The following is a 44237-nucleotide window of genomic DNA, read 5'->3' as shown; positions in this document are numbered from 1 at the left end:
ATATGATCTCAACTTCACGTAGCTTGCCGATGATCTCTTCCGGCTTGTGCTTCTTGCTTGGCATTCAATGTCCCCTTCGTGGTCCAGACTATCATAGTCTCTGGGCCACTCAGCGGGGGGCAGATCAATCTCCCGGCGCTGGCGTGGTCGATCGTAAAGGCCATGTTCTACGATCCAGTCCTGGATCACCCCGTCGATGGCATCCTGCAACCGGCTATCGAGCCGACGTGCTGCGATGGGATCAAGATGCGCGGTAACATGGGGGGCTTCAATCAGCCCGCCCAGCGGGAAAGAGGTGTGGCCCGCGTCCTGCAACGGGCCATCTATCCGCAAGGTCGATACGACGCCACGGTGGGTATGCAGAACGGGACGTTCGTTCAGCGTCCATTGAATGATCGAGCAACGGTAGGTTTCGCCATCGTCATCGAACGGCAGCAGCCGCTCGATCAGCGGCTCGACGATGGGCGCAAGCCGCTTTTGGACCGTGAAGCGCAGCGTGACATACGATCGGCCTGCCCGCCAGGCGGCCAGGCGATCGACGGTGTTGCGGATTGAAGGCATGGGTCATCCTTTCGTGAAATCACGATTGCGGAGGTTCTTGTGTGCGGGGAGATTCAGCCGCGACCGGACCGCCCATCGATCAGGCTAAGGCCGGGCAGTGTCTGGGTTTTGATTCAGTCGCGGCGGGGCTGAAGGCTGTTCAGCCAGTCCTCGACATCGCCAGATTTCCATCGGATCTTGCCCGCGCCGATGTGGCAGGGACTGGGAAAGCTGCCGTTGCGGGCGCGGCGATAGAGAGTGGTTCGGGATTTGAAGCCTGTGACGTTGAGCACGTCCACGACAGTCAAAAGCTGGTTTCGATCAGGGGGCATGAGGGGCGTCCTTTCCACTGGTTGGAATGCAGGACGTGGCTCCGGGAGGCGCTGGAAGCTATTCAGTTCCGCATTCACGGGAATTCATGCATGGGCAGTTGGCGCAGATAATTGTTGAAAGCGGGATAGACGCCCGCATGGATTTTTTCCATTCGGCTATCGCTAATGCTTTCTTTGCGAAGGACTTCCTTCTTCCGCTCGAAGGTCAGTCCGTCGAGTTCGGGGCGTCGCAAGGCTATGATGATTTGGATAGCTTCGCGGAAGGAGTTTGCACGCGGGTCTGCTTCGGAATGGGCAAGAAGCCATGTCATGCGGCGGTCGAATAAATCGCGGTCGGCGGTGTCGAGCAATGTTCTGGAGGTAACGAGGGCAGGGGCAACGCGACCGCCCAGCTTGACCAGCAATTCGCTCATGGGAATTGGACGGTGCGGAATGCATTGCCAAAGGTTTTGATCCCGGCTGACAATGAGAAGCGTGCCATGATCGGCAAGAAATGCGCGAAGGGCGCTCTTCGTAACAGGTTTAAGGTTCCCATCGGGAAGGCGCTCGACGCAGGGGATGTCGCCGCTGGCGATCTGTTTCCGAAAGTCGTCAAGCGCCCGCAGATTACGTGCAAGCGTTTCATCCGGCTCGGTAAGGATTTCCTCGATTTCCGGTTCATCGCGCACCTTGGCGCGTTTGCGCGCCCATATGAAGGTGCCGCCTCCGGCAAAAAGCAGAACCAAGCCGCCGCCGTATGTGATCCGATCCTGAGCAGCGATCAGGACCACAGCTAGCAATACGACCACCACCGAGGCTAATTGCGCAAAGTGGAGTCCATTGCGACGTTTGCGTCCGCGCCTTGCCGCTGATGCCATCGCGTCGCGAACCGTATCCGAGATGACGGTTTGCAGGGACGTTCCTGCGGGTTGCCTCAGAAACGCAATATAGCCATCCCGAATTTTGACAAACTCGGCGGGGCGAAGAGGCAAGGGTTCTCGCATCTATCCGCTGGCATAAGCACCGGGAGGCGAATCTTCAATCCGGAGGGTGTCCGCGATGTTCAATATCGGCGCGTCATGATGCGCAGCGTAGCCGGTGTCCAAAATAATTTTGCACCACCAGCGCACCACCAGAGCGATTTTGGCGGCCCCCGGCGGGGTAAAAATATCGGCTAAGTCATTGAAATCTTGGTCGGGACGAGAGGATTCGAACCTCCGACCCCCACACCCCCAGTGTGATGCGCTACCAGGCTGCGCTACGTCCCGACCGGAGGGCGGCGTTTAGGCGGATGTGGGGGAAGATGCAAGGGGGTCTCATAGCTTCTTGTTCGCTGCGTGATATTCCCGCCTTGTCCGTTTTGACCTATCGGCTTTTCCGCCCGAACTGCTGACGATCCTGCTATTGATGTTGCCTCCTACGCACCGTTTGTGTTAGCCGCGCGCCCTTGGTCCTGTGGTATCTCGTGCCACAGGTCCGCGCATTTTTCTCAGACTTGAAAGTGTCTTCATGTTCATCACCCCTGCCTTTGCCCAAGCCGCCGCATCGGGCACCGGCTCTTCGGGCGGGACTGCCGGGATCATTGCGAATGTCCTGCCGCTGGTTCTGATCTTCGTCGTGTTCTATTTCCTGCTCATCCGTCCGCAGCAAACGCGGATGAAAAAGCACAAGGCAAAGCTGGACGCGGTAAAGAAGAACGATCAGGTCATCACTGGCGGCGGCTTGGTTGGCAAAGTGGTGCGGGTCGACGACCTGTATGTCGATGTGGAGCTGGCGCCGGGTATGAAGGTGCGCGCGGTCAAGGCAACATTGTCTGACGTGATCGACCCCGTGACTGCAAAACCGGCGAACGACTAACCCTATGCTGACCTTTCCGCGTTGGAAGATAACGCTCATTCTGTTGACGCTGGGTATCGGCATTTTGTGCGCGATCCCCAGCTTCTTGCCCGAACGCATTACCAATCAGTGGCCAAAGGCCATGCAGGTGCGCGTCAATCTGGGCCTTGATCTGTCGGGCGGCAGCCACTTGCTGCTGGAGGCAAGCACCGATGACGTGACCAAGGCGCGCCTGACCAACATGGAAGATCAGATTCGCACGGAATTGCGCCGGGGCGATCCGCGAATCGCGATTGGTGACATTTCGCGGCGCGACGGCAAACTGTCCTTCATGGTCCGCAATCCTGCACAGGTCGATGCCGCCGTGGAGCGCATTCGTCCGCTGACGCAGGGCGCAGGGATGACCGGGCAGCGCGATTTCGACGTGACGGTGGTGGACAGCAGCACGATCGTCCTCAGCCCGACCGATGCAGGCATCGCTGCTTCGGTCAACAGCGCGATGGAAGTCGCCACCGAAGTCATCCGCAAGCGCATCGACGAACTGGGCACGCGCGAGCCGAGCATCGTGCGACAGGGCGACAATCGCATCGTTGTTCAGGTGCCGGGTCTGCAAGACCCCAAGCAGCTCAAGGATCTACTGGGTCAGACCGCCAAACTGGAATTCAAGCTGGTCGATTTCACGGCCAACCCGGCCGAAGTGGGGCAGGGCCGCGCGCCGGTGGGCAGCGAAGTGCTGCCATATCCCACCAATCCCTCGGGCGTACCGTTTATCGCGGTGAAGCGTCAGGTAATGGTGTCGGGCGACGAACTGACCGACGCGACGCAGGTGTATGAGCAGCAAGGCAATCTGCCCGCAGTCTCGATCCGCTTCAACGCATCGGGTGGCCGCAAATTCGGCAAGGTGACGAGTGAAAACGTCAACCGCCCGTTCGCGATCATTCTGGACGGCAAGGTGCTGTCCGCGCCGAACATCAACGAACCCATTCTGGGCGGCACCGCGCAGATCAGTGGCAGCTTCACGGTGGAAAGCGCGAACCAGCTTGCGATTGCGCTCCGCTCGGGCAAGCTGCCCGTCGCGCTGAAGGTCGTGGAAGAACGGACCGTCGGGCCGCAGCTTGGCGCGGACTCGATCCGGGCCGGTATCATCGCATCGGTCGTCGCTGCCAGTGCCGTCGCGATCTTCATGTTCCTAAGCTACGGTCGGTTCGGCATGTATGCGAACATGGCCGTGGTCATCAATATCCTGGTCATCCTGGGCGTGATGGGTTTGCTCAACGCAACGCTGACTCTGCCGGGCATCGCCGGGTTCGTGCTGACCATCGGTACGGCGGTGGACGCCAACGTGCTGATCTACGAACGTATTCGCGAAGAGCGACGGCGCGGGCGCGGCGTGGTGCAATCGGTCGAATTCGGCTACAAGGAAGCGACCCGCACGATTTTCGAAGCGAACGTGACGCATGCCATCGCTGGCGGCATCATGCTTGCTTTGGGGTCCGGCCCGGTCAAGGGTTTCGCCATCGTGCTGCTGATCGGTATTGCAACCTCGGTGTTTACCGCAGTGACCTTCACCCGTCTGGTGGTGGCGACATGGCTCCGCCGTGCCCGCCCGGCCGATTTGAATATTTGATATGACAATCCCTCTCCCCCCGTTCGGGCTGAGCCTGTCGAAGCCTTGTTCTTCCTTTCAAGAAGAGCAGCCCTTCGACAAGCTCAGGGCGAACGGCGGCAAGGTGAGATCGGAATAACGCAATGAAACTCCTCAAATTCGTTCCCGACAATACGAACATCGGCTTCGTCCGCGTTCGCAAGATTGCCTTTGCGATCACCGCGATCCTGACGGTGCTGGCGGTCGCGGCGGTCGGTGTGCGCGGCCTCAACATGGGCGTCGATTTTGTCGGCGGCCTTATGGTCGAAGCGAAATTCGCTTCGCCGCCACCGCTCGACAAGGTGCGCAGCGATATCGACGCGATGAATGTCGGCGAAGTCTCGTTGCAGCAGTTCGGCGATCCGCGCACTGTGTCGATCCGTCTGCCCTTGCCTGAAAGCACGGACGACGGCGCGACCGACAAGCTGGTGCGTCAGGTGCAATCGACCGTTGAAGCCAAATATCCCGGCGTGACCTTCAGCCGTTACGACGCGGTGTCGGGCAAGGTTTCGGGCGAGTTGATCCAGAACGGTATTCTCGCGGTGCTGCTCGCGGTGGTCGGCATCGCGGTGTTCTCGTGGTTCCGCTACGAATGGCAGTTCGGCGTCTCGACGTTCGTTGCGATCATGCACGACGTGCTGATGACGCTCGGCTTCTTCGCGATCACGCGGCTGGAATTCGACCTCAATATCGTGGCCGCCGTGCTGACCATCGTGGGCTACTCGATCAACGACAAAATGGTAATCGACGACCGTATCCGCGAAAACATGCGCAAATATCGCAAGATGGACATGAAGTCGCTGATCGACTTGTCCGTCAACGAAACGCTGCCGCGCACGGTGATGACGTCGGTAACGGTTATGCTGGCGCTCGGCGCGTTGCTGGCGTTCGGCGGGCATGTGCTGCGTGGCTTCTCGGCGGCGATGATGCTGGGCATCGTCATCGGCACCTACTCTTCGGTTTATGTGTCGTCCTCGCTGCTCATCAGCCTTGGCCTGAAGCCCGAACCTGCCGAAAAGAAGTCTGGCGGCATATCGTCGAAGGCCGAGCGCGTAGGCGACGGCGCGAAGCCCTGATCGATCGCACATGACGACCGGAATGGAAATGCGGCGGGACGGCGGCTATGCTGGCCCGCGCATCACCGGCTTTACCGGGCGCGGTTTCCGCCTGCAGGAAACTGTGTTTCCCGGTGGCGTGTTGCTCAGCCCGACCGAAGCATGGCCGTGGGACGACGCTCCGGCCGCCGAAGCGATCACGCTGGAGGCCTTGGGGCCGCTCGCGACGCTGGAGCCTGTTCCCGAATTTCTGCTGCTCGGCACCGGCATCGGCCTGATCCAGCCGCCTCGCGCCTTCGTCCGCGCGATGGAAGCCCGCGGAGTTGGCGTCGAAGTCATGGACAGCCGCGCCGCCGCGCGCGCCTGGGGCGTGCTGCGGTCGGAGGATCGGCAGGTCATTGCGGCATTGATGGCGTTGTAGGGTGGGTAGCGTGCGGTCTGATTTCAATGCCGCAAATTACTCTGAGCGACTTAAAGAAAGCCACTTGTGTCAATCCGTTGGCGGTTTTCTGCGAAACAATCGGGGATACGTTAGTGCTTGGGGATTCTTGTATCTCCGGATGAAGCGCAGTGCTCTGGGTCTTCCGCGCGACCGTCGATAAATAGCTCTTCCCAAGCCGAACCAATAGACGGCCGCCCCGACACCTATTAGCCCAATACCCAAGCAACAGATTGTGAACAGTTCAGGGTTATCGTGAAGTGTTATTATCCGCGGCACAAACGGAATTCGGCTGCGTCCGCCCCTATCGATAAAGCCTTTCTGCAGGCATTCCCTTAGCGCAAACCAAGATCCTGCCGCGCACACAATGGTGGAAACGACCTCACTGACGAGTTGACGAACTGAGATGAACTCGAAGTGTCCTATGCCTGCCTCACAATTGGGCCCCATTTGCGATCCATAGAACATGGCCCGTTACTACTCTCCTGAGCTTAATACGATCTAAAGCTCAAATCACTCATAACAGATGCAACCTCCCCAAAAGGTGGCTTCCTTCGATGAGCATAAGGAAAGCCCGCCCCCTCCTAAACCTTACCCGCAATCCCCTGTAAATGCGCCAGCAGCGCGTCGCCATTCGCCTTCCACGTAAAGCGTAAGGCCGTTTCTCGCGTTGCCTCCCGATCCGGCGGATTGTCGATCAGTTCGCGCACGGCGGCGGCTATCTCTGTCGGTTCGCGGCCTACGATGCGACCTGCCTCCGGGCGATCCACCAGTTCGCGTGCGCCGCCCACGTCGCTAATGACGATGGGGGTGCCGCAGGCCAGCGCCTCGACCCAGGCATTGGCCAACCCTTCGGAGGCGGATGGCAAAGCCATCACATCGGCTGCGGCCAGAAACTGCGGCAGGCGGTCATGCGGTACGGCGCCCAATATGCCCACGCGATCGGCTACGCCCAGCCGTTCGGCCAGCGATTGCAGATTGCCGCGCTCCGGTCCTTCGCCGATCAGGATGAGCGTCACGTCCGGCAGGCTGGGGAGGGCGCAGATCAACAGGTCCTGCCCCTTACGCGGGATCAATGCCCCCACGCTCAGCACCACCGGACCGGCAAGGTCGAGTTCGGATTTGGCGGCCGCCCGATCCATGATCGCGAAGCGGTCCAGATCGACGCCGGTGTAATGCACGGCGATCTTGTCGGGATCCATGCCGAGTGCGACCATGGATCGCTTCATCGCGCCCGATACGGCAAGCAACCCCGCCGCCTGCGTCCCGGCGCGCAGCACGGCCTTACGCGTAGCGGGCGCATGGCCCCAATGGTGGATGTCGGCACCGCGCGCCTTGACCGAGAAAGGAATATCCAGCGCCTTGGCGATGTTGGCCGCGACGGGGCCATCTGGATAGAAGAAGCTGGCGTCGATCACATCGAAAGGCCGCTCGCCATGCAGGCGACGGATCAGCGGCATGATTGCGTGCGTCATGGTGGCGACGTTGAAGCGTCCACCGATCTTCGGGAGAATAGGAAAGCGGGGCCGATAGACCGTCAGGTCGCGCCACCGTTCCTTCTCCGGCAACCGGGTAAGCGGTTGATAATGATCGGCGTTGGAAAGCGGCCAGGGCGGTATGCCGATGGGTGCCACCACCGTCACATACGCCTCCGGTCGGCTCGCCAGTTCCCGCGCTTGTCGCTCGACGAAGACGCCGAAATTGGGACGGCTGATGTCAGGGAACAGCGTGGACAGCATGAGGACGCGAATTGTCATACTGCCTGCTTATACGATCATACTTAACAGCGGGTTAGCTGCATTATCTAGAGGTTCCGTACGAGTTTTCTGGCGATGGCGGCCCATGGTGGGTCGGCCAGCACCTGCTGCCGCGATCCTGTCCCCAGCGGCAGGATGTGGACCATCCCCGCATCGCGCCCGATCAGCCGTCCGAACAGGAATCGTCCACCCGGTCGCGGCACCAATATGTCGCGGTTCAGCGCCTGCGCGTAGCCATCCGCCGCGATCCGCTCACACCATATCTCGTCGCCGCCTCGATAATCGCCGATGCTCGCGATCACGCGGACGCCCACCATCGCACCCGAAGCTGTCGGTGGAATGAGGATCATGGCGCTGGTCGGTGCGCGCGCGCCCTCGGGGCCGATCAGCGCTGCAACCGGAAGAGTTTCCTGACCCGGCATATCGACCAGATCGGCGGATGAAACGCCCAATGCCGTCGCGATCCTGTTCAGCCAGCCGACCGAAACCGTGCGCATTCCCGTTTCCAGTCGCCCGATCGTCTGCGCCGTAGTGGGCGGATCGCATCGCAGCGCCACATCCTCCAGCGTCAATCCCTTCGCTTTGCGAACGTCACGAATTCGGGTGATCATTGTGGAAATCCTATAACCTATATGGTTTTCCTCTGTCCTACATATCGTCCGCTGGAGCAAGAGGTGAGGGCCACTATTTGCGGGAGCACCCATGTCTCAATCAGCACCTCAAGCCGCTCACAGGATTGCCCGGACCATCGAAGATGGGGAGGGCGATCTGCGTGTGGTGATGGTCAATCTGTGTGAATCGCCGCTGACCTGGCTTCACGCGCGCGGCAAGCTGACCGACCGGCAATTTCTCGCGGGGGAAGCGCTGCGTCGCGACTGGGAGCGGGCGGGCCTTGGCGCACGAGTGACGATGCGATGGGATCCCGCGCCTGTCGCGAAGGCCAAGCGCGCCGGCCCCGGCATATCCGATCCGACCGTAGGGCAACTGTCGGCAAGGGAGCGGTTCGATGCCGCCATTCGCGCCGCGGGACCGGGCCTTGCCAATATTCTATGGCGGGTCGCTTGCGCTGGCGAAGGGTTGGCGGCTGCAGAAAAGGCGCTGCAATGGCCCAGTCGGGCGGGGAAGCTGGTGCTGACATTGGCGCTGGACAGGGTCGCGGATTTTTATCGCATGTCCTGACGGCGGCTTGCACATCGCGCCAATCTCGATACGTACATATCAGGAACAAAGGAGCGCGACTCATGGCCAAACTCAACTATGTCGAATTGTCGGTGGAGAGCATCGCAACTGTCCGGCCTTTTTACGAAAACGCTTTCGGTTGGACCTTTACCGAATACGGTCCCGACTATGCCGCGATCGAAGGCGGCGCCACCACGGTCGGATTTAATGCGGACACTACGCAGCCCACGCCGCCGGTCCTGCCACTTATCGAAGTCACCGATCTGGAAGCTGCGCTGGCTTCGGCAACGGCGGCAGGCGGGACGTTGCGTGTGCCGATCTTCGCCTATCCGGGCGGACGGCGTTTCCATATCGTCGACCCTGCAGGTCATGAAATCGGCGTCTATCAAAGCGAACATTGATCCACTTGACGCGAACGTAAACGTCAATTAAAAATCATGGCATGACGCACATGATACAAATTGCGGGCATCGAGATGCCCGATCTGGATGAACGCGATCACTACAGCATTTCCGACTTGTCGGCGGAGTTCGGCGTTACCGCGCGCGCGCTTCGTTTTTACGAGGACGAAGGGCTGATCGCGCCGGAGCGGCAGGGTCTGTCGCGCATCTATTCGCGCCGGGACCGGGCGCGGCTGGCCTGGATCCTGCGCGGCAAGCGCGTGGGCTTCAGCCTGGGCGACATCCGCGAGATGATCGACCTGTACGATCTGAACGATGGCCGCGCCGTGCAACGCCGCGTGACCATCGACAAATGCCGCGCGCGCATTGATCTGCTCGAACGGCAGAAGGCCGATATTGACGCCGCAATCGAGGAACTATCGGCTTTCGTGTCCATCGTGGAAGTCAGCGGCGACCCTGAAAGCTGAACGATCGAATCTACATAATCGGGATGAGGCCCAATGCCACACCCGCAATAATATTCGGAGAGCACCATGCCCACCTACACCGCCCCCGTTCGCGATACGCAGTTCGTTCTCGACCATGTCGTCAATATCGACCGGTACGCCAATCTGCCAGGCTTTGAAAATGCCTCACCCGATCTGATCGAGGCGGTGCTGGGCGAAGGCGGCAAATTCGCGGCGGAAGTGCTGTTCCCGCTCAATCAGGTTGGTGACCGGGAAGGCTGCACTCGCCATCCCGACGGCAGCGTCACGACGCCCACCGGGTTCAAAGATGCGTACGACCAATATGTCGCAGGTGGCTGGACCACACTGCATGCGCCGGAAGAGTTTGGCGGGCAGGGGCTTCCTTCCGTCATCGCGACGGCCTTTGGGGAATATGTGCTGTCGGCCAATCAGGCATTCGAGATGTATCATGGGCTGACGGCGGGCGCGACTGCCGCGATTCTCGCCAAAGGGAGCGATGAGCAGAAGTCCAAATATGTCCCCAAGATGGTGAGCGGCCAATGGACCGGCACCATGAACCTGACCGAACCGCATTGCGGCACCGATCTGGGCCTTATCAAGACGAAGGCCGTTCCAGCGGCAGACGGCAGCTACGCGATCACCGGCACCAAGATATTCATCTCGTCGGGCGAGCACGATTTGGCCGAGAATATCATTCACCTCGTGTTGGCCAAGACCCCCGGCGCGCCGGAAAGCAGCAAGGGCATTTCGCTGTTCATCGTGCCGAAGTTCATCGTGAATGAAGATGGCACGCTGGGTGAACGCAATGCGGTCTCCTGCGGGTCGATCGAACATAAGATGGGTATCCACGGCAATTCCACTTGCGTCATGAATTACGACGGCGCGACCGGATGGATGGTGGGTGAGGAGAACAAAGGTCTCGCCGCCATGTTCATCATGATGAACGCCGCACGTCTGGGCGTGGGCCTGCAGGGTCTGGCGCAGGGCGAGGTCGCTTATCAGAACGCGGTGCAGTACGCCAAGGATCGCCGTCAGGGTCGCGCGCTCACCGGTCCTGCAGAGCCCAATGAGAAAGCTGACACGCTGTTCGTCCATCCTGACGTGCGCCGCATGCTGATGGAAGGCAAGGCGCTGACCGAGGGGCTGCGTGCGCTATGCCTGTGGGGCGCGCTGCAAGACGATCTCTCGCACAAGGCGCAGACCGAAGAGGAACGCCAGACCGCCGATGATCTCATCTCGCTGCTCACGCCCGTTATCAAGGGATATGGCACTGACAAGGGCTTCGACATCACCGTGACCAGCCAGCAAGTTTATGGCGGTCATGGCTACATCGAGGAATGGGGTATGGAGCAATATGTGCGCGATGCCCGCATTGCCCAGATTTACGAAGGCACCAACGGCATTCAGGCGATGGACCTTGTCGGTCGCAAACTTGCCCAGAATGGCGGCCGTGCGCTGCAGGCTTTCTTCAAGATCATCGCAGACGAAGTCGCCACTGCCAAGGCAGAACCCCGCCTGGCACCTTTTGCGGAGGCGCTGGAGAAGGCCAATGCGCAGTTGCAGGGCGCTACGATGTGGCTGATGCAGAATGCCATGACCAACCCGAACAATGCTGGTGCCGGCGCGCATAGCTACATGCACATCATGGGTATCGTATCGGTTGGCCTGATGTGGTTGCGCATGGCGAGCGCCGCAGTCCGCTTGCTCGATGCGGGCGAGGGCGATTCCAAATATCTGGAAGCCAAGCTCGTCACGGCACGCTTCTACGCCGAACGCATCATGCCGGACGCAGGCGCGCTACGTCGCAAGATCGAAGGCGGTGCGGACTCGCTTATGGCGCTCGATCCGGAGATGTTCGCTACAGCGGCGTAAGTCGCGCGGTGGCCCTTTCTCCCTCTCCCTTTCAGGGGAGAGGGAGAAGTGGGTCATCCGTGGAAGTAGTCGTAAACCTGCTGCGCCACTGCTGTCGAAACGCCCGGCGCCTTTTGTAAGTCTTCCAGCGCGGCACTCTTCACCGCCTTGGCCGTGCCGAAATGCATCAGCAGCGCCTTTTTCCGCGCGGGGCCGATCCCCGGCACCTCATCCAGAGAACTGACCGTAATCGCTTTGCTGCGCTTGTCACGGTGCGCGCCGATGGCGAAACGATGGGCTTCATCGCGAAGGCGTTGGAGGAAGAATAGCACCGGGTCATTGACCGGGAACATCATTTCGCGGCCGTCGGGCAAGTGGAAGACTTCGCGGCCGTCGCGCCCGTGATGCGGACCCTTGGCGACGCCGATCAACGTCACGTCCTCGACGCCAATTTCCTCCAGCGCGGCCTTTGTGGCGCTCACCTGCCCCTTGCCGCCATCGACTAGCACCAGGTCGGGCCATTCGCCGCTGTCGCGATCCGGATCTTCGCGTTGCGCGCGACCGAAGCGGCGTTCGAACACTTCGCGCATCATGGCGAAATCGTCGCCGGGGGCCGTGTTCGGATTCTTGATGTTGAACTTGCGGTAGGCGGATTTGCGGAAGCCCTCCGGCCCGGCAACGATCATTGCGCCCAGCGCATTGGTGCCCTGAATATGGCTGTTGTCGTAGACTTCGATGCGGTCCGGCACACCCTCCAGCCCGAAGGCATCGGCCATGTCGCGCAGCACCTTCGCCTGCGTCGTGGTTTCAGCGAGGCGGCGGTCGAGGGCTTCGACGGCGTTGCGCTGCGCCTGTTTGATGAGGCGGGTGCGGTCGCCACGCTGCGGCATTTCGATGCGGACGCGGGAGCCGATCCGCTCGGTCAAAGCCTGCGCGATCAGTTCGCAATCGGCAGGCTGACGGTCGGCGAGGATAAGTTTGGGCGGCGGCACTTCCTCGTAGAATTGCGCGAGGAAGCTGCCGAGGACTTCCGCTTCGTCGACTTCGGCAGTGTGGATCGGGAAGAAGCTCCGGTGCCCCCAATTTTGGCCGCCGCGAATGAAGAACGCCTGAATGCACATCGCGCCGTTCTTGGTTGCCAGTGCGAAAATGTCGGCGTCGCCCAGCCCTTCGGCATTGATCGCCTGCGATCCCTGAATGAACGTCAGCGCCTTCAGGCGGTCCCGAATGACGGCGGCCTGTTCGAAATCCATAGCGTCGGACGCGGCCTGCATCGAGGCACCCAGCTTCTGCTGCACCTTGGTCGACTTGCCGCCCAGGAAATCCTGCGCGTCCTGCACCAGTTCGGCATAGGCATCCGGCGCGATGCGTTCGACACAGGGGGCCGAGCAGCGCTTGATCTGATAAAGCAGGCAAGGGCGGGAGCGGTTGGCAAAGAAGCTGTCCGAACAACTGCGCAACAGGAACAGCTTTTGCAGGGCGTTGATGGTGCGCGTTACCGAACCGGCGCTTGCGAACGGGCCGTAATAGCGCCCCTTTGCTTTGCGCGCGCCACGATGCTTCTGGATACGGGGATAGGCGTGGTCCTCGCGCAGCAGGATGAAGGGGAAGCTTTTGTCGTCGCGCAGCAGGACATTGTAGGGCGGGCGGAACCGCTTGATGAGCTGGGCCTCCAACAATAGCGCCTCGGCTTCGCTGTTGGTGGTGACGATGGTCATCGAGCGCGTCTGTGACACCATGCGTTGCAGGCGGCGAGGGAGTCGATCCACTTGTGTGTAGTTAGTGACGCGGTTGCGGAGCGCCCGAGCCTTGCCGACGTACAGCACATCGCCGCGCGCATCCTGCATCCGATAGACGCCGGGGCGGGTGGGAAGGGTTTTCAGGACGTTGCGGATCGCCGCCACGCCGGCATCTATATCGGGCGCGCCTGCGCCGCGGATGGTGAAGCTGGCTTTGTCTTCGTTGAAGCGGTCTGGCGATTGGGGGGAGGACATGGGTGGGAGATAGGAGAGTTAGGCAGCATTGCAAAGGTGGGACGGCAGTTCCCCACCCTAATTCCGTTACTCCCGCCTTCGCGGGAATGACGAGGGGGAAACGAAAAAGGCCGGGATTTACCCCGGCCTCTTTTCTGTTCGCGACGCTCTGTAAATCAGGCGACCGGGCCGAGACCCTGGATCGCGCTGTCGACCAGCACCTTGTCCGCTTTCGCATCGTGACCCTGTGCAATCAGCGAGGCGGCGGCGGCGGTTGCAGCCGACACGGCTTTCGCGCGGACGTCGGCAATTGCCGCACGCTCGGCGGCAGCAATCTTGTCTTCGGCCATCTTCTGGCGGCGAGCGATCAGCGCCGTGGCGTTGGTCTGCGCGTCGTCCATCAGTTGGGCGGCTTCTTCTTCTGCGCGGGCTTTCAGCGCAGCGGCTTCACCCGCAGCGGCAGCAACCTTGGCTTCATATTCGGCCTTAAGCGCTTCGGCTTCGGCGCGCAGCTTGGCGGCTTCGTCGAGCTGGAGGCGAATCTTGGCGATCTTGCCGTCGAGACCGCGACCGATCAGCGCGGGCACTTTCTTCCAGATCAGTACCGCAATGAAGATCGCCATCGACAGGCTGACCCAAGCGGTGGCGTCCAGACCCAGCGCGCGGGGATCGGTATGTGCCGCGACACCTTCGTGCGCCACAGTACCTACCGGCGCATAGCCTTCCTCATGGATGGCCTGTTCGGCGGTCGGTGTGCTGTCCGACGTAGTGGTGGGTGCTGCCTCAGCCATGGACCAATGCTGCCTTTACTGCTTGCTGGGCGGCTTCCGGAGTGACCGAAGCGCCAGAAATTTTCGCCACCATTTCGCGTGCCGCATCGGCAGCGACGGCTTCGATCTCGGCCATGGCGGACGTGCTGGCAGCCTTTATCTCCGCTTCGGCAGCGGCGATTTTGGTTGCGACCACGGCGTCAGTCGCCTTGATCTTGGCTTCGGTTTCCTTGGCGGCTTTCGCCTTGGATTCCGCAATGAGGTGCTGCGCGGAGGAACGGGCGTCCGCATCGCGCTTGCGATAGTCCGCCTCGATCTCGTCCGCACGGGCGAAGGCAGCCTTTGCCGTCGCCAGGTCGCCCGCGATCTTGTCATCGCGCGCACCCACCGTCGCTTCGATCTTCGGCACCATGTCCAGACCGATGACGAAGAACACGAAGCCGAACGTTACGAGCAGCCAGAAAATCTGGGATGCGTAGGTTTCGGCGATTTGCGCGATTTGAGGCATCTGATCCGTCCGATGTCTTGGAGGCCGGGCGTTATGCCACCCGGCCTCGATTCCGATTGTCGTCTAACGGTTAGTTAGGCAACGAAGATCAGGATCATCGACACAACGAACGCCAGCAGGCCGAGAAGTTCGGCAGCGGCGAAGCCGATGAACAGACGACCCTGCTGACCGTCAGCGGCCGAAGGATTGCGCAGGGCGCTTTCGAGGAACGAACCGAAGACGTTACCCACGCCCAGAGCGGCCATACCGGCACCAATTGCTGCGAGACCGGCACCGATCAGCTTTGCGGCTTCTGCGTCCATGATAATACTCCTTGTTAAATATCGATAAAGTTAGTGCGAAACTTAGTGCAGGTTCACCGCGTCGTTGATGTACAGTGAAGTGAGCAGCGCGAAGACATAGGCCTGGATCACCGCGACCAGCATTTCCAGCGCGCTGATCCCGATCATCAGGGCGAAGCTGGAGAGGCCGACGGTGAGGCCGAAACCGGCCCCGGCGTTAGTGGAATTGATAACGAACCCTGCCAGCACCTTCAGCAGAACGTGGCCCGCGGTCATCGCAACGAACAGTCGCAGGCCGAGGCTGAACGGGCGGACCATGAAGGACACCAGTTCGATCAGGAAGATGAAGGGGATCATCGGCACCGGCGTACCGTGCGGCACGAACAGCGAGAAGAAGTGCAGCTTATGCTTGTAGAAGCCAACAATCAGGACGATCGCAAAGCTCATGATCGCCAGCACGCCCGTCGCGGTAAAGTGACTTGTGAAGGTGAAGGGGTGCAGGCCGACAAGACCCAAAGGCAGCAGGCCCAGCAGGTTCGCCAGCAGAATGAACATGAACAGCGAGAAGACGTAAGGGACGTAACGCTTGCCTTCAGGACCGACATTGGCGGTCAGAAGGTTGCTGATGAAACCGGTCATGGTCTCTACAGCCGCCTGCCAGCGACCGGGCACCAATTCCCGCTTCATGCCGCCCAGCATGAAAATCCACAGTACGACAACCGTCGCCACCATCCACAGCGCGCTGTTGGTGAAGGCAATGTTGTAACCGCCGATGGCCAGATGATCGGTGCCGAACAGCGGCTCGATCGCAAACTGGTGCATCGGGTCGATTTTGCCTGATTCTGCCACGCGAAACCCCTGTAAGCCGAAGCTTTTACCCTATGACGAAAGCGCCCCGTCAGTCGGGACGCTTTGTCGAAATCCGAATGATGTTCCTGAAGGCCACGATAATCCCCAGAAAGAGGAAAACCAGCAGGAGCCAGGGCGTTGTCCCGAAAAGCCGGTCGAATAACCAGCCGATCAAGGCACCGCCGACAAGACCGCCGATCAGTTCTGCCAACACGCGGTTGCCGAGGCGGTAATTTGCATCCGCTCCCTGCTGCGTGGTGCCAGTTCTGACCTGTTCGTCTCGGGAGGCCCGCTCAATCCGCTCTTCGAGCGACCTGATCCGCGCATCTCCCTTGACGGGGTCTTCCCCGGGCCCAGTATCCGACATTCCTCTCACCTCCATCGTACCGCATGACTGCGGAGACAAAGGCCATGAACGCCAGACGCTGCACCCGTCAAGGCGCGGCCCGTTTAGAAAGGGAGTTCCCCCAAGTCAACCATGCTTAGGGACAAGGGAAATCGCAGGCGACAATAAGGGTCAGTTACCCGCCGTCGCGCAATAATCGGGGAGGGCAATCGCGCCTGCGCCCTTGGTCTGCCAGGCGCCGCTGCCAATGCGGAAGGCCTGCCCGGTCTTTACACGGCTGGCGAGCGTCTGGCAGCCCGTGGCGGCGGCAACGTCGGCGACCGTTACCCCACGCTTGGCAGCCAGATCGGTATAGGCGGCACGGCGCTTGATATTGATCGAATCGACTTCGGCGCGGACATCGCCTGAGACGGAGCCGGAAATGCCCAGATAACCGTCCGACTGTTCGCCCACGGCGCCAGAGGCCATTGCCTGCGCAACGGCGCCGGTCTGCGCGCGTGCAGGCGCGGTAAGGGCAAGGCCGGTTGTCAGGGCGATTGCGGCACCGGCGGCGAGGAGGATGAATTTACGTGTCATTGCGGGAACAACTCCGGGTTATTCTGGATAAGGTCTTGTGCGTCACGTTGCAGGCGCACGACCACTTCCTGCTGCACCTTTACGTTCAGGTTGATTTCGATCGGCTTGTCCGGCGCGCGCACCTGAATGCAGCCCGCCAGGGACAGGCCGGTCAGGCCCAACGCAATGATGCTATATGTCTTCATTTAGGGTCCTTCGTTACGCTCTTGTCGCTTTCGGCAGGCTGAACGGCAAGCCCCATCGATGCTTCGACGCCGACTTTCATTTTGGCAGGCATGTCCGGCACGGGCGCATATTGATCGCCCAGGCTGCCGCGAATCAGGCCACTGGGGTCGACGAACAATTGCGCGGTGTTCATCAGCCCTCTGAACGGTGCTTCGATCCTGATATTAAAAAGGAAGGGCAAACCAATGAAATTACGGGCGATCCCAATCGGCGCTTCGCTCGGCGTACCGCGGTTGACGCCGTTGAATGACACCTGCGTCACCAGTTCCCCGTCCAGTGCGCCGTCCATCAAAATGGTCAGGCATTTATACTGAAGATGCTTGAGCGCATCGAACGCCATCTTGCCGAAAACGCCAAGCTGTTCGTTCGAAACAGGGCCGACATAGGCCAGGGTGCCGCTTTGCAGCGCCGGATCGCAAGTGATGCTGAGCGACTCCGTGTTCGCTAGGACGAGCGGCGCGCGTCCGATCTGCCGGGCGACGAGAACGCCGCCAACGATTCGTCCGCCCTTTTCGTCGAACACCATCGGCAGCAGGCCGTCATACGTGCCGGTCGCCGAGATATTGTCCAGATCGAGCGTCTGGATGAACGCGCCAGCATCCAGCCCCACGACGCGGAAGGCCATATTGCGCGGCTTGTCCGCGCTGAAATCCATTGTGGTGGGGAGCAAGCTGAGCTGTCCTCCCGCGAACGGCCACTCGCCGCTTTCGACACGCACTTGCTGATTGGCGAGCAATTGATAGCGCACGACGCCATCGGTGACTTCGACGCCAGGATTGACCGTCTTGATGCGCGCGATCTGGCTGGGGGCGGAGACCAGGCCGATCAGGTCGGTGAAACGCAGTTCGCCCGAGAGGCCGGTGACGGGGCCGAAAGCGGCGGCCAGATCCATGTTGTCGGTGTGGAATGTGCCGTCGCTGGTGACCGTGTCGTCGGCCCAGCGAATCTGTCCTTTGCCTGCCACCGTGCCACGCGCATTGGCCACCACGCCGAGCGCAAGGCGCGTGAGCATTTCCGGCTGGAGTGCAGAGGTGAATGCGACGCCAGGTACGTCGAGATCGGCTTGCCCCTTTCCGCTGCCCAGTTGATGGACGATATCGGTGCGGGCGACCAGCGCGCCCGTCTTCGGTTCGAGCAAGCTGCCCTTTGCGGTAATCTGGCTGTTACGCAACGTAAGCGCAAAGTCCCGGCTGACGAGCGGCTCGAAGCGGTTGGGCGCAGCGGCATCGGTGAGCGTCAGTGCACCATCGACGCGCAGAGTGCTGGCGGCATAGCTCCACTTGCCTGCCGCATCGCCGACCAGCAGCGGGATGGTTCCGATGCGGCCTCTTGTCCCCGCCATGGTACCGGACAGGCCCTTGGCATCCATCTTCCCCGCCAGCATTGTAGCGTTAAGACGCACGGGCGCCGCCGGATCGCCCAACAGCAAGAGCGCGTTGCGCAGATCGAAGGTCCTCGTGGCGAGCGATCCACGCGCAGCGTCTGCGGAAAGCGTCATCGCACTGCCGCCCAGCGTTCCTTTCAGGCGCAACGCCTCGATCGCTGCACCGCCGGTCAGACCTTGCGGCCCGTACGCCAGCAAGGCGTTGCCGCTATCGGGGCACAGCGCCATCCGCGTGGTGCCCAAGGCGAAGCTACCGAACTTCAGGCTGTCGAGCGTCAGAGGGGCGCAGCGCGGGTTGACGGTGAGCGTGCCATTGGCGGCGACTTGCCCTGCCACGGGCAGCGCAAGTCCACGCACCGCACCGCCGTCCAGCGGGCCGTCCAGCCGAATCGCCGTGGTGAAGCGCGTCATGCCGCCTGCGCCCGCAGAAAAGCGTACCGGCTCCAGCGCAAGGCGTGCGCCTCGTGCGGTGTAGGGGTCGACGAACAACTGCCCTGCCAGCCCGCCGCCGGGCCGCTGCGCAAGGCGCAGGGCTGCACGGGGCAATCCGCCGCCGTCGGTGGTCACGCTGCCGTTCAATGCCCAGCCAAGGCCGCCCCCAGCCTTGGGCCAGTCAAGTTTGACGCTGCTGCCTTGCCCCAATCCTGCGCGCGCGCCGCTCCGGCTGGTGAAATCGGCGGCAGTGATCGTCGCGGACCCGGTGCTGCCCTTCTGCGCCATGCTGAAACGCGCTTGCGCCCGGTTGTCGCGGCTGGCGGCGCGGACGGCGTCGGCAAAGCGGATGGCGAGCGGCGCGACCGGCGACCCAGCGGTCGATGCGCGCAGTCCGGCGAGCGGATCGGGACCGGCCATCGCCAGTCTATTTGCCGAAAGCGCACCGTCGATCCTCGCATCCATGCCGTCAGGGGTCGGTGCCATTTGAAAGGCACCGGTCAGTTCGGTGCGTGCAGACCGGATGTCGCCGCGCTGCACCGCTGCTGCGGCGAGATCGATCTGCCCGCGGGTCTGCTTGGCGGTTCCGTCGAAGCCGATGCGCCCGCCGGGCTTCACAAGCGTAACGTCCGCAGCCTTTGCCGAGAACGCGGTCAGATCGACATGGCCTGTCCATCTGTCGAGGGCCGCCGATAACGTTATGTCGGTATCGAGGACCGGCTGGGCGATCCCGATGCCGCTACCTTTGCATCCCAGCGCTGCCCCACGCACCGGTCCGCGAAACTGCGGCCGCCCTTCGCGCATTGTAATGTCGAGCCATGCGGTGCCTTCCGTAAGAGCACAGCCGGCAGCCGCCAGCTTCGGCATGACCGCAGCCAGCTTTCCACGGAAGCCGGAGCGTAAATTGCCATCGCCATCCAGCTTAAGCCCCATCGGACCGTAATCCGTGTCCAGCCGCATGCGGGCATCGTTTAGCCCCAGTTTTATGTCGGGCAGGCTGAACGGTGCAGTGGAATCGGTGGAACGGAACCGGTCCAGTTCGCCAAGCGACAGCACACCGTTTCGCAATGTCCCTGACATTCGGACACCGCCTGCGCGAACGGCCACGACCGTTGGCGTCAGGCCCGCGAGCGACAAGTCGATTTCCACCCATCGGGCCGTCAGATCGGGATGGGCCGGATCGCCAAGGACGATATTTTCGATTCGCTGGGTGCGCAGCCCGATATCGACAATGTCGTAATCTGCGCGGACGCCTAGACTATTGAGTTCGCGGCCGATGAAATTCTCGGCAATCGGCTGCCGCTGGGTCCATACGGAGATCGCGACGAGCGTAAGTACGCCAGCACTGCCCATCGCCCAACGTACCGCTGTGCCGCGGCGCGTCGACGGCGCAGGGGGTGCGTCGCGCACCTCATCGCCAATGTCACCGCTCATATCTGCGCCACCCCGGCCTTTTTATGCATTGCCTGTAAGAACCCGTAACGCATGAACAACATCTGACCAGTGGGAAATATCCTTGCGGCGCAATTCACTCGCCTCTAACCCTGCGTTGCATGAGCGAAAGCGATGCACCGGCGGGGCCGGGCCACGGCGGAACGGGGCATCGCGCCCGATTGCGGCAGCGGCTGGCCGATGGGGGCCCCGATGCGCTGCTGGATCATGAACTGATCGAATATCTGCTGGCGCTGGCAATTCCGCGGCGCGACACGAAGCCGCTGGCCAAGGCATTGCTGCATCGTTTCGGTGGCATTGGTGGCGTGCTGACGGCCGACTGGCGCGCACTGGCGCGGGAGCCGGGCATGGGCGACACCAGCGTCGCTGCGATCAAGATCGCGCAGGCAGCAGCATTGCGTCTGCTCAAAGCCAAGGTCGTCGAGCAACCGGTGCTGTCCAATTGGGATGCGCTGCTCGACTATCTGCGCGCCGACATGGCGTTTCTGACGGTAGAGCGCGTGCGCGTGCTGCACCTCAACAGTCGCAACATGCTGATTCGCGACGAGCATATGGGCGATGGGTCGGTAGACGAAGCGGCGATCTATACTCGTGAAGTCATCAAGCGCGCGATCGATCTGGGGGCGACTTCCCTGATTCTTGTTCACAACCATCCCAGCGGCGCGCCCGAGCCCAGCCAGCAGGACATCGCGGTGACCCGGCAGATCGTGGACGCCGGAAAACGTCTCAATATCGTGGTGCACGATCACATCATCATCGGCAGCCAGGGACATAGCAGTTTCAGGGCACTGGGGCTGATGTGACAAGTCTCGCCGTTGCTTTCGCGTAACGGAACATTGGAACGCCATCGCCCAACGAAAAAGCCCGGCAGATTTCTCCGCCGGGCTTTCCGTTTTATTGATCCGCAGACTGCGCTCAGTCGCGGTTGCCCATGAAGCGGAGGAGGAACATGAACATGTTGATGAAGTCGAGGTAAAGCGTCAGCGCGCCCATCACGACCGACTTGCCCATGAACTCGGTTCCGGCAACCTGTGCGTACATGCTCTTGATCTTCTGCGTGTCGTAGGCGGTGAGGCCCGCAAACAACAGCACGCCGATGGCGCTGATCGCGAGGTCCATGACGCTCGACTTAAGGAAGATGTTGATGAGCGATGCGACGATCAGGCCGATCACGCCCATGATCAGGAACGTGCCGAAGCCCGACAGATCCTTCTTCGTGGTGTAGCCGAACAGGCTAAGCCCCGCGAAAGCCGCAGCAGTCGCAAAGAAGGTCTGCGCGATCGACGTGCCGGTATACACCAGGAATATCGTCGAGAGCGACAAGCCCATCACGCCTGCATAGGCCCAGAACAGCATCTGCGCCGTCGCGGTCGACAGCTTGTTGATGCCAAAGCTGAGCACCATCACGAACACCAGCGGCGAGAACATGATGACATATTTCAATATGCCCGGGCCCATCATGATCTGGGCAGCGGGCGACGTCGCCCCGCCCCATGAGAACAGCAGCGCGACGAGGCCCGTCAGCAGCACACCGCTTGCCATGTAGTTGTAAACGGACAGCATGTAGGACCGCAGCCCCGCGTCGAACGCAGCACCGCGTGTTTCCACGCCAGCGCCGAAGCCCGTGCGAAAGCCGGTGTCCGGCGTCCGGGGGTCAGACCAGTTAGCCATTGTAATTCGTCTCCTTTGCGTCGGCGCGTAGTGCCGACATGCTCTATAATATCGGAGGAGTGAGTTAATATTCAAGGAAAACCGGGCGTCGTTCGTCGAATTAACCTCCAATTCGGTGCAGCAACAATCGGGACATGTTTCCGCTGCTTCGACAAAAGCTCCGGCAATATGCAGCAATGACTGCACATACTGCCGAAGCTGGTCGGTCAGCCGAGCGTAAGCACCCCGCAGGCCAGCCGATCGCCAGCCTTTCCGGCGGGGTCGCTCTTGTTATCGTCCGGCAGCGCATGCACCACGACAGCGGCGCCGTCGGCGTCGAACAAGGGGGTCGTGCCATCCGACAATGCGCCGCCAGCGATGGTGTATTCCAGCGTACCGCGACCATCCGCATTGACCGTCATGTTCGGCATGTCGCCCATGTGGCTGCCCATCGGGTTTTCCATTCCATGCTGCTTGCCCATCGGGTTCCAGTGTCCACCTGCGCTGGTGAAGGCAGGGGCGGTGCAGGTGCCGGTCGTATGAACATGGACGGCGTGAACGCCGGGGGTAAGACCCGTTGCCGCAACCGTCACCTTAAGTCCGGACGTCGTTTGCGTCACCTTGGCAACGCCATGGCTGGTCCCATCTGCGCCCAGCAAGGTCGTGTTCGCGCTCGCACCCTGACCCGTGCCCATTGTGGCGCAGGCAGGAAGGGCGAGGATGGCGGCGGTGGCGAACAATAGCGATGCGGTTTTCATGGGGGCGTTCCTTTTTGGATAATGCGAATGACGGGATAACCGATAATATCTGCAGCACCAACGCAGCAGTCGTGCGGTTGTTGCCTGCCCGTCGCAGGTTTATGAGCTGCGCCGGGTGCGGAAGGCTTCGACTCGGGCGGTAAATTCCAGGCGGGTGAAGGCATCGCGGAACATCATGAGAGTTTCGGGGTCATCGTCGGTCTGGCCATCCACGATACGACGGATCATGTTCTTGGTGGAGAGTACCGAATGTTGCGCGTTGGCGGCGATGGTTTGTGCCACTGCCGTCGCGCGGGCCATGGGGTCTTCCGCAATTTCCTCGATCAGACCGATGCTGAGGGCTTCGGCGGCATCGATCAGGGCGGCGGTATAGAGCAGGCGCTTCGCCTGACCCGGACCGACGAGGTCGACCAGCAATTTTGTGTCGAACAGCGAATAGACGATGCCAAGTTTGGCGGGGGTTATGCCAAGCCGCGCAGTGGGCGCAGCGACGCGGATGTCGCAAGCCATGGCGAGGCCGCAACCACCGCCGATGCAATCGCCGTCGATTGCTGCGATCACCGGCTTTGACGCATGGGCCAATGCGGCGTGGCTGGCGCGAATGGCGGACTGGTTAGCAATGCGCCAGTCTTCGTTGGCGCTGTGCGTAGCAAATTCGCCGATGTCGGCACCCGCACAGAACAAGCCGGGAGTCGCGGAGGTCAGGATGAGAACGGCAATGCTGTCATCCGCCATCGCTTCTTCCACCAGAGCGGGAAGCGCGGCCCACATCTCCTGAGTCATGGCGTTGCGCTTGTCCGCCCGGTCGAACAGCAGGCGCGCGATAGCGCCGTCGCGTTCGAGGCGCAGGGTCATGCGGGCCACCCTTCCAACATAGGCACGAGATCGTCGAAATGGTGAATGACGGCATCTGCTTCCAGATCCTCGACCGGGCCATCGAGGAACCCGAAGCTGACGGCGATGCTGGCGATGCCCGCATTGCGTGCGCCCGCTATGTCGTTGATCGTGTCGCCCAGAAACGCAGTGCGTCCACCGCCTGCGCGCGCGATCATCTCGTGGATGGGCGCGGGGTCCGGTTTGGCGATGCCAACGGTATCGCCGCCAATGATGGTGGCGAAGCGATCCGAAAGCCCGATTTGCTCCATCAGGGGAATGGCGAACCGCTTCGCCTTGTTGGTACAGATGGCGAGTTTGAGGCCGCGCGCGGCCAACGCATCGAGCATGGCCACACAGCCGGGATAGGGGATCGAATGGATCGCCAGATTCTGCTGATAATAATCCAGCAGCACGGGTAAGCGATCATCCAGCAGCGCAGGCGTGCATTCGCCCGACGCCGCAAGCGCGCGTTCCAGCATGACGCGCGCGCCCTTGCCCACGAACGGGCGGATCGCGTCGGGAGGATAAGCGGGGCGGCCGATGGCGGTGATCGCGTGGTTGACCGCCGCGGCAAGGTCTCCGCTCGTGTCGAGCAAGGTGCCGTCCAGATCGAAGCCAATAATATCGAAAGGAATCTCTACCATAGCGCGCGCCATGCCCCTTGCGCTGTGGCCATTGCAAGCCAAACATGGCAGTGAATGACGCACAAGCATCCGATTTGATCTGCAGGACATTCCCCTATCGTGACACGCCCCATCGCCGCTATCATCCTTGCCGCTGGGCAGGGGACTCGCATGAAATCCAGCACGCACAAGGTGCTGCATCCGGTCGCGGGGCGGCCGATGCTGTTGCATCTGCTAGCGAGTCTTTCCGAACTCGCGCCGGAGCGGCAGGTGGTCGTGGTGGGTGCTGGACGCGAGCAGGTCGAGGCGGCGGTTGCGGGCCACGGAGTCGATATCGCGGTGCAGTCCGAGCAGCTTGGCACCGGCCATGCCGTCGCGCAGGCGCACGATGCGCTGGCCGGGTTCGTGGGCGATGTGCTGATTCTCTATGGCGACGTGCCGCTCATCAGCACTGCGACGATGCGCGCCTTGCTCGACCGATTGAACCGGGGCGACGATCCGCGCGCGGTGGTGCTGGGCTTCCGCGCGGAGAATGGCGGCGCTTATGGACGGGTCATCGCGGACGGGCAGGGAATCATCGAAAAGATGGTCGAATATAAGGATGCGACCGAGGCCGAGCGCGCCGTCACCCTGTGCAATTCAGGGTTGATGGCGACGCGCTCGACCGACCTGTTCGTGCTTCTCGATCAGATCGACAATGCCAATGCAGCAGGCGAATATTATCTGCCCGACATCGTTATGCTGCCGGGGCAGAAAAGCGCCGTCGTGGAGACAGACTCGTTCGAAGTGGCAGGCGTGAACAGCCGGATCGAACAGGCGCAGGTTGAGGCGGCGTGGCAGGCCCAACGGCGCTTGGAGGCAATGCGCGACGGCGTGACTCTAGTGGCGCCCGAAACTGTGTACTTCAGTCACGACACGGTGCTGGGCCGCGATGTTACAGTGGAGCCGCATGTGGTGTTCGGCCCCGGCGTGGCGGTGGAGGATGGCGTGACCATCCACGCCTTTTCCCATCTGGAAGGCGCAACTGTGCGGACAGGCGCGGAAGTCGGTCCCTATGCGCGGTTGCGGCCCGGTGCCGACATCGGCATGAAGGCCAAGATCGGCAATTTCGTCGAAGTGAAAAAATCGGTGCTGGGCGAAGGTGCGAAGGTCAATCACCTGTCCTATATCGGCGATGCGACTGTAGGTGCAGGCGCGAACATCGGCGCGGGGACGATCACCTGCAACTACGACGGCTTCATGAAATACCGGACGGAGATCGGCGCGGGCGCATTCATTGGATCGAACAGCGCATTGGTGGCACCGGTGACCATCGGCGACGGCGCGATTGTGGGTGCGGGGTCCGTGGTGACACGCGATGTGGAAGCGGATGCACTTGCCATCGCGCGCGGAAAGCAGGAAGCGCGGCCGGGATGGGCAAAGCGCTTCCGCACGAAGATGGCCGAGCGGAAGGCAGCTAAGAAGGTAGCGAAATAATATGTGTGGCATAATCGGCATTGTTGGCGCTGCGGAAGTTTCCGACCGGCTTGTGGACGGGCTCAAACGGCTGGAATATCGCGGCTACGACAGCGCGGGGGTCGCGACGATCCATGATGGCGCCATCGAGCGGCGACGGGCCGAGGGGAAGCTGCTGAACCTTGTCCGCGAACTGCGCGACGAGCCTTTGCCGGGAACGACTGGGATCGCGCATACCCGCTGGGCGACGCATGGCGCGCCGACCACGAGCAACGCGCATCCCCATGCGACCGGCGAAGTCGCGCTCGTCCACAATGGCATTATCGAGAACTTCAAGAGCCTGCGCGATGAACTGATTGCGCGCGGGCGGCATTTCGACAGCGAGACCGATACCGAAGTCGTCGCGCATCTGATCAGTGAGAAGGTCGAGCAGGGGCTGGACCCGCGCGATGCCGTGGCGCAGGTGCTGCCGCGCCTGCATGGTGCCTTCGCGCTCGCGATCCTGTTCCGCAGCTATCCCGATCTGCTGATCGGCGCGCGGCTGGGTTCGCCGCTTGTGGTCGGCTATGGCGATGGCGAGACCTATCTTGGGTCGGACGCACTGGCGCTGGCGCCCTTGACGCAGCGTATCGCCTATCTGGACGAAGGCGACTGGGTGGTCATCACCAAGGATGGCGCGGAGATTTTCGACAAGGACGATCAGCCTGTCGAACGCCCTATCACGATTTCCGGCGTGTCCGGCGCGATGATCGACAAGGGCAATCATCGCCATTTCATGCAGAAGGAAATTTACGAGCAGCCGGTCGTCGTCGCGCAGACGCTCAGGTCCTATCTGCGTCGAATGGAAAATCAGGTGGCCTTGCCCGACATGGATTTCGATCTGGGTGGGGTGAAGCGGATCACCATCGTAGCATGTGGCACGAGCTTTTATGCCGGAATGGTTGCGAAATACTGGTTCGAGAAATTTGCGCGCATCCCCGTCGATATCGATGTGGCGAGCGAGTTCCGCTATCGCGATCCGGTGCTGGAAAAGGGCGGGCTCGCGCTGTTTATCAGCCAGTCGGGCGAAACGGCGGACACGCTCGCTGCGTTGCGCCATGCCCGGTCGCAGGGGCAGATCATAGCCGTCGTCGTAAATGTGCCGACCAGTTCGATGGCGCGGGAGGCGGACTTGCTGCTCCCCACCCATGCGGGACCGGAAATCGGTGTGGCATCGACCAAGGCGTTTACGTGCCAACTGGCTGTGCTGGCCGCGCTGGCCGCCAATCTGGCGCGAGCGGCAGGGCGGTTGACGCCGGAAGAGGAAGCCGAGATCGTCTGGCACCTGTCCGAAGCGCCCGCCGCGATGAACGAAGCGCTGGGCCACGATGCCGAGATCGAAGCGATGGCGCATCTGATCGCCCCGGCGCGCGACGTGCTGTATCTGGGACGCGGTCCGGACTATCCGATGGCACTGGAAGGTGCGCTGAAGCTTAAGGAAATCAGCTACATCCATGCCGAAGGCTATGCGGCCGGGGAAATGAAGCATGGCCCCATCGCACTGATCGACGATGCCGTGCCGGTGATAGTGATCGCGCCGTCAGGGCCATTGTTCGAGAAGACTGTCAGCAACATGCAGGAAGTGCAGGCCCGCGGCGGCAAGGTGGTCCTTATTTCGGACGCGGAAGGCATTGCAGAGGCTGGTGATAACTGCATGGCCACCATTGAAATGCCCAAGGTGCATCCGTTGATCGCGCCTTTGGTCTATGCGGTGCCGGTGCAGTTGCTGGCTTATCATGTTGCGGTGCTGAAAGGCACGGATGTCGATCAACCGCGCAATCTGGCAAAATCCGTTACGGTGGAGTAAGAAAGCCCGCAGGCCGGGGCGGTGCTGGACGATTATATCGTCCGAAGCCGCAACCGATCCCGGTCATGGGGGTTTAGCATTCCCGTCTGCCGCCGTGGCAATACCCCGATCTTTTGAAAGCGACCGAGATGCCTATTGCCAGACAGCGCGTGGAAAATGGCGGTTTCGTGCTGTTCCTTGCCCTCGCTTCGCTCGGCCTTTTGTGGATCGTCACGCCATATCTCGGTGCGCTGTTTTGGGCCTTGCTTGCAGCATTGCTGTTCCAGCCGCTGTTTCAGATATTGCTGGAACGGTGGCCGGACCGACGGAATATGGCGGCGGCCCTGACCTTGTTGATCATCACTGTAGCGGTGGTCATCCCGGCATTGATCATCGCCAGTCTGGTGGTCGATCAGGCGGCAGGCGTCTATGAACAGATGCGCAGTGGACAAATCAATTTTGCATCCTATTTCCAGCAGGTACGCGATGCCCTGCCGCTCCGTCTACGGCGCATGCTGGATACCTCCGGCTTTGGCAGCTTCGAAATGGCGCAGGCCCGGATCTCTCAGGCAGTCAGCAACAGCGTCAGTATGATTGCGCGTCAGGCGCTGTCAATCGGGGCCAATGCGGCCGCATTTCTGCTGGCCTTTGCGGTGGGATTGTACGTCACTTTCTTCCTGTTGCGCGATGGCGACCGGCTGGGGCCAACCATTGTTCGGGCGCTGCCGCTGAACCCCTCCATTGCCGATCGATTGGCGGAGAAATTCTGCGCCGTGGTGCGTGCCACCCTTAAAGGCTCGGGTCTTGTGGCGTTGGCGCAGGGTGCGCTTGGCGCGGTGACGTTCTGGATCGTCGGACTGCCCGCCGCGCTGCTTTGGGGCATGTTGATGGCTATCGCAGCATTGTTGCCCGCCATTGGCCCTGCGATTATCTGGGCGCCGGTGGCGGTCTATCTGTTCGCGACCGGCGCGATATGGCAGGCCGTCGTCGTCATCGCGTCAGGCGTGGTGGTGATCGGCCTGGCCGACAATCTCCTGCGACCCATGCTGGTTGGGCGCGATGCTGGTATTCCAGACTGGCTGGTGTTGGTGACCACATTGGGCGGGATCGAGATCGCCGGTCTTACCGGGATCGTCGTCGGGCCAATGGCCGGCGCTTTGTTCGTCACAGGATGGCAGATCATGACGGAGCAGCGCGCGCGCAAGCAGGAGGCCTTGGCCGATCCTGTCCCCGGGACATCCGCAATCCCCTGATCTCGTTTTCCAAAATTCAAGCCAATTCAAATATTTGACCCTTCGGTTCCTTGATGGCGGAACAATCCCGCTATCAAGGCGTCTCTTGTCGAGTGTTGTTGCCGCATTGCCATTGGGATCGCTACCCGATGCATTGCATCGGCAAGGGGGTTCGACGGAAATTATGCGGGTTAAGACTGCCGTTAAAGGGCTTTATATTGCTTCGGCGGTTTGCACTTTCCCTCATGCGATAAGCGCACAGGTTTCGCAGCAGGCACCTGCAGCAACCGCACCCGCGAGCGAAACGCCGCCTGACATTATAGACGACAAGAGTTTCGAGGCGCAGCTTCCTCAGGTCGATGAAGATCCCAACGCGCCGCTGACGTCCATCGAAACCTTCATGGATCAGTCCGCGCCTGCCGAACGCGCTACAGAACTTCCTCCCGTAACACCCACGCCGGTCGATACCGAACTGGCTCAACCGCTCGCCCCGCTCGAAGGGTTCGATGTCGTACCAGTGACTGTTGCGGCGGATGCGGCCACCGACACGCCGTCTTCCGTGCGCTATAGCGTCGCGGTTGAAGGGTTCGAAAATACCGGGCTGGCGGATGAGTTCAAAGCGCTTTCGGCGCTGGAAGATGGCAATGGAAAAGCCGACACTGCAGCGATGGTGCAGGCGCGTGCGCGGGAGGATGAGGCGCTTGCTCTACGGCTGCTGCGCTCGGCGGGCTATTATGATGGCACGGCACTTAGCTCCCTGGAGCAGTCGGCCTCTGCGGATGGTGGGCCAGCAAACCGGGCCTTGAAAGCCGTCGTTACCGTGGTGCCCGGCAAACAATATACGCTCGGCGAAATCGTCATTACGGCGCAGCCCACGACGCCGCCCAACCTGATTCGTGACAACCTGCCGCTCAAGACCGGCGATCCGATTGAGACAGTGCGGGTGGAAGCGGCTGAGGCGAATGTCAGCCTGACCCTGCCGCAAAATGGCTATCCCTTCGTCAAGCTGGGCGAGCGCGACATCGTGCTCGATGGCGTGACGCTGACGGGTGACTATACCTTGCCCGTCGATACCGGCCCGCGCAGCACCTTCCGCACGATCACCACCAGCGGCAAGCAAGCCTTCGACGCGGAGCATATCGGCGTCATCGCGCGGTTCGACCAGGGCGACCTCTATGACAGCCGCAAGGTCGACGATCTGCGCCGCGCCTTGGTCGCCACCAGCCTGTTCTCCAGCGTATCGGTCGAACCGGTGCGCACCGGGCAGATCGCGCCAGACGGCACCGAATATGTCGATATGCAGGTGGAGCAAGACGCCGGACCCGCGCGGACGCTGGCGGGCGATGCAGGTTATGGCACGGGGCAGGGGTTCCGCGCGGAAGCAAGCTGGACACACCGCAACCTCTTCCCGCCCGAAGGCGCGCTAATCGGCAACGTCATCGCAGGAACGCAGGAGCAGGGCGTGTCCGGCACCTTCCGTCGGTCCAATGCAGGCAGGCGCGACCGTACGGTGCAGGCGTCTATCGGGATTAACCGGCAGGACTACGCAGCCTATGAAGCGTTCACCGCGACCGTTGCGGGCAGCATTTCGCGCGTCTCGACGCCCATCTTCCAGAAGCGGTGGACATGGTCCTATGGCTTTGAAATTCTTGCCTCAAATGAAACGACCCTTAATCTGGATACGGGGGACAGCAAGCGGCTGACCTATTTCATCGGCGCACTGCCGGGGCAATTGGGCTATGACCGATCGGACGATTTGCTCAATCCTACCAAGGGCTTCCGCGTAAACTTGCGCATTTCTCCGGAGGCCTCACTGCAAGGCGGCGTGTCGCCCTATGCGCGCGCCAGTTTGGACGTGTCGGGTTATTATCCGGTTTCCGACAGTCTGGTGATTGCCGGTCGCACGCGGGTCGGCACGATTGCCGGTGCAGCGCGCGACGACATTGCACCGTCACGGCGCCTTTACGCAGGCGGCGGCGGATCGGTGCGCGGCTTCGGCTTCCAGCAGCTCGGCCCGAAGGACGCGAACAACGATCCCATCGGCGGTCGCTCGGTCAACGAATTCGCACTGGAGGCACGCTATCGCTTCGGCAATTTCGGGATCGTGCCGTTTGTTGACGCAGGTCAAGTGTACGAAGGATCGACTCCCAGCTTTTCCAATATTCGCTTTGGCGCAGGCATCGGCGGCCGCTTCTACACCAATTTCGGGCCGTTCCGCGCCGACATAGCGATGCCGCTCAACCGGCAACCGGGTGAGTCGAAGGTCGCAATCTATATCGGCATCGGGCAGGCATTCTGATGGCGGAAGACGACACCAGCGTGGCCGCCCCGCAGCCTGAAAAGCGCCGGTTTCCGGTTCGTAAAGTTGCGCTGGGCATTGGCGCAGTCCTGATCGGACTGGTTTTGCTCATCGGCTTATTGCTGCTTGGGCTGAACACGTCACCGGGTAAACGCTTTCTCGTCAGCCAGATTCAGGCGCTGAAGCTGGAATCCGGAATGGCCATCGACATGGGCCGAATCGACGGGTCCATCTATGGCGACATGGTCATTCACGACCTTATCCTGCGCGATACCAAGGGCGTGTTCGCTGTCAGCCCGGAAGTCCGCGTGGCGTGGAGCCCCTTCCAGTATCTGCGTAGCCACATCGATGTGCGCAGCGTGACTTCGCCGCTGATCGTTGTCGCGCGGACGCCGGTGTTCAATGAGACGCCGACCGATCCCAACGCGCCGCTGCTGCCCGATCTCGACATCGACATCGATCGGCTGAAGATCGACAAGCTGATCCTTGCCCGCGGTGTCGCGGGTGCACGGCGCATCGCCTCTATCGACGGCGCGACGCACATCGCCGATGGCCGTGCACAGATCACCGCAGACGCGCGCGCCGACAGTGGCGACCGTCTCCGCGCGTCACTGGACGCAGTGCCGAGCGAAAACAGACTGTCGATGGCGGGAACGCTCAATGCCCCCGCAGGCGGTCTGGTCGCCAGCATGGCGGGCCTCACCGAAGCTTTGACCGTACGACTGGACGGCAAAGGAAGCTGGCAAGCATGGAAGGGGCAATTGCTCGCCACCTCACGCAAGGGCAACATAGCAAATATTGCTCTGGACGCCCGCAACGGGACGTTCGCCGCCAAGGGGCCGTTGCAGCCCGGCCTCATCATGGAAGGGCCAGTACAGCGGCTAACGTCCCCTGCGCTCGCCCTCGACATGACCGCGACGCTGGCCGAACGGCGCGTCACGCTTCGTGCTGCCATGCAGTCGAGCGCGCTGCGGGCAACGGCCAATGGTCTGATTGACCTAGCCAGCAGTCGCTTCGGCGCGTTGAAGATCGACGCGCAGTTGCTAACTCCCGGCGCGATCATGGAGAATGTACGCGGACGCGACGTGCGCGCATCGGTAACGCTGGACGGACCGTTCGCCACGCCGTTTATGGATTACGACCTGACAGCAGCGCAGATCGCTTTCGACGCAACCGGGATCGAAGGATTGCGGGCATCGGGCCGCGCGGTCATCGACGCCGACCGTATCCGCATTCCCGTGAATGCTCAGGCGCGTCGCGTAACGGGCCTGAATGCAGCCGCCGGTGGTTTGCTTCAGAACCTGCGCGTGAAGGGCGACTTCGCTTATGCCTCTGGCAAGCTCATCAGCGACAATCTGAAGATCGACAGCGACAAGGTCGATGCGACCGCCATCGGGATCGCGGACTTGCCCAATGGGCTGTATCGCGGTGCGCTGAAAGGGCGCGTCAACGATTACCGTATCGATGGCGTGGGCATCGTCAACCTGACGACCGACGTAAAGCTGGTGCCGGGTGCCAAAGGCGGCTTCGGACTGTCCGGGCGCTTCGGCGTACGCACGGCACGGTGGGAAAAGGCATCGGTCCGCGATTTCCTCGGCGGCAATGCGCTGCTCTCGGGGCGGATCGGCATGACGCCGGAGGGGGCATTCACGCTTGCCGACCTGAAGGGCGGTGCACCCAATTTCACGATCCTGTCCGGTTCAGGCCGCTATAATGCCGATGGAACATTGGCGTTCGTTGCGGCAGCCAGCTCCCGGCAATATGGTCCGCTTGCGCTCACGGTGCGCGGAACGGTTGACCGTCCGCAAGCCGTATTGCGCGCGGCGCGGCCCAATGTCGGCGTGCAACTCACGGACGTTGTGGCAAAGCTGAATGGCGAGGCGGCAGGCTATCGGCTGGAAGCGACCGGCGGCTCCCCTTATGGGCCTTTCTTCGCCAATGTCCTTATCCGCACGGCGCGCGGTCCGCTCACCATCGATATCACGCGCGGACGGTTTGCAGGTGTCGACTTTTCCGGCACACTGCAACAGGCCGCCGCCGGACCGTTTATGGGGCAATTGCGCCTGAACGGGTCCGGCATTGCCGGAACCGTACAACTCGCCAACGCCAGCGGAACGCAAAGCGTCGATGTGAAGGCCACTGCCAGCAATGCGAAATTGCCGGGCGATCTTAATATTGTCATCGGGCGCGCCATCGTGAACGCCTCGATCCTGCTGTACGATACGCCACAGATGGTGGCCGACGTCCAACTGGCGAACACTGCCTATGGCGATTATGTCGTCCGTCAGGCGCGCGGTAAGGTGAACTACCGCGGCGGTCGCGGCACGGCACAACTGGTCGCATCGGGCAGCAGTGGCGTACCCTTCACGCTCGCGATGAACGCTGCGCTCCGTCCCAATCTTTACGCGGTGGCCCTGAAAGGCACGGCGGATCGTATCGCCTTCCGGTTGGTCAAACCTGCCATTATTCGCGGCGAGACAGGCGGCTATCGTCTGGAGCCGACAACGCTGGTGCTACCGCAGGGCAATGTCGATATGGCGGGCCGCTTTGGCGACCGGACGAGCCTGCAGGCACGGATGAAGGATTTCGACCTCGCCATCGCCAACATCTTCGCGCCGGGGCTCGGGATCGGCGGCAAGGCGACCGGCACGCTGGACTTTGCACAGACGGGCAACGCCTTCCCCACCGCAACGACGCAACTCGCGATCAGCAACTTCACCCGTTCCAGCCTGACCGCTGTTTCGGAGCCTGTAGCGATCAGCGTGCAGGGCAAGCTGTTGCCGAGCGGCGCGGATGTCCGCGCACTCATTCGCCGCAATGGCACGGCGCTCGGTCGCGTGGTGCTGACGATGCAACCTCCCTCCGGTTCGAGGAGCTGGATGGAGCGGCTTATGGCGGCACCTTTGAGTGGCGGCATTCGCTACAATGGGCCAGCCGACGTGCTGTTCTCTCTGGCGGGACAGGCGGATCAACAACTGACCGGCGGCATCGCCGTGGCGGCAGACTTCAGCGGCCGGGCAGACAATCCGCGCTTTAACGGCCTCGTTCGCGCCAATGCGCTGACCTATGAAAACGAAACCTTCGGCACGCAGGTCACGAACATGCGCCTTGATGGGCGGTTCACCAACGACCGGCTGGAAATCCGCCAATTCAGCGGACGGGCCGGCGAAGGCACGGTTCAGGCGAGCGGCACGGTAAGCCTGTCGTCAGCAAACGGCTTCCCCATGAATATCAAAATCCTCTTGGACCGCGCACGACTGGCGCGTAGCGATGCCTTGGGCACGGTGGTCAGCGGCAATCTGGCAGTGACGAACAGTGCCGCGGACGGCGCGCTGGTCGCAGGCGAACTGACGTTGCCCGAATTGCGCTATCAAATCATCCGGCAGGGCGGCGCAGAAGTGCGGGAACTCAAGGGCGTCCGTCGCAAGGGCGAAGCGTTGCCTGTGCCGGGAGCGCGGCCGCAGACCGCCTCCGCGCCCAGCCTGTTCAAGCTTAACATCCGCGTGCGGGCGGATAATCAGATATTCGTGACCGGCATGGGCCTGGAATCCGAATGGGAAACCGATCTGCGCATCACGGGTACGACGGCTGCACCGCGTGTTACCGGGTCGCTGGATGTTATCCGCGGCACCTACAGCTTTTCGGGCAAGCGCTTCGAACTCGATCGCGGCCGGATCACCTTCAACAGCAATGATCTGATGAACCCCACCATTAACATTTCAGCCAGCACCACTGTAGAGAACGTCAACGCGATCCTGAATGTCACCGGGACCGCACAAAACCCGCAGATCGGGTTCACCTCGACACCCAGCCTGCCGCAGGACGAAGTGCTTTCGCGCATCCTGTTCGGCAGCAATGTCGCCAACCTGTCTCCAACACAGGCGATCCAGTTGGCCGCCGCGCTCAACGGTTTGCGCGGCAGCGGCGGCGGGCTCAATCCGCTCGGCAAGTTGCAAGGCGCCTCTGGTATCGACCGGTTGCGGATATTGGGCGCGGACAAGGCCAGTGGGCGCGGCACTTCGCTGGCCGCCGGGCAGTATCTGACCAACAATGTCTATGTGGAGATCATCACCGATGCGCGCGGCTTTGCCTCCACGCAGCTGGAAGTGGCATTGTCGAAGGCGCTCAGCGTCTTGTCTCAGACGGGCGGCGCGGTCGGCACTTCGGTCAATGTGCGCTATTCGAAGGACTATTGATTTCGCGCAGTCAGTTTAATCCCTTCTGGCCGGAACCGCTTCCCCTGTTGCCGCATTAATCATGCAACGGAAACAGGGGTTTGACACATGGGAACGATTACCAAATTGGCAGCGACCGTCGTCGGTGCGCGCGTAGCGGGTGCCTCAAATAAGTACGGCCTGATCGGTGTTGCCGCCGGTGCGCTTGCCGCCCGCGCCGTCGTGCGCTGGCCGCTCACTGCCATGATGGTTGGTGGGGCCTATGCGGCCAAGAAGATGCTTGCGAAGAAAGAGGAAATCGACGTCAAGGGGCCGCGCACGACGGCGATCTCTGATGGGTTGGTTGAGCCCGGCTCGAAGCCCGTGACCGAACCCAGCCGCATCCCCGATCAGGCGTGAGTGGAGGGACGGGCGTTGCCGCCCGGTCGCCCCGCGAACTGCCGCGCGCTGCATGGCGCGCGATACTGGGCCGTGTCTGGGTCAATAACGGCGAACATAACCTTAGCCTGATGTCGGCGGGCGTAGCATTCTACGCCTTCCTTTCGTTCGTGCCACTCTTGGGCGCATTGGTCATGAGCTACGGGCTGATTGCCGATCCGGCAACGGTCGGTCAGCATATGAAAATGATCATCGACCTCGTTCCCGCCGATGCTGCGCGCCTCATATATGAGCAGTTGATTAACCTGACCACGGCGGCTGCGAGCCAGAAAGGCCTCGGCCTGCTGACTGCTCTGCTTGTATCGATATACGGTGCAACGCGGGCATCGGGCGCGCTCATTACGGCTCTTAATGTGATCTACGAAGAGCGTGATCGCCGGGGAATCATCCGTGGTACGGCGACGTCGGCAATGCTGATTGTCGGCGCAGTCATGATCGGGATCGTCGGCGTCATCGCGGCCACAATGATGGGCTATGCCCGCGATCTCCTGATCGGAACGGGGCCGATAGGCGTGCTGGTCGTCAAGCTGTTGACCTGGCTCGCCGCCGGAACGCTATGTTGTTTTACCATAGGTTCCATGTATCGCTTCGCGCCGGATCGTTCGGATGCGCGATGGGAATGGCTGAGCGTCGGCTCAGTTGTCGCCACGATCCTGTGGTTGGTGGCGACTTTGGGCTTCGGCATATATGCCTCCAGATTCGGCGATTACGATGCGACTTACGGCTCCTTGGGTGCCGTGGTCGTGTTGCTCATGTGGCTTTACGTGTCGGCTTATGCGATTTTGATCGGCGGCTTGATCAATGCCGAAACCGAACGGCAGACAGCGCATGATACCACGACGGGGCGGGAGCGTCCTTTGGGCCAAAGAGGCGCGGTGATGGCGGATATGAGCGCCGCCCTTTCCCAGACAGCCAAGCCAGACTGACCCGTTATCGGCACGTCCACGCTCAGAATCTCCATCCTGACTGTGTAGCGCACCGGTTGGCCGCAGGCGGGTTGCTCTGAAGCGCTTCGCGCTCTTGGTCCGCCGCATGAAGATGCCGCGCTTATTTAACTCGGTCGCCCACGACATGGCGATCGATCTGGGTACTGTGAATACCGTCGTGTATGTCCGTGAAAAAGGGATCGTTCTTAACGAACCGTCGGTCATCGCTATCGAAACCCGCAATGGCCTGCGCCGCGTAAAGGCGGTGGGGGACGAAGCCAAGCTGATGATGGGCAAGACCCCCAGCGACATTCAGGCGATCCGCCCGCTCCGCGACGGCGTAATTGCGGACATCGATGTGGCCGAGCAGATGATCAAGCATTTCATGGATAAGGCGCTGGGCGGGCCCAGCCGAATGCCACGCCGTTTTGAAGTCGTGATCTGCGTCCCTTCAGGCTCTACGATGGTTGAACGGCGCGCAATCCGCGACGCTGCGTCGAACGCTGGCGCGTCTCGCGTACAATTGATTGAGGAGCCGATGGCGGCGGCAATCGGTGCGGGGCTTCCGGTAACGGAGCCGATCGGCGCGATGGTGGTGGACATCGGCGGTGGGACAACCGAAGTCGCGGTGCTGTCGCTGCGCGGCATTGCTTATGCCAATTCCGTCCGCGTTGGCGGTGACAAGATGGACGATGCGATCTCATCCTACATCCGTCGCAAGCATAACCTTATGATTGGCGAAGTCACGGCGGAGCGGGTCAAGCATATGATCGGCTCTGCAGTCATGCCGGACGGGGAAGGGAATCTCCTGCGCGTCAAGGGCCGCGATCTGGTCAATGGCCGCCCCTCCGAATTGCAGGCAACAGAGGCCGAAATTTACGAAGCACTGGCCGAACCGGTGGCGCAGATCATCAGTGCCGTCATGTCGGCGCTGGAACAGACCCCGCCTGAGCTTTCGGCCGACATCATCGAAGAAGGGATTACCCTGACCGGTGGTGGCGCATTGCTCGGGCATATGGACGAGGCTCTGTCAGAAGCTACGGGATTGCCGGTGAAGGTGGCGAAAGATCCCCTGATCTGCGTTGCCATGGGTGCCGGACTGGCGCTGGAAGATCCGGCCTATAACGGCGTACTTGCCGCAAACTAGGGCTTTAGAGCGCTTCCATCATCGCCTTGGATAGCGTGTCTGCCCACCGTTCCTGACCGGATGCGTTTCCTATCGCATCCTGGCGGACTTCGATTTCGACATAAGGGAGGCGGTTTGGAAAGGCGTGGCGAGGGACGGTGTAGTCGGTTTCGTCCATTGCATAAGGTACGTTATCGCCAACGATGAGGCCCGCATTCTTTCGCAAGCTTTCAAGCATCCGCAGCGCAAAATGCGACTGTCCCGTCCAGTGCAATATCCCGACGTCCCACGGTCGCGCTATGCCGTTCATGACTGGGGTGAAGCTATGCAGCGATATAAGCACTGTTGCTTGCCCATCGGCAGATCGCTGAGAGATGACGTTTCCAATGGCGTCATGATAGGGCTTGTGGATTGCGTCGATGCGCGCTTTCCGCGCTGTCGTATCCAGACCTTCATTGCCGGGTATTCCGGTGCCGTCCGATACAGTCGGCATCGCGTCGGCATGGTCAGGATCGCGATTGCAATCGATCACCAGCCGAGAATAGACTTGATGCAGAAAGGGCGCGTCCAGCAGTCGGGCGAGCGCATGGCCCAGACCGAATACGCCGATGTCCAGCGCAATGTGCCGCTGTCGATCCGCAGCGCTCACCCCCAGATCGCCAAGTCCCGATGGGATCGCCGACCCGGCATGATCGCCTATCAGGAGGAACGGGGAGCGACCTGCCGCGTTGAACAATCCAAATGGTGCTGTATCGTCAGGACTTAACAGCTCATTTGCCGTGTGCGCGGCCATCAGGATTTGCCCCAATGCCGTTGCTTACTATCCGCCATGTCACCACTTATCGTTACAAGCAGCCGGTGTCTTTGGGTGAACATCGCATCATGATGCGCCCGCGTGAGGCATTTGACCAGCGCCTGCTGTCCGCGCGTCTCGACATCGATCCACAACCCAGCGAACTGCGTTGGCAGCATGATGTGTTCGGCAATTCGGTGGCGATTGCGCTGTTCAACCGGAATGCGTCGCACCTGATCGTGAAAAGTGAAGCCACCCTTGAACATGCGCCGCTCGGTCAGACGCAGGTCGATGTAGAGCCCTATGCGCGGCTGTTTCCCTTCACCTATTCCTCAGAAGACATGCCCGATCTGTTGCGTTCGATAGAGCGGCAACATCCCGATCCGGAACGCATCCTGGATAATTGGGCGCGGGCTTTTGTCAGCAATACCGGAAACACCGGCACAGTTGCCCTGCTGACCCAGATCGCGACCAGCATTCAGCGTGACTTCACTTATGTCCCTCGACATGAAAAGGGGACACAAACCCCGATTGAAACGCTGAAAAAGCGCCAGGGCACCTGTCGCGACTTTGCGGTTCTAATGATCGAAGCGGTACGCGCACTGGGTTTTGCGGCGCGGGTCGTGTCGGGTTATGTCTATAATCCGTCCCGTACCGAAGGAATGGTCGGCGGCGGTAACACCCATGCGTGGGTCCGCATTTTTCTGCCCGGATCGGGATGGGTCGAGTTCGATCCGACCAACGGCATCATCGGCAATCGCGGCCTCATCCGTGTGGCGATTGCCCGCGATCTGTATCAGGCGCTGCCTTTGTCGGGCACATGGTTCGGCTTGCCTGCCAGCTTCATTGGCATGGACGTCAAGATCGACGTGCAATCCGCCGACCCTCATCAATTCCCCGCGACCGCTCATGGTGCCATCAACAGCCGACTTATCGGCGCATAAGGAAAGTCATATCGATGCTGATACGCTGCGGATATACCATTAGCTTCGCCACCGAAATGAAGACTGCGATGATGGCCCTGTTGAGCGTACATCCTTCGCGCCATCAGGATCTGCGGACACCACAGCGGCTCATGGCCGACCCGGATATCCCACTCTATCACTATGAAGACAGCTTCGGGAACGTCGCCACGCGCCTTACGATCCCGCCTGGCGGAGTGACGTTGTCATGCGACTTCGTGATCGAGGATAGCGGAGAGCCGGATGTACGGGCACCCGACGGTCCCAAAACGCCCGTCGAAGATTTGCCCGATGCAGTGATGCCCTTCTTGCTGGGCAGCCGCTATTGCGAGACGGATCGACTTATGGATGTCGCCTGGGCGAACTTCGCGCACTATGCTTCGGCGCGCGACCGGGTCGATGCTATCGTGGACTTCGTGCATAACCATATCGAATTTGGCTATCACCACGCGCGGTCTGACAAGACAGCCTGGAACAGCTATCAGGAACGGCAAGGCGTGTGTCGGGATTTTGCGCATCTGGCCGTTACATTATGCCGCTGCATGAACATTCCGGCACGCTATTGCACCGGCTATCTGGGGGATATCGGCATCCCCCCTGTCGACGCACCGATGGATTTCAGCGCATGGTTCGATGTGTATATCGATGGCGACTGGTACACATACGATGCCCGCCACAATCAGCCGCGCATCGGGCGCATATTGATGGCACGCGGTCGCGATGCGACTGACGTAGCCTTGACCACGGCCTTTGGCCTGGCAAATCTGATACGGTTCGACGTGCATACCGATGAAGTGCAATCTATTGAATGATCCGCGGTCCAATCCGCTGCTGCCTTGGGATGGACATCGTGGCTCGCCACCCTTCGCGCAGATGTCCATCGTCCATCGACCCGATATTTCAGGCTATCATCCTGAGGTCGCTGCAGGGGAAGTGCGCGACGATTGGAATTCACGTGTCGACTTATTGTTCACGGATTACCCTTAGGCTTCTGAGGTCTTATCGGGATCTCTGCCCCGCTCGCGGTCGAGAGTGCGCATAACGGGTGTCACGGTAAGCCCGTGGAGCAGGATCGACAATGTGATGACAAGCCCAACGAGGCCCCAGAGCCTGTCTGCGCCTGCAACATCGACATGGTTTAACCCATAGGCCAGATAGTAGATCGATCCGACACCGCGAATGCCAAAAAAGGCAAGTGTAATCTTCTCGCCCAAATCCGCGCGATAGCCGATAAGACCGATCATCCCCGTAACCGGGCGAACGATCAGCAGAATGATCAATGCGACAACCGCATCCACCCATGTGACCGCCGACAGCAAGCCACTGACCAGTGCGCCGCCAAACAGCAGCAGCAAAACCATCATGGCCAACCGTTCGATTTGTTCGGTGACGTCGTGCATGTCCCGCTGAAATTTATGATCGCGATGGGCGTGCCGGAAACTTAACGCAGTTACGAAGACAGTCAGGAAGCCGTAGGCGTGACCGATCTCCGATACGCCATAGGACACGAACGTTGCCGCCAGTGCGATCAGCCCGTCCCCCGTCTTTGCTAGCTTGGTCTCGGCGGGAACATGGAAGGTAAGCCATCCGAAAAGCCGCCCGATAACCCAGCCGGTGCCGATGCCAACCGCCGTTTCCCACAGAACGCGATAGCTTAGCCATTCAGTGAACCACGGGGCCGATGTCCCCGCGACCGTTATCAGTATGATTGCCAGATGGACGACCGGGAACGCGAGGCCGTCGTTCAGTCCGGCTTCGGATGTAAGACCAAACCGAACCTTATCCTCCTCGCCGCTTTTGGGAGGGCCGACCTGTACGTCGGCGGCCAGAACGGGATCGGTCGGCGCTAGGCTGGCGGCAAGCAACAACGCCACCGCCCATGGCAGGTCCATCCCCCAAGCCGCTAGTGCAGTGATCGCAACGATGCCAAGCGGCATGGTGATGGCCAGCAATCGCCAAGTGATCGACCAGCGTCGCCAGGCAAATACACGATCGATCTTCAGGCCCGCGCCCATGAGCGCGATGATCACGACGAACTCGCTGAAGCGCTCGGCTATATCGGGATACAGGATCGGCAATGGCCGCAACGTCACCTGAGGCAGTGAGAACAACGCCGCGCCCAAGGCAATGCAGACGATCGGCAGCGACAATGGCAACCGTTTAAGAGCCAGAGGCAACCATGCCACCAGCGCTATCAGTGTGCCCATGCCGGTCATCATTAGGATATACGGCTCTGGAAGCCATGCGTCTGGAATCATCGCGCATCAACGTGCGACATTGCCAAATGGACCCGTACAGAACGCATGATGCGAACACCGAATATGATGGAGGCGGTGAAGTCGCTATTTTTCTGCACGCTTGGTGCAGTATTCGCGCTGAAGGCGTTCATGCCAAAGCATGGAAGTCCTATCATCTTCCGACTGCAATGAACATGAGGACCAATGACCCTTCCCCAATGGCTTTCCGTTGCAACACTCGCTGGCATGATGGCGCTCTTCCTTTGGGGGCGATTCCGTTATGACGTAACGGCGATCATCGCGTTGCTGGCTGCATTGTTGATCGGCGTGGTGAAACCTGCCGATGCCTTCAAAGGCTTTGCAGACGACATCGTCATCATCGTGGGGTCCGCGTTGGTGATGTCGGCTGCGGTGCAACGGTCCGGCGTGATTGAGATCGCTCTGGGATTTGTCTCACGCCGCGTCAAAAGCGTCCGGTCGCAATTGCTTGTTCTTACCGCTTCTGTCGGTGTGTCCTCTGCCCTCGTTAAGAATGTCGGCGCGCTCGCAATGCTGATGCCTGCCGCGTTCCAGATCGCCAAAAAGGGGGGCACTAATCCTTCGGTCTTTCTGATGCCCATGTCATTCGCTTCCTTGTTGGGGGGCCTGATGACGCTCGTTGGAACATCGCCCAACATCATTGTGAGCCGCGTACGCGAGGACATGACTGGCGAACCTTTCGCCATGTTCGATTATTTTCCGACCGGCTTCGGACTACTGGTGGTGGGGCTGATTTTCCTGCGCTTCGGCTATCGCCTGCTTCCTCGCGATCGCCGCGCTGCGCCGACCATGGGCGAAGCACTCAACATATCGGGATATGTGACGGAAGCATCCGTGGTGGAGGACTCCCCGGCTATTGGGGAAACCATCGCGGAATTCATCGAACGTCACGATAATGAAGTCGTGGTCACCAGCCTCCTGCGGGGGGATATGCAAGGCACCGTCCATCCCAATGTTCATTTGCGCGAAGATGATGTCCTCATTCTGTCCGGTGAACCCGACGCTCTGGAAAGGGTTATAGCGCGCGATCGTCTGGTTCTAACGGGTGAAGATACGGCTGAAGCAGAGGGGCGGGAAGCCGATGAAATCGGCGTGATCGAAGCCGTTGTGACTACCGACTCCGTGCTGATAGGTCGAACGGCTGGACGTCTCTCCCTACGCAAACGCTTTGGGATCAACTTGATTGCGGTGTCCCGCGCAGGCGAGCATCTGACCCGGAAGATCGGCCAGACCGTGTTGCAGGCCGGCGACGTGATCGTCCTTCAAGGGCCGGTCGACCTGCTCCCGGATCGCCTGCGTCAGCTTGGCGCCTTGCCGCTTGCAGCACGTGCGATGCGGCTTGGTAAATCCAAGCGCGGCTGGCTTCCCATCGCCATTCTGGCGGCGGCCATGGTCGCGACGGCCACCGGACTGGTTCCGGTGGCCGTCGCCTTCTTCGCGGCCGCAGGTCTGGTTATCATCACCGGGGCTCTACCCGTTGACGAAGCATATGAAGCGGTGGAGTGGCCCATCCTCATCATGTTGGCGGCGCTCATTCCCGTCAGCGAAAGCCTCCAGACGTCCGGCGCATCGAATGTAATTGCCACGGGATTGGCGCAGGCCGCAGCCGTGCTACCGCCTTGGGGTGCTGTGGCGTTGATTCTGGTAGCCGCGATGGCCGTAACGCCGTTTCTCAACAATGCGGCCACCGTGTTGGTCATGGCCCCCATCGCAGCGGTGTTCGCTAACGATTTGGGATACCGACCCGAAGCGTTCCTGATTGCGACAGCGATGGGAGCCGGGTGCGATTTCCTGACGCCGATAGGGCATCAGTGTAACACCCTTGTATTCGGTCCGGGCGGATACCGGTTTGGCGACTATGCCAGGCTTGGCGCGCCGCTATCGCTACTTGTGGTCATCGTCGGGACGCCACTCATCCTATGGACGTGGCCGCTGCACTGAAAAATGCCGTAGGGCAAAGTTGGAGCGGGTAGCGGGGATCGAACCCGCATCACAAGCTTGGAAGGCTAGTGCTCTACCATTGAGCTATACCCGCTTGTCGGCCTATCGACCGATGCAGGACGCCATTGCCACCAGCATGGCCGGGTCGTCAACAGGATTACGAACGAAAAATAGCCGTGCAAAGGCAAGCAGTGCCATAGCTCGCCGTTGCTTACGCCGTTTCGAGAAGCCGTTGGCCTTTACGAACGCGCATCCGGCGGGTTTCTGAAAGTGCTGTGTTGCGCGTCCTGATACCCTCCATGAAATGCCATGCGCCCGTCACATCATCGGGCGTGATTGCTATTGAGACATATCCACGGCGGCTGGTGTCACAGAAGACTAAATCTCGATTTGTGTCCTGCAGTGCCTTGGCGACATCGGCTGGCGCGATGTTCGGCACATAGGCTTCGAATCCGGGCGAGGTGACGCTGTGTCCGGCAAATTCGACGCCTGCACGCTGCATCTTTCCGCCGGTATCGGTGTCGCCCAGATTATAGCCCCACGCATTGTGGCTGTCGCCTGAAAGGACGATCATGTTCGCGTCGGCGGCCAGAGCCGCTTCGTAC

40 protein-coding genes, 2 tRNA genes and 1 pseudogene (1 of these 43 cut by a window edge) are annotated in these 44237 nt (G+C 61.0%); 20 read left to right on the top strand and 23 right to left on the bottom strand.

The window, feature by feature from the left end:
- The 4 genes and pseudogenes from LQ220_RS12500 to LQ220_RS12485 all read right to left on the bottom strand — a co-directional run.
- A pseudogene (locus LQ220_RS12500) lies at positions 1-561 on the bottom strand (hypothetical protein); the annotation flags it as partial.
- A 113-nt stretch (positions 562-674) separates the two neighbouring features.
- The gene (locus LQ220_RS12495) at positions 675-872 is read right to left on the bottom strand and encodes an AlpA family phage regulatory protein (RefSeq protein ID WP_230188612.1); all 198 of its coding nucleotides are present in this window, start codon (positions 870-872) and stop codon (positions 675-677) included.
- Positions 873-946: 74 nt separating this feature from the next.
- Entirely contained in the window at positions 947-1843 is an 897-nt protein-coding gene (locus LQ220_RS12490; RefSeq protein ID WP_230188611.1) for a hypothetical protein, read from the bottom strand.
- 199 nt (positions 1844-2042) lie between these two features.
- A tRNA-Pro gene (locus LQ220_RS12485) sits at positions 2043-2119 on the bottom strand.
- Between the two features lie 241 nt (positions 2120-2360).
- Between LQ220_RS12485 and yajC the strand changes: the two genes are divergently transcribed.
- The 4 genes from yajC to LQ220_RS12465 all read left to right on the top strand — a co-directional run bounded on the left by yajC (position 2361) and on the right by LQ220_RS12465 (position 5808).
- Positions 2361-2708, top strand: a complete 348-nt coding sequence (gene yajC / locus LQ220_RS12480; protein ID WP_230188610.1) for a preprotein translocase subunit YajC — start codon at positions 2361-2363, stop codon at positions 2706-2708.
- A gap of 4 nt (positions 2709-2712) precedes the next feature.
- Complete coding sequence (secD, locus tag LQ220_RS12475; protein ID WP_230188609.1) at positions 2713-4314, top strand: protein translocase subunit SecD; 1602 nt, start codon at positions 2713-2715, stop codon at positions 4312-4314.
- Between the two features lie 122 nt (positions 4315-4436).
- Positions 4437-5408, top strand: a complete 972-nt coding sequence (secF, locus tag LQ220_RS12470; RefSeq protein WP_230188608.1) for a protein translocase subunit SecF — start codon at positions 4437-4439, stop codon at positions 5406-5408.
- A 22-nt stretch (positions 5409-5430) separates the two neighbouring features.
- Complete coding sequence (locus tag LQ220_RS12465; protein ID WP_290369040.1) at positions 5431-5808, top strand: Mth938-like domain-containing protein; 378 nt, start codon at positions 5431-5433, stop codon at positions 5806-5808.
- Between the two features lie 602 nt (positions 5809-6410).
- Here LQ220_RS12465 and LQ220_RS12460 read toward each other — a convergent pair.
- Together LQ220_RS12460 and LQ220_RS12455 are read right to left on the bottom strand one after the other, a co-directional pair.
- A complete protein-coding gene (locus LQ220_RS12460) occupies positions 6411-7583 on the bottom strand; it encodes a glycosyltransferase (RefSeq protein WP_230188607.1) in 1173 nt (390 codons plus the stop codon).
- Between the two features lie 47 nt (positions 7584-7630).
- The gene (locus LQ220_RS12455) at positions 7631-8194 is read right to left on the bottom strand and encodes a helix-turn-helix transcriptional regulator (RefSeq protein WP_230188606.1); all 564 of its coding nucleotides are present in this window, start codon (positions 8192-8194) and stop codon (positions 7631-7633) included.
- Positions 8195-8285: 91 nt separating this feature from the next.
- Here LQ220_RS12455 and LQ220_RS12450 point away from each other — a divergent pair, with 91 nt between their 5' ends.
- The 4 genes from LQ220_RS12450 (at position 8286) to LQ220_RS12435 (ending at position 11502) form a co-directional block, all read left to right on the top strand.
- A complete protein-coding gene (locus tag LQ220_RS12450) occupies positions 8286-8762 on the top strand; it encodes a DUF6456 domain-containing protein (RefSeq protein ID WP_230188605.1) in 477 nt (158 codons plus the stop codon).
- Between the two features lie 62 nt (positions 8763-8824).
- On the top strand, positions 8825-9163 hold the full coding sequence (locus tag LQ220_RS12445) for a VOC family protein (RefSeq protein WP_230188604.1): 339 nt from the start codon (positions 8825-8827) through the stop codon (positions 9161-9163).
- A gap of 50 nt (positions 9164-9213) precedes the next feature.
- Positions 9214-9630, top strand: a complete 417-nt coding sequence (locus LQ220_RS12440) for a MerR family DNA-binding transcriptional regulator (protein WP_230188603.1) — start codon at positions 9214-9216, stop codon at positions 9628-9630.
- A 66-nt stretch (positions 9631-9696) separates the two neighbouring features.
- Positions 9697-11502 (top strand): acyl-CoA dehydrogenase C-terminal domain-containing protein, encoded by a 1806-nt coding sequence (locus LQ220_RS12435; RefSeq protein ID WP_230188602.1) that lies wholly within the window; start codon positions 9697-9699, stop codon positions 11500-11502.
- Between the two features lie 53 nt (positions 11503-11555).
- On the opposite strand, the gene uvrC is transcribed toward LQ220_RS12435, so the two are convergent.
- From uvrC to LQ220_RS12390, 9 genes are all read right to left on the bottom strand, one after another.
- The gene (uvrC, locus tag LQ220_RS12430) at positions 11556-13475 is read right to left on the bottom strand and encodes an excinuclease ABC subunit UvrC (protein ID WP_230188601.1); all 1920 of its coding nucleotides are present in this window, start codon (positions 13473-13475) and stop codon (positions 11556-11558) included.
- A 155-nt stretch (positions 13476-13630) separates the two neighbouring features.
- On the bottom strand, positions 13631-14245 hold the full coding sequence (locus tag LQ220_RS12425) for a F0F1 ATP synthase subunit B (RefSeq protein ID WP_230188600.1): 615 nt from the start codon (positions 14243-14245) through the stop codon (positions 13631-13633).
- A complete protein-coding gene (locus tag LQ220_RS12420) occupies positions 14238-14732 on the bottom strand; it encodes an ATPase (protein WP_230188599.1) in 495 nt (164 codons plus the stop codon). Before LQ220_RS12420 ends, LQ220_RS12425 begins: the two co-directional genes overlap by 8 nt.
- Before the next feature lie 74 nt (positions 14733-14806).
- Positions 14807-15034, bottom strand: coding sequence for a F0F1 ATP synthase subunit C (locus LQ220_RS12415; RefSeq protein WP_070157997.1), 228 nt, complete (start codon positions 15032-15034; stop codon positions 14807-14809).
- A gap of 42 nt (positions 15035-15076) precedes the next feature.
- Positions 15077-15862 carry a F0F1 ATP synthase subunit A gene (locus tag LQ220_RS12410; RefSeq protein ID WP_230188598.1) on the bottom strand — a complete coding sequence of 262 codons (786 nt, stop codon included), beginning with the start codon at positions 15860-15862 and terminating at the stop codon, positions 15077-15079.
- Positions 15863-15911: 49 nt separating this feature from the next.
- Positions 15912-16229, bottom strand: a complete 318-nt coding sequence (locus tag LQ220_RS12405) for an AtpZ/AtpI family protein (protein ID WP_230188597.1) — start codon at positions 16227-16229, stop codon at positions 15912-15914.
- Between the two features lie 150 nt (positions 16230-16379).
- Positions 16380-16784 (bottom strand): YdbL family protein, encoded by a 405-nt coding sequence (locus LQ220_RS12400; protein WP_230188596.1) that lies wholly within the window; start codon positions 16782-16784, stop codon positions 16380-16382.
- Complete coding sequence (locus LQ220_RS12395) at positions 16781-16969, bottom strand: YnbE family lipoprotein (protein ID WP_230188595.1); 189 nt, start codon at positions 16967-16969, stop codon at positions 16781-16783. The genes LQ220_RS12400 and LQ220_RS12395 overlap by 4 nt, the downstream gene beginning before the upstream one ends.
- Positions 16966-20259, bottom strand: a complete 3294-nt coding sequence (locus LQ220_RS12390; RefSeq protein WP_230188594.1) for a YdbH domain-containing protein — start codon at positions 20257-20259, stop codon at positions 16966-16968. Before LQ220_RS12390 ends, LQ220_RS12395 begins: the two co-directional genes overlap by 4 nt.
- A 119-nt stretch (positions 20260-20378) precedes the next feature.
- On the opposite strand from LQ220_RS12390, the gene radC reads away from it, so the two are divergent.
- Positions 20379-21080, top strand: a complete 702-nt coding sequence (gene radC / locus LQ220_RS12385) for a DNA repair protein RadC (protein WP_230188593.1) — start codon at positions 20379-20381, stop codon at positions 21078-21080.
- A gap of 112 nt (positions 21081-21192) precedes the next feature.
- Here the strand turns inward: radC and LQ220_RS12380 are convergent, their stop codons facing one another.
- The 4 genes from LQ220_RS12380 to LQ220_RS12365 form a co-directional block, all read right to left on the bottom strand.
- Entirely contained in the window at positions 21193-21948 is a 756-nt protein-coding gene (locus LQ220_RS12380; protein ID WP_230188592.1) for a Bax inhibitor-1/YccA family protein, read from the bottom strand.
- Positions 21949-22154: 206 nt separating this feature from the next.
- Complete coding sequence (locus LQ220_RS12375; protein WP_230188591.1) at positions 22155-22685, bottom strand: superoxide dismutase family protein; 531 nt, start codon at positions 22683-22685, stop codon at positions 22155-22157.
- Positions 22686-22784: 99 nt separating this feature from the next.
- Entirely contained in the window at positions 22785-23540 is a 756-nt protein-coding gene (locus LQ220_RS12370; RefSeq protein ID WP_230188590.1) for an enoyl-CoA hydratase-related protein, read from the bottom strand.
- Complete coding sequence (locus tag LQ220_RS12365; protein ID WP_230188589.1) at positions 23537-24205, bottom strand: HAD family hydrolase; 669 nt, start codon at positions 24203-24205, stop codon at positions 23537-23539. The genes LQ220_RS12370 and LQ220_RS12365 overlap by 4 nt, the downstream gene beginning before the upstream one ends.
- Positions 24206-24355: 150 nt before the next feature.
- Here LQ220_RS12365 and glmU point away from each other — a divergent pair, with 150 nt between their 5' ends.
- From glmU to LQ220_RS12325, 8 genes are all read left to right on the top strand, one after another.
- On the top strand, positions 24356-25660 hold the full coding sequence (glmU, locus tag LQ220_RS12360) for a bifunctional UDP-N-acetylglucosamine diphosphorylase/glucosamine-1-phosphate N-acetyltransferase GlmU (protein ID WP_230188588.1): 1305 nt from the start codon (positions 24356-24358) through the stop codon (positions 25658-25660).
- A 1-nt stretch (position 25661) separates the two neighbouring features.
- On the top strand, positions 25662-27485 hold the full coding sequence (glmS, locus tag LQ220_RS12355) for a glutamine--fructose-6-phosphate transaminase (isomerizing) (protein WP_230188587.1): 1824 nt from the start codon (positions 25662-25664) through the stop codon (positions 27483-27485).
- Positions 27486-27613: 128 nt separating this feature from the next.
- Positions 27614-28717 (top strand): AI-2E family transporter, encoded by a 1104-nt coding sequence (locus LQ220_RS12350; protein WP_230188586.1) that lies wholly within the window; start codon positions 27614-27616, stop codon positions 28715-28717.
- Positions 28718-28880: 163 nt separating this feature from the next.
- Positions 28881-30995 (top strand): BamA/TamA family outer membrane protein, encoded by a 2115-nt coding sequence (locus LQ220_RS12345; RefSeq protein ID WP_230188585.1) that lies wholly within the window; start codon positions 28881-28883, stop codon positions 30993-30995.
- The gene (locus tag LQ220_RS12340; protein ID WP_230188584.1) at positions 30995-35191 is read left to right on the top strand and encodes a translocation/assembly module TamB domain-containing protein; all 4197 of its coding nucleotides are present in this window, start codon (positions 30995-30997) and stop codon (positions 35189-35191) included. Before LQ220_RS12345 ends, LQ220_RS12340 begins: the two co-directional genes overlap by 1 nt.
- Positions 35192-35278: 87 nt before the next feature.
- Complete coding sequence (locus LQ220_RS12335; RefSeq protein WP_230188583.1) at positions 35279-35569, top strand: hypothetical protein; 291 nt, start codon at positions 35279-35281, stop codon at positions 35567-35569.
- Positions 35566-36534 carry a YihY/virulence factor BrkB family protein gene (locus tag LQ220_RS12330; RefSeq protein ID WP_230188582.1) on the top strand — a complete coding sequence of 323 codons (969 nt, stop codon included), beginning with the start codon at positions 35566-35568 and terminating at the stop codon, positions 36532-36534. The genes LQ220_RS12335 and LQ220_RS12330 overlap by 4 nt, the downstream gene beginning before the upstream one ends.
- Positions 36535-36640: 106 nt before the next feature.
- Positions 36641-37681, top strand: coding sequence for a rod shape-determining protein (locus tag LQ220_RS12325; RefSeq protein ID WP_281820797.1), 1041 nt, complete (start codon positions 36641-36643; stop codon positions 37679-37681).
- A 4-nt stretch (positions 37682-37685) separates the two neighbouring features.
- Here LQ220_RS12325 and LQ220_RS12320 read toward each other — a convergent pair whose 3' ends face one another.
- Positions 37686-38453 carry an N-formylglutamate amidohydrolase gene (locus LQ220_RS12320; protein WP_230188581.1) on the bottom strand — a complete coding sequence of 256 codons (768 nt, stop codon included), beginning with the start codon at positions 38451-38453 and terminating at the stop codon, positions 37686-37688.
- A gap of 14 nt (positions 38454-38467) precedes the next feature.
- Here LQ220_RS12320 and LQ220_RS12315 point away from each other — a divergent pair, with 14 nt between their 5' ends.
- Positions 38468-39397: a transglutaminase family protein gene (locus LQ220_RS12315; protein ID WP_230188580.1), complete on the top strand. Its 930-nt coding sequence runs from the start codon at positions 38468-38470 to the stop codon at positions 39395-39397.
- A 14-nt stretch (positions 39398-39411) separates the two neighbouring features.
- Positions 39412-40227 carry a transglutaminase family protein gene (locus LQ220_RS12310; RefSeq protein WP_230188579.1) on the top strand — a complete coding sequence of 272 codons (816 nt, stop codon included), beginning with the start codon at positions 39412-39414 and terminating at the stop codon, positions 40225-40227.
- A 171-nt stretch (positions 40228-40398) separates the two neighbouring features.
- Here the strand turns inward: LQ220_RS12310 and LQ220_RS12305 are convergent, their stop codons facing one another.
- Positions 40399-41622, bottom strand: coding sequence for a cation:proton antiporter (locus LQ220_RS12305; RefSeq protein WP_230188578.1), 1224 nt, complete (start codon positions 41620-41622; stop codon positions 40399-40401).
- A 234-nt stretch (positions 41623-41856) separates the two neighbouring features.
- Between LQ220_RS12305 and LQ220_RS12300 the strand changes: the two genes are divergently transcribed.
- The gene (locus LQ220_RS12300) at positions 41857-43632 is read left to right on the top strand and encodes an SLC13 family permease (protein ID WP_230188577.1); all 1776 of its coding nucleotides are present in this window, start codon (positions 41857-41859) and stop codon (positions 43630-43632) included.
- A 20-nt stretch (positions 43633-43652) separates the two neighbouring features.
- Here LQ220_RS12300 and LQ220_RS12295 read toward each other — a convergent pair.
- Positions 43653-43726: transfer RNA gene (locus LQ220_RS12295), tRNA-Gly, on the bottom strand.
- A gap of 117 nt (positions 43727-43843) precedes the next feature.
- Positions 43844-44237, bottom strand: partial view of an alkaline phosphatase D family protein gene (locus LQ220_RS12290; protein ID WP_230188576.1) — the 3' portion only. It continues 1247 nt past the right edge of the window; only the last 394 of its 1641 coding nucleotides appear in the window; its start codon lies beyond the right edge, outside the window; it ends in the stop codon at positions 43844-43846.

It is taken from the genome of Sphingobium sp. CECT 9361 (assembly GCF_918741285.1).
Taxonomy (GTDB): Bacteria; Pseudomonadota; Alphaproteobacteria; order Sphingomonadales; family Sphingomonadaceae; genus Sphingobium.
Note: the sequence above shows the minus strand (reverse complement) of the source record. Positions and strands in the feature narration are given on the sequence as shown.

What these genes read in the sequence shown, in the direction of transcription:
- LQ220_RS12495 (WP_230188612.1), bottom strand. Translation starts at nt 872, where the DNA reads ATGCCCCCTGATCGAAACCAGCTTTTGACTGTCGTGGACGTGCTCAAC.
- yajC (WP_230188610.1), top strand. Translation starts at nt 2,361, where the DNA reads ATGTTCATCACCCCTGCCTTTGCCCAAGCCGCCGCATCGGGCACCGGC.
- secD (WP_230188609.1), top strand. Translation starts at nt 2,713, where the DNA reads ATGCTGACCTTTCCGCGTTGGAAGATAACGCTCATTCTGTTGACGCTG.
- secF (WP_230188608.1), top strand. Translation starts at nt 4,437, where the DNA reads ATGAAACTCCTCAAATTCGTTCCCGACAATACGAACATCGGCTTCGTC.
- LQ220_RS12465 (WP_290369040.1), top strand. Translation starts at nt 5,431, where the DNA reads ATGGAAATGCGGCGGGACGGCGGCTATGCTGGCCCGCGCATCACCGGC.
- LQ220_RS12460 (WP_230188607.1), bottom strand. Translation starts at nt 7,583, where the DNA reads ATGACAATTCGCGTCCTCATGCTGTCCACGCTGTTCCCTGACATCAGC.
- LQ220_RS12455 (WP_230188606.1), bottom strand. Translation starts at nt 8,194, where the DNA reads ATGATCACCCGAATTCGTGACGTTCGCAAAGCGAAGGGATTGACGCTG.
- LQ220_RS12450 (WP_230188605.1), top strand. Translation starts at nt 8,286, where the DNA reads ATGTCTCAATCAGCACCTCAAGCCGCTCACAGGATTGCCCGGACCATC.
- LQ220_RS12445 (WP_230188604.1), top strand. Translation starts at nt 8,825, where the DNA reads ATGGCCAAACTCAACTATGTCGAATTGTCGGTGGAGAGCATCGCAACT.
- LQ220_RS12440 (WP_230188603.1), top strand. Translation starts at nt 9,214, where the DNA reads ATGATACAAATTGCGGGCATCGAGATGCCCGATCTGGATGAACGCGAT.
- LQ220_RS12435 (WP_230188602.1), top strand. Translation starts at nt 9,697, where the DNA reads ATGCCCACCTACACCGCCCCCGTTCGCGATACGCAGTTCGTTCTCGAC.
- uvrC (WP_230188601.1), bottom strand. Translation starts at nt 13,475, where the DNA reads ATGTCCTCCCCCCAATCGCCAGACCGCTTCAACGAAGACAAAGCCAGC.
- LQ220_RS12425 (WP_230188600.1), bottom strand. Translation starts at nt 14,245, where the DNA reads ATGGCTGAGGCAGCACCCACCACTACGTCGGACAGCACACCGACCGCC.
- LQ220_RS12420 (WP_230188599.1), bottom strand. Translation starts at nt 14,732, where the DNA reads ATGCCTCAAATCGCGCAAATCGCCGAAACCTACGCATCCCAGATTTTC.
- LQ220_RS12415 (WP_070157997.1), bottom strand. Translation starts at nt 15,034, where the DNA reads ATGGACGCAGAAGCCGCAAAGCTGATCGGTGCCGGTCTCGCAGCAATT.
- LQ220_RS12405 (WP_230188597.1), bottom strand. Translation starts at nt 16,229, where the DNA reads ATGTCGGATACTGGGCCCGGGGAAGACCCCGTCAAGGGAGATGCGCGG.
- LQ220_RS12400 (WP_230188596.1), bottom strand. Translation starts at nt 16,784, where the DNA reads ATGACACGTAAATTCATCCTCCTCGCCGCCGGTGCCGCAATCGCCCTG.
- LQ220_RS12395 (WP_230188595.1), bottom strand. Translation starts at nt 16,969, where the DNA reads ATGAAGACATATAGCATCATTGCGTTGGGCCTGACCGGCCTGTCCCTG.
- LQ220_RS12390 (WP_230188594.1), bottom strand. Translation starts at nt 20,259, where the DNA reads ATGAGCGGTGACATTGGCGATGAGGTGCGCGACGCACCCCCTGCGCCG.
- radC (WP_230188593.1), top strand. Translation starts at nt 20,379, where the DNA reads ATGAGCGAAAGCGATGCACCGGCGGGGCCGGGCCACGGCGGAACGGGG.
- LQ220_RS12380 (WP_230188592.1), bottom strand. Translation starts at nt 21,948, where the DNA reads ATGGCTAACTGGTCTGACCCCCGGACGCCGGACACCGGCTTTCGCACG.
- LQ220_RS12375 (WP_230188591.1), bottom strand. Translation starts at nt 22,685, where the DNA reads ATGAAAACCGCATCGCTATTGTTCGCCACCGCCGCCATCCTCGCCCTT.
- LQ220_RS12370 (WP_230188590.1), bottom strand. Translation starts at nt 23,540, where the DNA reads ATGACCCTGCGCCTCGAACGCGACGGCGCTATCGCGCGCCTGCTGTTC.
- LQ220_RS12365 (WP_230188589.1), bottom strand. Translation starts at nt 24,205, where the DNA reads ATGGTAGAGATTCCTTTCGATATTATTGGCTTCGATCTGGACGGCACC.
- glmU (WP_230188588.1), top strand. Translation starts at nt 24,356, where the DNA reads ATGAAATCCAGCACGCACAAGGTGCTGCATCCGGTCGCGGGGCGGCCG.
- glmS (WP_230188587.1), top strand. Translation starts at nt 25,662, where the DNA reads ATGTGTGGCATAATCGGCATTGTTGGCGCTGCGGAAGTTTCCGACCGG.
- LQ220_RS12350 (WP_230188586.1), top strand. Translation starts at nt 27,614, where the DNA reads ATGCCTATTGCCAGACAGCGCGTGGAAAATGGCGGTTTCGTGCTGTTC.
- LQ220_RS12345 (WP_230188585.1), top strand. Translation starts at nt 28,881, where the DNA reads ATGCGGGTTAAGACTGCCGTTAAAGGGCTTTATATTGCTTCGGCGGTT.
- LQ220_RS12340 (WP_230188584.1), top strand. Translation starts at nt 30,995, where the DNA reads ATGGCGGAAGACGACACCAGCGTGGCCGCCCCGCAGCCTGAAAAGCGC.
- LQ220_RS12335 (WP_230188583.1), top strand. Translation starts at nt 35,279, where the DNA reads ATGGGAACGATTACCAAATTGGCAGCGACCGTCGTCGGTGCGCGCGTA.
- LQ220_RS12325 (WP_281820797.1), top strand. Translation starts at nt 36,641, where the DNA reads ATGAAGATGCCGCGCTTATTTAACTCGGTCGCCCACGACATGGCGATC.
- LQ220_RS12320 (WP_230188581.1), bottom strand. Translation starts at nt 38,453, where the DNA reads ATGGCCGCGCACACGGCAAATGAGCTGTTAAGTCCTGACGATACAGCA.
- LQ220_RS12315 (WP_230188580.1), top strand. Translation starts at nt 38,468, where the DNA reads ATGCCGTTGCTTACTATCCGCCATGTCACCACTTATCGTTACAAGCAG.
- LQ220_RS12310 (WP_230188579.1), top strand. Translation starts at nt 39,412, where the DNA reads ATGCTGATACGCTGCGGATATACCATTAGCTTCGCCACCGAAATGAAG.
- LQ220_RS12305 (WP_230188578.1), bottom strand. Translation starts at nt 41,622, where the DNA reads ATGGGCACACTGATAGCGCTGGTGGCATGGTTGCCTCTGGCTCTTAAA.
- LQ220_RS12300 (WP_230188577.1), top strand. Translation starts at nt 41,857, where the DNA reads ATGACCCTTCCCCAATGGCTTTCCGTTGCAACACTCGCTGGCATGATG.